The organism is Pseudomonas sp. GM41(2012), from assembly GCF_000282315.2.
Classification (GTDB): Bacteria; Pseudomonadota; Gammaproteobacteria; order Pseudomonadales; family Pseudomonadaceae; genus Aquipseudomonas.
Genome location: NZ_AKJN02000008.1, coordinates 916,486 through 972,575 on the forward strand (window position 1 = coordinate 916,486; position 56,090 = coordinate 972,575).

Sequence of the window (56,090 nt, forward strand, 5' to 3'; positions counted from 1 at the left end):
GCAATTGAACACCGCGAGTGCCGTCGATATCGACCTGAAGAATCGGCGACTGACACTCGTGGAAGGCGAAATAGCGCTGAATGTGCCCGGCATATCGCCGCTGACGATCCAGACGCACTTCGGGCAAGTGGTCGTCAGTCAGAGCGAAGTGTGCGTTCGTCAGGGGCAGGCGGGGTGCAAGGTGTCAGTGCTTAAAGGCGCGGTGCAATTGCAGCCTTTGCGCGGACCGGTCTTTTCATTGCGTGCAGGCCAGCAAGTCAGCCTTCAGGCAATGGGGGCCGGACGCCTCGAACCTTTCGACGTGCTTGCCCCAGGCTGGCGCGACGGCGTGTTGATGGCGCAGAACCAGCCCCTGGGCGATTTTTTGCGCGAGCTCAGCACCTATCGTCCGGGATTGTTGCGCTGGGAACCGGAACTCGAATCCCTGCGCGTCACCGGCAGTTTCCGTCTGGAAGACACCGATCGCATCCTGACGTTGCTAGCGGCCAGCTTGCCGCTGGAGGTGCATAGGCGAACCCGCTACTGGGTCACGTTGCTGCCGCGCAAAAATAGTGTCTGAGGCCTGTCCCCTTTTTTCGCGTCGCTTGTCATTCAAGGCAAGTGAAACGAAATCAGAGAGATTCTCAATGCCCGTAGTGATGCCCTGCAGTATGCGTCTGGGTTCTTCCAGGCTGCGCCCGTTGTTGCACTTGAGTCTGATGTTGAGTCTGAGTGCCTGTCCGTTGTTCATCACTGCCGGTTGGGCCGAAGACGCGCCTCGACGCAGTTACCAGGTGCCGGCAGGAAGCCTCAGTGCAGCGTTGACCCGTTTCGCCGGACTGGCCGGGGTCAATCTGTCAGTGGACCCGGCACTGGTGGGCAGTCGCACCAGCCCTGGACTTTCCGGCGAATACGCGGTCGAGGAGGGCTTTGCCCGACTGCTGCAGGGTTCCGGTCTGCAACTGCAGCCGGTGGGCGAAGAGGCGTACATCCTGACCCCGGCGCCAGAAGGCAGCAGCCTGCAACTGGGCGCCACCTCGATTGTCGGTGCCACTGACTCGGAGCACGGCGATCCGTATGCCGGCGGCCAGGTTGCGCGCCGTGGTTCGCAAGGCCTGCTGGGCTCGAAAGACTTTATGGAAACGCCGTTCAGCATGACCACCTACACCAGTGAGGTGGTCAAAAACCAACAGGCGCGGACCTTGGGCGACCTGATCGCCAACGATCCTTCGGTTCGTGCCACCAACCCGGCGGGTGGGCGCTATGAGCAGTTCACCATTCGAGGGTTGAGCCTGTTCAACAGTGATGTTTCCTACAACGGCCTCTACGGCGTCCTGCCGACCTATACGATCGACATGGAGATGGCCGACCGCGTCGACGTCCTCAAAGGCCCGAGCCAGCTCATCAACGGCATCTCGCCGCGGGGCAGCGTGGGTGGCGGGATCAACGTGGTGCCCAAGCGCGCGACCGACAAGCCCATCACTTCATTCACCGGCAGTTACGCGTCCGACAGCCAGGTCGGCGGTGCCGTGGATGTCGGCCGGCGCTTTGGTGAAGACAACAAGTTCGGTCTTCGTTTCAACGGCGTGAAGCAGTCCGGCGACACCGAATGGGATCACCAGAATGTCGACCGCGAGATGGCCGTGCTGGGCCTGGATTTCCGCGGTGAACGCCTGCGACTCTCGACGGACATCGGGCGCACCGAACGTGATACCGACGCACCGCAGGAGCGCGTACAGGTTGGCCCTAACGCGCAGGTTCCGCATGCCAGCGATGTGCGCCGCAACTATGCGCAGCCCTGGAGCAAGGCGAGTACCAACGACACGTTCGGCATGGTGAACGCTGAATTCGATGTCAACGATTCCGTCATGCTGTATGGCGGCGTGGGCGCGCGCAAAAGTAACCATGACTTCCTTCGACATGCCGTTTCGGTCACCAACGACGCCGGCAATTTCAGCGTTCAACCGCGTGACTTCACCCGTGACGAAAATGTCCGGACGGCCACAGCGGGAGTGCGCAACTGGTTCCATACCGGCCCGGTAAGCCATGAAGTCAACCTGGCCGCCAGCTATTACTACATGGACTTTGAAAACGGCGGCGCCCGTTATGCCTCGGCCAACAGCAACATCTATAACCCCGTGGTAACACCAACGCCGGTCAGGCCCACGCGACAGGATTCGGAGGTCTATACCGAAAACCGTTCCACCGGCGTGGCGTTGTCCGACACTCTGGGTTTCTTCGATGACCGGCTGCTGCTGACCCTCGGCGCCCGCTGGCAGCGAGTGAAGGTTGACGACTGGACCGATAACGTCAGAGGCGACACCGGCTACGACGAGGAAAAGGTTTCGCCGTCAGGCGGCATCCTGTTCAAGGCCACCGACAAGCTGTCGCTGTATGCCAACTATATGGAAGGCCTGAGCCAGGGCAAGATCGCACCGTCGACCTCGGTGAACGAGGACGAGATCTTCCCGCCGTTCATCAGCCGCCAGGTCGAAGTCGGCGCCAAGTATGACGCCGGTGCGTTCGCCGTCACCGCCGCCGTGTTCCGTATCAAGCAGCCGGCCTACGAGACCAACGCCATCACGCGCGTCTTCGGCCCGAACGGCAAACGTGAGAACACGGGTGTGGAACTGAGTGTGTTCGGTGAACCGCTCGATGGTTTCCGTCTGCTCGGCGGTGTCATGTACATCGACAGCGAGTTGAAGGACACCACCAATGGCACCTTCGACGGCAACCGGGCACCGGCCACGCCGAAATACAACGTCAACCTGGGCGCCGAGTGGGACGTGCCGACTGTACAGGGCCTGACCTTGACCAGCCGCGGCATCTATTCCAGCTCACAGTACCTGGACCAGTCCAACGTTAAGGAAATCGACTCCTGGGAGCGTTTCGACGTGGGCGCACGCTACGCGTTCAAGGTCGACGAAACGAACGTCACTGTGCGTGCGAATGTCGAGAACGTGGCGGACAAGCGCTACTGGAGTTCGGCCGGGGCCTCGGATGACAGTGAGCCTGGCTTGACGCTGTCGACCCCGCGCACGTACCTCCTTTCGGCGACTGTCGACTTCTGATTCACCTGTGTCATGCGCCCCAGGGACCGGGGGCGTCTTGGTTGGACCTTGACCTGATTCGTATAGAGGAAGGACATATGCACACCCTCAGTTAATGAACAATCAAGACACTTGCGTATAAGTCGCTATCTGTCGGTGGCTTATATGTAAGTTGTCAACTGCATTACAAAAACATGGCCAGATCATGGCACTTCCGGAGTTTATACCAGGTTTATTAACTTGGTTTTTTGCGTGCCTGATTATTTTTAAAGTAGTTCAAATCGCTATATGTAAATTTCCAAATTGGTTGTAAGAATTAGTTGCAACAACTTGTTAATGAGAATAAGTTGCATATCGAATTTAACGAGGGTGAAACGATGTTGAATGATGGCGTATTGCACTCTAATCCTTTGCAAAAAACCAATGCCGACTATCTGGCTCGACAAAGCAAGTTCGAATCTAATGTACGCAGTTATCCACGCAAGTTACCACTAGCGATCGCCAAGGCGCACGGGCTCTGGGTGACTGATGTCGAGGGCAATACTTACCTCGACTGTCTGGCCGGCGCCGGCACTTTGGCCCTGGGGCACAATCATCCGGCCGTCATGGCCAGCCTTGACAGCTTCCTCGCCTCAGGCCTGCCGATGCATACCCTGGACCTGACCACCGCGGTCAAGGACGCTTTCAGCGAAACCTTGCTCAGTCTGTTGCCGAACCAGGGCCGTGATTATTGCCTGCAATTTTGCGGGCCGTCCGGGGCGGATGCAGTGGAGGCCGCGCTGAAACTGGCCAAGACCTACACCGGGCGCAACAACATCATCAGTTTCTCCGGGGCCTACCATGGCATGACCCACGGCGCCCTGGCCCTGACCGGCAACACTGCGCCGAAAAATGCCATCGCGAGCCTGATGCCTGGGGTGCAGTTCATGCCGTACCCCCACGAATACCGTTGCCCGCTGGGCATTGGCGGTGAGGCCGGGGTCGAGGCCTTGACCCACTATTTCACCCAGTTCATCGAAGACGTCGAAAGCGGCGTATCACTGCCGGCGGCGGTGATCCTTGAAGCCGTGCAGGGCGAGGGCGGGGTCAACTGTGCCCCGGCGAGCTGGCTGCGGGCGGTCCGCGAAGTGACGCGCAAACACGGCATCCTGCTGATCCTCGACGAAGTGCAGACCGGTTTCGCCCGCACCGGCAAGATGTTTGCCTTCGAACACGCCGACATCGAGCCGGACCTGATCGTGATGTCCAAAGCGGTCGGTGGCGGTTTGCCCATGGCAGTGCTGGGCATCCGTCGTGAATTCGACGCCTGGGAGCCAGGCAATCACGCCGGCACCTTCCGCGGCAACCAGATGGCCATGGCCGCCGGGCTGGCCACGTTGCAGGTGCTGCAACAGCAAAACCTCGCCGCCGAGGCCGAGCGCCAAGGCCAGTGGCTCAAAGACCGACTGGTCGAGTTGCAGGCGCATTATCCGGCCCTTGGCCAGGTGCGCGGTCGCGGCCTGATGCTGGGCATCGAGATTGTTGACGAGCGCCAACCGGCGGATCGTCACGGGCATTTCCCGACGGACCCGGCGCTGGCCGTGGCCATCCAGCAACAGTGCTTCAAACAAGGCCTGTTGCTGGAACGCGGCGGACGTAAGGGCAATGTCATTCGCTTGTTGCCACCCTTGATTATCGACGATGAACAATGCCAGCAAGTCATCCAGCGTTTTGATAACGCGATGGCGGCAGCGTTATTACAGTTGCGCCCTTGAATGAATCAATCGAAGTTGCGTTAGCAGTTCGCCGAATTGCAGTTTGATGACAGCGCTGAAAGTAACTTTGATGGTCGTCTGATTGTTTAAAAAAGGTTCAGTGAAGTGATGTCGTTACGTGGGGTTTCGTCGGCTGTTAAACAGGCCGATCAGCAACTAATTTTTTCGCCATATAACGTGTCCAGTGGCCTCGCGGGCTACTGTGGAGCACCCATGAATCATCCAGATCGCAGTGTTTTATCGAATATGGTCAGTGAATTGGCAACGACGCGCGCGTTGCTTAATTGTTTGATCAAAGAGTTCGCCCTGCCGGAAAACTGCCTCAGTTACAGTTGGCCGACGCAGATGCAAGGTATCGCCCCGGGCAGTTACCTCGAGGGTCTGGAATGGAAGGGCATTCCCCTGACCATCAGCCTGCCCAACCAGCAGCAGTTCTTTGTGATGGTGGACCGCCGTGATGGTCTGGGCAGTCACCGTTACCTGTCGGACGTTTATGCCCGGCGTGGCGAGGGCGACTGGTCGTGCCTGAGGTTTGCCGAGTTCGTGGGGCAGTTGCTCGCGGCGTGCGAACACATGACCCGCGCCAGCAACGACGAGTTGCTGGATCAGGTGTTGCAAAGCCAGTTGCTGACCGCGGCCATCGTCGGCCACAACATGGACGGCCAGCACCCGGCACCGCTCAGCGGTTACCTCGCCAGCGAGCAGGGCTTGTGGTTCGGTCATCCGAACCACCCGGCACCCAAGGCGCGCCTGTGGCCAGCTCATCTGGCCCAGGAAACCTATGCCCCGGAATTCCAGGCCCGCACGCCGTTGCACCTGTTCGAGGTGCCGCTGGAAGGATTGAACGTCGGGGCCAACGACCTGAGCAAAGCCCAAGTGCTGGCCGGTTTTGCCGATCAAGCGCAGGCGCGGCCAGGGCACGCGGTTATCTGCATGCATCCGGTACAGGCCCAGCTGTTCATGCAGGATGGCCGGGTTCAGCGTTTGTTGAAATCCGCGGCCATCGTCGACCTTGGCGCCACAGGGCTGATGGCCAACCCCACGGCGTCCATCCGTACCTGGTACATCGAGGGCCATGAGTTCTTCATCAAGGGCTCGCTGAACGTGCGCATCACCAACTGCGTCAGGAAAAACGCCTGGTACGAACTGGAAAGCGCACTGATGATCGACCGGGTCTTTCGTAACCTCCAATTGACCCAGCCCGAAACCCTTGGCGGGCTTTCGGTGGTGGCCGAGCCGGGCAATCTGAGCTGGGCGCCGCAACAGGCCAGCGAAGCCGATAACCACTGGTTCCGCGAACAGACCGGGGCGATCCTGCGGGAGAACTTCTGCCTCGACACCGGCACCGACTGCAGCATCATGGCCGGTACGTTGTTCGCTCGTGGTCTGCATTTACCGCCGTTGGTGCATGAGTTCCTGAGCCGGTTCAACGGCAATGACATCGACGATCAACAGCTGTTGAGCTGGTTCGACGACTATCAGGCGCTGTTGCTACGGCCGGTGCTGGCGCTGTTCTTCAACCACGGCATCGTCATGGAGCCGCACTTGCAGAACAGCGTGCTGGTGCATGACAACGGTCGTCCACAACGCTTGCTGCTGCGGGATTTCGAAGGGGTCAAACTGACCGACGAACTGGGTGCTTCCCGGATCGACGCAGACGTTCATCCACGGGTGCGCGAGTCGCTGCTCTATTCCCGCCAGCAAGGCTGGAATCGCATCGTCTATTGCCTGTTCGTCAACAACTTGTCCGAGGCGGTACTGGCCCTGAGCTGGGAACGTCCGCACCTGGCGCCGCTGATGTGGCAACGGGTCGAGCAGCAATTGATCAGCATCCGCGCCGAATTGACCCGCGCTGCGCCAGAGTTGGACGCACTGATCGCCGGTCAGCCGATTGCCTGCAAAACCAACCTGAAAGTGCGCCTGGCGGCCAAGGCCGATCGCCAGGCCAGCTACGTCAGTCTGGTGTCCCCGTGGGGCAAGGAGGCCAAGCATGGATAAGCTGCCCGAAGCAGTATTGGCTGCGATCGACGAAGCCCGCACGCAGCACGAAGATCCGCTCGCGCTGTTCATCTATGACCTGGACGCGCTGAAACAGCACGTGACGCAGGTGATGGCGGCGCTGCCCGAAGGCGTAGAGCTTTACTACGCGATCAAGGCCAACAGTGAGCCGCAAATCCTCGCCACCGTCGCGTCGTTGGTGCACGGCTTCGAGATTTCCTCCGGCGGCGAGATCGATCGTCTTCAGGCCTGCCCGACGCGCAAGCCATTCATCTTCTCCGGCCCCGGCAAACTGGACTCCGATCTGCGTTCGGCGTTGCAACATCAGGTCGAAGCGATTCACATCGAAAGCCTGAATGAAATCGTCCGTCTGCAACGACTGGCACTGGAAGCGGGGCGCGTGCAAGACGTCTTGCTGCGGATCAACCCCGAACTGCCTTCACCGCTCTCCAGCAAACTGGCGATGGCCGGCACGGCCACACCATTCGGGATCGATGAGTCGGAACTGGCCCAAGCGGTCAGTTGGGTCGATAACGCCAGCCACCTGCGGCTCAAGGGCTTCCATGTGCATGCGATGTCCCATCAGTCGCTGGTGGAACGCCATGAACAATTGCTCGATCTGTACCTGCAGCGCTGGCCGCAATGGAAAGCGTTGTCGGCCGATCCCGCGGCGATCACTCACCTCAATGTGGGCGGTGGCATCGGGGTCAATTACCTCGGACCGCAGCAATTCGATTGGCAGCGCTTGTGTACGCATTTGGGGCAGAGCCTTGCAGCCTGCGCTGATGCACCCATCGTGCGTTTTGAGCCCGGTCGTTTCATCAGCGCCTTCTGCGGTTATTACGCCATTGAAGTGCTGGACAGGAAAACCAGTCACGGCAAGCATTTCCTGGTCTGTCGTGGCGGGACTCATCAGTTCCGTTTGCCGGTTGCCCAGGGGCATGATCACCCGGTCATTCATCTGCCCCGGCATCGCGTAACGCCATCGGCGCCACAACAGGAGTGGACCGTCGTTGGGCAGCTCTGTACGCCCAAGGATGTGCTGAGCCGCGATTGCCCGCTCACGGACGTGGAGATCGGCGACATGCTGGTGCTGCCGCTGGCCGGCGCCTATGGCTACAACATTTCCCACGCTGATTTCCTCTGTCATCCGCGACCGCCGCAGGTGTTTGTGCAACAGGCCGGAGTCGCCCCGTGGGATTGACGTTTGCCGTGCCGCGCTGGTTGGTGGTGGTCAATGTGCTGTTGGGCACGCTGACGGTCAGCCTGAACAACAGCTCATTGAATCCGGCGTTGCCGGCGTTCATGGAAGCCTTTGATATCGGTCCGCTGTTGGCCACCTGGATTGTCGCAGCGTTCATGGTGAGCATGGGCATGACCATGCCCCTCACCAGTTTTCTCAGCCAGCGGATGGGGCGCAAATCCCTGTATTTGTGGGGCGTGGCGTTGTTTGTCTGCGGTTCGTTGCTGGGGGCGTTGGCCAACTCCATCGCGCTGGTGATCGCCGCGCGTGTGGTGCAAGGCATTGCCAGCGGGCTGATGATTCCGCTGTCGCTGGCGATCATTTTTTCGGTGTACGCCAAGGGCGAGCGGGGCAGGGTCACCGGCCTGTGGGGCGCGGCGGTCATGCTGGCGCCGGCATTGGGGCCTTTGTGCGGGAGCCTGATGCTGGAGTGGTTCAGTTGGCGCTCGCTGTTCCTGATGAATGTGCCGATTGGCCTGCTGGCGCTGATCCTTGGCGTCGGCGTGCTGCCGGTTTCCGAAGCATCGGAACGCAAACCTTTCGACCTGGCGGGTTACCTGTTGATCGCGGCGGGCATCGGCCTGCTGATGATTGCCGTTGGCCGTCTGCGCCATGCCGAAGCCCTCGCTGATCCGCTCAACCTTGGCATGCTGCTGGCGGCGATTCTGTGCCTGGTCGCGTTTGTACGACTGGAACTGAACCGGACTTCGCCGCTGCTCAACCTGCGCATCTTTGCCCTGCGCGGTTATCGCTTGAGCGTGATCATCGCCGTGGTGCAGTCGGTCGGCATGTTCGAATGCCTGGTCCTGCTGCCGCTGTTGGTGCAAGTGGTGATGGGCTACAGCGCTATCTGGACCGGCCTGTCGCTGCTGTGCACGGCGATGTTCGCCAGCCTGTTCGGGCATCTCGGCGGCAAGTGGCTGGACCGACACGGCCCGCGCGGTGTGGTGCTCTGGGGGCTGTTGCTGACAGGGGGCGCCACGCTGGGATTGGGCATGCTGGGGGCTGGCGCTTCAATCGGTGTGGTGTTTTTTCTGATGATGGTCCGCGGCGCCGGGCTGGGCCTTTCCTATATCCCCATCACCACCGCCGGGCTCGATGCGCTGCCTGAACCGATGGTCACCCAAGGCGCGGCGATGAACAACATTTCCCGTCGTCTCGTCTCGTCGCTGGCCATCGTGGTTGCCTCCCTGTGGCTGGAATTGCGCCTGACTGCCGAGACCGGGAGCGGGGTGGTTTCGATGGCCAGCTCGGGGGCGATCAGCGAGGTCTTCATCGCCACCGGCATCCTCATCCTGCTGGCATTGCCCTGTGCCTGGCGTTTTCCCGTTCACGCATCCGACGAGCCGGCCGAGGCATTGCCCTCAGCCCTCGAACACCGTTAATTCTTTCATGGACAAGGTTATGACTATGGCGACTTCTTCACAGGCAACACATCAGGCTGCGGATTCTGCGCCAGGCGTCTGGCTGGCGACGGCCGATCCGCGCCACTATCAGCAAGTGGAACAACGCGTGGTGGGCCAGCTGCTGCAAACGCTGCTGTATGAAAACGTCCTGCCGTATCGCCATTCGCCCCTCGATGGCGGCCAGTACCGTTTTGTTGTCAGCGGCATCGACGCGCAGCAACAACCGGTGGAGTACCACTGCAACGGATTGCTCAGCGAAAGCTTTGAGCTGATCCGCGTCGACTATGCCAGTCTCGAACGTGTTGACGCGTTGGGCGCGCGCCGCCGGCCGCACCTTCATCAAGCATTGGCGGAACTGCTGAGCGAACTTCAGGACAGCCCGCACCTGCCACGCTTCACCCATGAGCTTGAACAAACGATGCTCAAGGATCTGCAATCGCGCAGTCAGGGTTACCAAGCGGCCAAGCCAACCCATCAACTGGATGTCGATGCGCTGGAACAGCACTTCATGGACGCCCACAGCTATCACCCTTGCTACAAATCGCGTATCGGTTTCTCGCTGAAAGACAACGCGAGCTACGGACCGGAATTTGCCGCGCCTATTGCCATCGTCTGGCTGGCAGTGGCGAAAACCTGCGGGGCGATGAACATCTCGCGGCACCTGAAGTACGACGATTTTATCCAGCAGGAATTCGGACTTCAGCGCTGGCAGCAACTGGCTGAAAGCCTCACCGATCAAGGCAAGGCGATGGGCGATTACTGGCTGATGCCGGTGCACCCGTGGCAGTGGGAAAACATCATTGTTCCGGTGTTCTACCCGGAGCTGGTCAGCGGTGAAGTGATCCATCTGGGCACCACGGATGACCGTTATCAGGCGCAACAGTCGATCCGCACCCTGGCCAACGTCACTGAGAAAAAGCGGCCTTACGTCAAGCTCGCGCTGAGCATGACCAACACCTCCAGCACCCGAATTCTGGCCCGGCATACGGTGATGAACGGCCCGATCATCACCGACTGGTTGCAGCAGTTGATCGGGAGCGACAGCACCGCCCGCGACCTTGGCTTTGTGATTCTCGGCGAAGTGGTCGGCGTCAGCTTTGACTACGATCACCTGCCCGCCACGCGGATGTCCCAGGCCTACGGCACGATGGGCACCCTGTGGCGCGAGAGCATTCACCAGTACCTGCAAGACGATGAGCAAGCGGTGCCATTCAATGGCTTGAGCTCCGTGGACAATCGCTACGGCAGCGGTGAACAGAAGCCGTTTATCGATGCCTGGATCAAGCAATACGGCCTGCACGCCTGGACCCGTCAACTGTTGCAGGTGGCGGTGTCGCCGATCATTCACATGCTCTACGCCGAAGGCATCGGCATGGAATCCCATGGGCAGAACATCGTCTTGATCGTGAAGCAGGGCTGGCCGCAACGTATTGCCCTGAAAGACTTCCATGACGGCGTGCGCTATTCGCCGCAACACCTGGGGCGCCCCGATCTGTGCCCGACCCTGGTGCCGCTGCCCGCCAGCCACGCCAAGCTCAATCGCAACTCGTTCATCCTCACCGACGACCTGGATGCGGTCCGGGATTTTTCCTGTGATTCGTTCTTTTTCATCGCCCTGGCCGAGATGGCGATCTTCCTGCATCAGCACTATCAGCTCGAAGAGGCTCTGTTCTGGCAGATGACTGCCGAGGTCATCACTGCTTACCAGGCTGAACATCCGCAACACCGTCCGCGTTATGCAGCGTTTGATGTGTTCGCGCCGTTCTATGAAGTCGAAGAACTGACCAAGCGCCGTCTGCTGGGCGACGGCGAACGTCGTTTCAAATCGGTGCCGAATCCGCTACACGCGTTCCGGCCGCAATCATGCTGAGGACCAATCTGCTCAAGCAGAAGCTCAGAACAGGTGAGCCGGTCTACGGCCTGATCAGCTCGATTCCGTCGCCAGCGGCCATCGAACTGATTGCCGAAGCGGGTTTTGATTTTGTGATCATCGATATGGAACACGTGCTGATCAATCCCGAGACCGTGGAGAACATGATCCGCACCGCCGAGAGTTACGCGCTGACCCCGCTGGTGCGGGTGTCGGACCTCAACCCGAAAACCTTGCTGCGCCTGCTCGATGGCGGCGCCCAGGGCATTGTGTTGCCGATGATCGAAGGCCCCGAGCCCTTGGCCGAAAGCATTCGTGCCTGCAAATACCATCCGCAGGGCACCCGCAGCCTGAATGCCGGGCGCCCCGGTGCGTTTGGCAAACACAGCCTGGCGGAGTACGTCGCGCTGGCCAACGAGCAAATCATGGTCGTGGCGATGATCGAAAGTGCCGAAGGTGTGCGGCGGGCGGCAGAGATTGCCGCCGTGCCCGGCCTCGACATGATCCTCGAAGGGGCCGCCGACTTATCGCAATCGATGGGCATGCCCTGGCAGATCGACCGACCCGAGGTGCAGCAAGCGCTGCTCGCCAGTTGGCAAGCGGCGTGTGCCGCGGGCGTGCCGTATTGCGCGATTCCACGTCAGCCGGGCGACCACCAACGATGGTTGGCTCGGGGCGTAAAAAGTTTTGTTTTGGGTGACGAGCGTGGCATCGCTTTTCGTGCCCTCCAGGCCAAATTGGCCGCCACTTCAGCAGAAGGAAAATAATCGGATGAACTTCACCACAATGGCCGCCGACAAGGTGATGCAGGATCTGGTCGATTGTTTGCTGGCCGAACATTTTTTCGGGACCGAGCCGCTGAGCCTGGTGGCGCCTTCGTCATCGGCCGATCAGCCGTTTACCGGGTTGAGCGCCGAACAACGGATCTGGGAATGGCCCATCGATCCCCAGGGGTGCATCGTCATTGCACTGCGTCCCGGCATTACCCAGCAATGGGAAAAAGTACCGGGCACGCCGGTTTGGGCGCGGCAGAATGACCAGCTGACCGCGCTGTCACCCGAGGCTTTCACGACCCAGGTGTTGGCCGGGATGACCGATCGCTACCCGGACAATGAAAAAGGCTTCGCCCTGTTTCTGGATGTGCTGCGCACCAGCGTCCGGCAAACCGAGTTGTCCCTGGCCCATCGGGTTAACAGCGAACGCTTGCTGGAAAAGAGCAACGCGGACTTCTTCCTGGCGATGGAGCAGTGGGCTTCGTTGCGTGATCGTCCCTACCACCCGCTGGCCAAAGCCAAGCAGGGTTTGGACGACGCGGAATATCAGCAGTATCAGGCGGAATTTGCCCGTCCGGTGGCGCTCAATTGGGTCGCGGTCGACCGCACATTGCTGCAATGCGGTGACGGTGTGACGGACCTGGCGCAGAGTTATCCCGCCCACTACCTGTTGCCGCCGCTGCTAAAGGCCAACTTGCAACAAGAGCTGCAGCAGCGGGGCATTGCCCAGAGCCACATCGCGCTGCCGGTGCACCCGTGGCAGTTCGAACACGTGCTGGAAGCGCAACTCGGCGACGCGTTCGCCAAGGGTGACTGCCATCGACTGGACTTCACCGACGGTGATTTTTTCGCCACCTCGTCGTTGCGCTCGATGACCCCGTGCTTCAACAGCGCCGATTACCTCAAGTTGCCGATGGCGATCTATTCGCTGGGTGCTTCGCGTTATCTGCCCGCAGTAAAAATGATCAACGGCGGCTTGAGCGAGGCGCTGCTGCGCCAGGCACTGAGCAAGGATCAAACGCTGCTGCAGTCGCTGCACCTGTGCGACGAAACCAAATGGTGGGCGTTCATGCCGCCAGACGCGACGCTGTTCGACGAAGCGCCGCGTCACTTGTCGGCCATGGTTCGCGGCTATCCGCCTGCGCTGCTCGAAGATCCAGACACCCGACTGGTGCCCATGGCGGCATTGGGCACACCGCTGCCGGGTAGCAATCAACACTTCTTCGATGACTGGATGGCCTACCGTCAACTGCCGGCCAACGCTGCGTCGGTGATGACCCTGTTCCGCGAGTTGTGCCACAGCTTCTTCGATATCAATCTGCGGATGTTCCGCATCGGCATGCTGGGGGAAATTCACGGGCAGAACGCGGTGCTGGTGTGGAAGGCCGGTTACGCCCAGGGCTTGCTGTTGCGCGATCACGATTCGTTGCGCATCTTCGTGCCGTGGCTGGAACGCAACGGCTTGGCTGATCCGGCTTACCGGTTGAAGAAGGGGCACGCCAACACGCTGTACCACGATCGGCCTGAAGACCTGCTGTTCTGGTTGCAGACCCTGGGTATTCAGGTCAACCTCCGCGCCATTATCGATACGCTGGCTGAGGTCTACGCATTGCCGGCGACCGGGTTGTGGACGGCGATGGGTGAACTGCTCAACGAGTTGATCGACACCATCGAGTTTGACGCCGAGGCGCGGATCATGATCAAGCACCAGCTATTCGAAGCGCCACATTGGCCGCAAAAATTGCTGCTCACCCCGATGATCGAACGCGCGGGCGGCCCTGGCAGCATGCCGTTTGGCAAAGGGCTGGTGGTCAACCCGTTTCACCGGCTCGATCGTAATGCCTGAACCGCGACGTGAACCCTCCAGGCGCACGCTGTTGCGCCTGTCCCTGGGGGCGCTCGCCCTCAGGTTTTCCGCGCCGGCGTGGGCCGAGGCTGGCGCCGCGCCGTTGCGGGTGATCACTTTGTTTCAGGGCGCCACCGACTGCGCCGTGGTGTTGGGCGTAACCCCGTGTGGCGTTGTCGATTCCTGGAGCGAAAAACCGACCTATCGCTATTTGCGCACGGCACTGGGCGCTGTGCCCCATGTCGGGCTGGAGACCCAGCCCAGCCTTGAAGACATCGCGCTGCTCAAGCCGGACTTGATCGTTGCCTCACGCTTTCGCCATGAGCGCATTGCGCCGTTACTCAAGCAGATCGCCCCGGTGCTGATGCTGGAGGAAGTGTTTGAATTCAAAAAGACCCTGGCGTTGATGGGCGCTGCATTACACCAGCAACAAAGGGTCGACGAGATTCTGAATCGATGGCAGCAGCGCGTGGCGCAGCTGTGTCAGCAACTGCGGCAGACATTTGCCGGACGCTGGCCTCCCACGGTGTCGATTCTGGACATCCGCGAAGACCACATCCGCAGTTACCTGCCAGCGAGTTTTCCGGGCTCGGTGCTCACCGAGCTGGGATTCAACTGGAGTGACAGCAGCCGGGAGGCGAGCGGGGTGTCGATCAAACTCACCAGCAAAGAAAGCCTTGCGGTGGTGAATGCCGACATCTTTTTTGTCTTCCTGCGCGCGCAGAACGCGGCGGTGCAGCGCAACTACGAGAGCCTGGTGCAACACCCGCTGTGGAAGCAGATGCGTGCCCCGCAGCAAGGACAGGTGTGGCAAGTCGATGGCGTCGCGTGGAGTCTGTCGGGCGGGATGTTGGGGGCCAACCTGATGCTCGACGACGTGGCCCGCGTGGCCGCCGCGCAGGTGGCCTCATGAGCCCGGGAGTAAAGCTGTGCAGCGCGGGTGTCGTGTTGCTGCTGTGCTGCGTGTTGAGCCTGGCGGTCGGTGCCACCTGGATTCCACTGCCGCAGATTGCCGCGGCGTTTGTCGATCCTGACCCATTGAGCATCAATCATGTGCTGGTGACCACCACGCGCCTGTCGCGCACCCTGATGGCGATTTCCGTTGGCGCCAGCCTGGCGGTCGCGGGCGCACTGATGCAGGCACTGACGCGCAATCCACTGGCATCACCCGGGTTGTTCGGGATCAATGCCGGTGCGACCTTTTTTATCATCCTGTTTTCCTCGATCTTCTCGCTGTCATCCCCGGATGCCTGGCTATGGTCGGCGTTCATTGGCGCTGGCGTGGCGGGTTGCCTGGTGTGGCTGATCGGCAACATGGGGCAAGGCAGTCTCAGTCCGCTGCGCATCGTGCTGGCGGGCGCGGCGATCGCCGCGTTGTTCTCCGCCTTCAGCCAGGCGCTGCTGGTGGTGAATCAGGATGGACTGGACACGGTGCTGTTCTGGATGGCCGGTTCACTGACCGAACGCAGCCTGTCGACCGCTGCGCCGTTGTTGCTGTGCGCTGTGCTCGGGTTGGCGGGGGCGCTGTTGCTGGCCGGGCAGCTCAACGTGCTGAACGCCGGGGAAGAAATTGCTACGGGGTTGGGGCAGCGAACCGGCCTGATCCGGCTGCTGATGAGCATGCTGGTGATCTGTCTCGCAGGCAGCGCGGTGGCGTTGGCCGGCAGCATTGGTTTTATCGGTCTTCTGGTACCGCACATGGTGCGCAAGGGGTTGTCCATCGACCATCGCTGGTTGCTGCCCGGTTGCGCGCTGCTCGGCGCCATTTTGCTGCTGTTGGCGGATACGTTGTCGCGGGTTTTGATCTTGCCTCAGGAGGTGCCGGTAGGGGTGATGACGGCGCTGTTCGGTGCACCGTTTTTCATCATGTTGGCCCGGCGTGGAGGTCGTTATGGATAGGGTGGTGACCTGGCGCCGGGGCGGGTATTCCCGGCGGGTCAACCTCTCCACGTGGTGGCGGTTGGCGGCGGCGCTGGTGCTGACGGTGCTGGTGATGCTCGGCTCGTTGTCGCTGGGGAAAGTCATCCTCTCGCCCCTCGAGGTGATGCGAATCCTGTTTTCCAGCCAGGACGCCAGTCTGACGTTGATCGTCGAGCAACTGCGTTTTCCACGCATTGTGCTGGCGGCGCTGGTGGGGGCTGCGTTGTCGGTGTCCGGGCTGATCCTGCAAAGCATCATCCGCAACCCGCTGGCATCGCCGGACCTGCTGGGCATCACCAGCGGTGCCAGCGCCGCCGCCGTGCTTTATCTGTCGTTCTTGTCGGCGACGCTGGGTCAACAGTTTTTGCCCCTGGCCGCGATGCTCGGTGCGGCTCTGGCGACACTGGCCATTTATCTGCTGGCCTGGAAGCAGGGGACCTCGCCACTGCGGCTGGTGCTGATTGGCGTGGGCGTCTCGGCGATGTTGACCGCCGCGACCACCTTCATTCTGGTGTTCAGTCCGCTGACCACCACCTTGTCTGCCTACGTCTGGCTGACCGGCAGCGTGTACGGCGCCAGTTGGCCCGAACCGCTGGCGCTTGCGAGCTGGTTGCTGGGCATTTGCCCGCTGCTGGTGCTGCTGGCCCGTCAGGTGATGGTGCAACAGTTGGATGACAACCTGGCCCAGGGCATCGGCGTGCGCGTGCAATGGCTGCGGGCCGGTTTGTTGCTGGTGAGTGTGGCGTTGGCCGGTGCGGCCATTGCCTGGGGTGGGGCGATCGCGTTTGTCGGGCTGATCGCGCCGCATATTGCCAAACGCCTGGTAGCCCCTGGTTTCGCTGGGCAGGCCGTGATGGCAGCCCTGATTGGCGCAAACCTGGTGATGCTGGCGGACCTGGTCGGGCGCACGCTGTTCCTGCCCCTGGATCTACCGGCCGGGATCTTTGTCGCGGTGCTGGGCACGCCCTTTTTTCTCTATTTATTGATTAAACAGCGTCATTAAGGAATTCAACGTATGACGTCGATTGCAAGTCGCGGCCTGACCCTGAGTTATCAGCGCCAGGTGATTATTGACGCGCTGGATATGCAACTGCCCAAGGGCAAGATCTCGGTGCTGATTGGCAGTAATGGTTGCGGCAAAAGTACCTTGCTCAAATCCTTTGCACGACTGCTGAAACCGCAGCAAGGCTCGGTGATTCTCAACGGCGTGGATATCCAGCAAAAATCCACGGCGGCGGTGGCGCGCGAGTTGGCCATCCTGCCTCAGACACCGACGGCACCGGAGGGCATTACCGTTCGCCAGCTCGTGGCTCTGGGCCGATACCCTTATCAGAGCTGGATGCAACAGTGGTCGGCCGAGGATGAAACCATGGTCAATCGCGCGCTGACGCAGACCAGTCTGCAAGCGCTGGCGGATCGGCCGGTGGATGCCTTGTCCGGTGGGCAGCGCCAGCGTGCGTGGATCGCCATGACCCTGGCCCAGGACACCGGCATCGTGCTGCTGGACGAGCCGACGACCTTCCTCGACCTGGCTCACCAGATTGAAGTGCTGGACCTGCTGCGCGACCTCAACCGGTTCGAGAACAAAACCATCATCATGGTGCTTCACGATCTCAACCTGGCCTGTCGTTATGCCGATCATATGGTTGCGGTGCATGAGCGTACGGCATTTGCCCAGGGCCGGCCTGAGGACGTCTTGACTCAGGCGCTGGTCAAAACCGTGTTCGACCTCAACTGCAGAATTATTCCTGACCCGTTCTTTGGTACGCCGATGTGCATTCCGTTTGGTCGGGAATTGCCGCAATGAGTCTGGCTCACCACTTCACCGCGCAAGAATGGAACGTGCTGGGCGGTGGGTTGCGGTTGAAGGACTGCGCCGAACGTGACCCATTACGCTCGCTGATGGCGCGTGACCTGTTGCAGGAAGATATGTGCGAGCGTTTGCTGGACGCATTGAGCCCGGTCATTGGCTCACCGTCGCGGGCGATCACCGCCTCGCTGCTGGGTAAGCGTCTGTCGTTCCTGGTCACCGGCGCCTGTTTGTACGCCATGTCGGTGTACGACAAAGGACTGCTGCTGACCCTGGACAACACGGTGATCGAATACGGCCACGATGAAGGGCTGTGGACGTCTTCGATGCCGCTGGCTCATTCCCTGCCGCTGACGTACGGGGCCGGTGAGCGCGAGGCCTGGCGGGAAACCCTGGTGCAGGCATTGTTTGCCGGGCTGTTGAAGCCGCTGTGGCAAACCTTCAACCGTGTGAGTGGCGTTTCACGGCGCATCCTGTGGGAAAACACCGCCGTGCGCGTGTATTCGTTGTATGAAAAACGCATGGCGAAAATCGACGAGCCGTCGGTACGCGAGCGCTATGAAGCGGACTTCAGATGGTTGCTGACTCAGGCAGAACCTGCGCTGTTCGGCCTCGATTACAACCCGCTGAGCCATTTCCGCCGACCGCCGACGCTGGTCGACGAGGGGCAACGCAGCATTCGTTTTCGGCGAACCTGCTGCTTCTACTACCTGGCTACTGAGCCCGCTGAATATTGTTCGACCTGCCCACTGCTGCGTCCGGGGAAATGCCGATGAGTTATCAGATCAACCCTCGCCAACAGCTTGTCACCCCGGAGTTGCTCAACGCCTACCGGTCGATCCCTTCGTCAACCATCGGCCATTTTTCCGATCGGGGTTTCCTGCGCGGGATCAAGCCGCTGTTCAACGACATCCGCATGGTCGGTAATGTCGTCACCGTAAAAATCTTCCCGCCGGATGGCAGCATTCTGCGTGAGGCCTTGTTGCTGAGTGAGCCGGGCGACGTGCTGGTGATCGAGTGTGTGGGCGACGAGGAGTGTGGCTGTTGGGGTGAACTGCGCACCCTGGCCGGCCTGATCAAAGGGTTGGCCGGGGTGGTGGTGTCGGGTGCGGTCACGGATGTCAGTGCATTGCGTCGCCATGGGTTGCCGATCTTTTGCCGGGACGTCAGTGCGTACACGACTCGCGGCATTGGCGCCCATGGGGACGTCAATCGGTCGATCAGCGTGGGCGGGGTTCAGGTACAGCCGGGGGACCTGGCTATCGGTGATGATGACGGCGTCTTCATCCTCGATGCCCAGCGTGCGGCCGAGCTGCTTCCCGAGCTCTTGGCCAAAGAGGAAATGGACCAGCAGCGCAGGGCCGAATTTTTGCAGAGGCTCAATCAGCGAAGAGGCTGACTTCCCGAGCGGAAATGAAAAGGGGCAACTGTGCAGTTGCCCCTTTTTTTCGTCTATCGGTCAGAAGCCGAATTTGTCGCGCAATCCGTAATACCAGGCGCCCAACGCAGCAAATGGTGTACGCAGCAGTTGTCCGCCGGGGAACGGGTAGTGGGGCAGGTCGGCAAACGCGTCGAAACGCTCGGCCTGGCCACGCAACGCTTCGGCCAATACCTTGCCCGCCAGGTGCGTATACGTCACGCCATGTCCGCTGCAACCCTGGGAATAGTAGATGTTGTCGCCCAGGCGTCCGACCTGAGGAAGACGGGACAAGGTCAGCAGGAAATTGCCGGTCCAGGCGTAATCGATCTTCACGTCCTTGAGCTGCGGGAAGGCCTTGAGCATCTTCGGTCGAATAATCGCCTCGATGTTCGCCGGATCCCGCGCGCCATACACCACGCCACCGCCGAAAACCAGGCGCTTGTCGGCGGTCAAACGGTAGTAGTCGAGCAGGTAGTTGCAGTCTTCGACGCAGTAATCCTGCGGCAACAGGCTCTTGGCCAATGCTTCGCCCAAGGGTTCAGTGGTGATCACCTGAGTCCCGCAGGGCATCGATTTGGCGGCCAGTTCCGGCACCAGATTACCGAGATACGCATTGCCCGCAACGATGACGAACTTGGCCCTGACCTTGCCTTGAGGCGTATGCACCACCGGATTCGCACCGCGCTCGATGCGCACCGCCGGCGACTGCTCATAAATGGTACCGCCCAGCGACTCGACGGCTGCCGCTTCGCCCAACACCAGGTTCAGCGGATGAATGTGCCCGCCGCTCATGTCGAGCATGCCGCCGATGTATTGATCGCACGCGACCACTTCACGAATGCGACGCTGATCCATCAATTCAAGCTGCGTGTGACCGAAGCGCTCCCACAGACGCTTCTGGGATTCCAGATGGCCCATCTGCTTGGCGGTAATGGCGGCGAATACGCCACCGTCCTTCAAGTCGCACTGGATATTATATTTGGCAACCCGCTCACGAATGATCCGCCCACCTTCGAACGCCATCTGCCCCAACAACTGAGCCTGCTTGGGACCGACACTGCGCTCGATCACATCGATGTCGCGGCTATAACTGTTAACGATCTGGCCACCGTTACGCCCCGACGCACCAAAACCTACCTTCGCCGCTTCAAGCACCGTTACCCGGAAACCGTTTTCCAGCAGAAACAGGGCAGAGGACAGACCGGTGTAACCGGCACCGATCACACAGACATCTGTCTCTACGTCATCCTGCAAGGCCGGGCGCGGCGGAACCGCATTGGCTGACGCGGCGTAATAGGATTCCGGGTAGGGAGTGTTCGCCATCCTGCAGCCTCTGTTTAATATATTTTACGAGTGCATCGATCCTACCCGAGATAAAAATCGACCGCCAGCCACCGCAAAATCTTCTTTGCAGCCGCAAAATTAAATATTTTGCATATTCATAGGGTTAGCTCGAAAAAAGGTGTTGACACCCCTCCGGAATTCCGTAGAATGCCGCCTCACAGCAGGCACGTAGCTCAGTTGGTTAGAGCACCACCTTGACATGGTGGGGGTCGTTGGTTCGAGTCCAATCGCGCCTACCAAACAAAATCCGCTCTGCTGGGCGGTGTGAAAAGGGTCAACCCACGGGTTGGCCCTTTTTTTCGTCTTGGATTTCTTGCAGAACGTTCACAAAACATAGGCTTCGTTCACAGTGGGCAATGTGAGCGCCGATATCAGCTCGTTGTCATAGCTGCCTTTACCTTTGAGCATCGTTTCACAGTACGTCATGCCCAACGTATACCCGCTTCCTACAGAATCCATGCCCTGTTTCACCAAGACATTGCGCCCGGTAGTATGCCCCACTCACTAATAAGGAATTCAACATGAAGGTATGGATAGCGGTGGCACTGATTGGGGCGATGACAACTAGTGGTGTGGCTCCGCTAGCACTAGCCGCATCACAAACAGGTACAGGGCATGAGCTATACCAAAACTGCAAAGAATCGATGAATGCCAGTGGTCGAAACACAATCCCACCGGGCACCGACATGCTGAGTGTGGGACTTTGCTTAGGGCTAATCGAAGGAGTGAAGAAAACAATCGCAATTCTGCAAACAGGAATGTCTGCTCGTGACACTCAAGTGTGCTGGCCTGAAAGCGGCCTGACCACCGGGCAAGGAGCGCTGATCGCCATCAACTATCTAGACAGGAACCCTGCGCGGTTGAATGAGGATCAAACCCGCGTGGTGATATTGGCATTCAAAGACGCCTTTCCCTGCAAGGGATAACCAAGACCACTTTCCACAGGATTCCCAATTCGCCGCCGAAAAATTCGACCACTTGCATGGGGGTTCTGGTCTCATGGCTGGAAATATAAGCCGAGACCCATACCGACCTCACAGGTATCAAGCAGGACATCGACCTTCTTTTCGTCGTGCCTTCATTTTTCCGGTGGCCCGCTCGATGACGTGATAGGCGTTCTCGCCGAAGCGAATCGCGCTTACTGGTACCTCCTTGCCGATCAGCGCGTTGTTAATTCAGGCTTTGGATTTGGCCCGCTGTATCTGACCAATGAATCATTGAGCGGCCTCATGGTCATATCGCTGACCTTTGCATTCAGGACGTTCAAATGAAGCGTGCAGTAATAATGTTCATGGCCATTTCAGGCGCTCTCCTGCTGGGAGGCTGTGGGCCTCACTGGGACGACGGAGAAAGGTACGGGCGAGATCGGGATCGAGATCATGATTACCGTCGCGGATACGACCGCGGGTATGACGATGATCGAGGGTATGACCGCCGATATGACCGTCGTGACAATGATCAGGGGTATGACCGCAATCACCGTCGCGATCGCGATCGTGATCGTGACGATAGAGACGACTGAAGGCGCTGGCCGTCGGCAAGCGAGAGACGACGGTGACTGGCTCTCCTCGGGCCGGTCAATGATCACCTGGTTTGCCGCTTAGCTTTAGCGGCACGGATTGCCGATGATTCAGGCGTAAGATAGCGGTGCTACCTCATCAAAAGGAGCCGCATATGATCGCCAACCAAATGAACAAGCCGGTATCTGAGGATAGAGCTGTTTGGGATCAATACTTCTGCGCTGCGTTGATTGCGGAAAGCAATTTGACGGCACCGGTTGTAGGAGGCGCCACTCATGAAGACAGGCAGAACCTGTTGATTGAAAGGGCCAAAGCTCTCGCCGACAAGATGATGGAAAACAGAAAATAACCAGAGCCCAGCCATCGCGCTGGGCTCTTCACATCTGGATCTCGGCTGCGGTGCAGCGCTTGCTGCCAGGCAGGGCAGGGTGCGTGGGTTTGATCGCCGTTAGCATCGAGAACCTCAAATGCCTTCAAGCGTTTTCAAAAACTCCCGGATGTGTCCGGCCGCCTCTTCGGGCGCAACCTGAAGTAGGCAGTGCGGTGCGTCGATTTCAATGATTCGTGTATCACGGTTCATTGAAGAGACCAGCGCGGATGCTGTCCCTGGAACCACCGAATCATGCTTAGCGCGAAGGTAAATAGTCGGTACGCTGACTTGGGCGAGCTTGGCGGATACGTCAACGGCAAGAACCGATCGTATTCGTGAACGCATTACCGAAGGGCTCACTTGAGTGATGGCCTGCCGTAGCGCTTTGCGCAGGGCGCTCGTGGAAAACCGGCCGAGTAACACTTTGCTGATCCATCCGACAGGCGTAAGGCTGAGCGGCAGTGCGCTTGGCAAAAAACTCAAGTGACTGAATATGGGTCTTGGATTGCGTGCGAATGTGCTGCATAGCACGAGTCCCACCTGCTGGGGCAGTTGCCTGGCGCTCAGGGAAATAGCAATCGGTCCTGAGAAGGATTCACCCAGCAGTACGAATGGTCGGTCGGTCGGCAGCGACTCTCGGACCAGCGACTCCAGTGCTGTGTAGCTCAGCGGAATATTGGGGGGATAGGTGATGATTAGCGTATCGAATTCGCGCTCCATGATGGATGCAAAGGCTGCGAACAATTCACCTGTCCCGTCCATTCCAGGAAGCAGGACCAGTGTGGGAGTTGATCGATTCATGTCTTCCGTCCTTGGTGGGCGGCCATTCTTCCGTCGATCAATCGCGTACTGGATAACCACAAGCCTGGATAGTCGCCAGGCACTGTAACGAGGGGATTGCCCCCTCGTTACAAATGTTGCATGAAGAGCATGAATCACTACTGGTGTGGTTCATCTCAGCAACGTCGGACCTGCGTGGTAAGTCCAGTCCACTAAAACCAATCTTACTTGGCGTTCAACTTCTTCAGTTCTTCATAAGTCGCCGACTGTACAAACCAGAAGCCGGAGATGATGCACCACGTCAGGGTGCCGGTAATGAAAACGCCTGCCCCGGACCAGAAGCCCTGAACGAAGATCATGACCACTGCGGCGATCCAGATAACGGCCAGTGCGACATACAGAACTATGTTGTTTACGCCAATTACGAACTCTTTCACGTCTATTCCCTTTTGAATGTTTGTCCTCTGGCTCCTTGTGCAAGGGCCAGTGGGCGGCAGGGAGATAGCTGGCTGTTCGCCAGTCATGTCACGGCCTGCAGGCAGATATCCAGGTTTTGGACTACTACTGACAAGCCCATTTCCTTATCCCTGTCAGGAGCATCCCTATGCTGTTTCACTGGTTTCTTGCGGCGATCCACCTCTTGGCTGTTGCCTTGGGCCTCTGGGCGGTGCTCACCCGAGGAACGGCGTTAAGCCGCCTGGCCGTCGGTACGGCGCCGGTTCGCGGCGTGCTGGTTGCCGATAACGTATGGGGCATCTGTGCGGGTATTTTGCTGATCACAGGTTTGATGCGGGCCTTCGGTGGGTACGAAAAAGGCACTGACTATTACCTTCATCAGCCGTTGTTCCATCTGAAGATGACGCTGTTCGTGATCATTCTGCTGCTTGAAGTGGCACCCATGATCACCTTGATCAAGTGGCGGATCGCCTTGGGCAGGGGCGCTTCAATTGACCAGGGCCGAGCCAGGCTGTTTGCACGCATCAGCCATATCGAAGCGCTGTTGTTGATGTTGATGGTAATTGCGGCCACCGGGATGGCGCGCGGTGTGACCTTCGGCTAGTAACGGCGTGATTCGTCGGGGTTAAAGCGAATAGTCTGACAGTCACGGCGTGGCCGAAGCCGGTAGCATCGGCTTCACGTAATGGGGGAGGAGGCGAGGGCTCAGCTAAATGCCGAGCATGAATCTTTAGCCAGCCATTGCGCTGTAACGAACGGGCTGGCTACTGACTGCAGCAGGATTCAGGGAGTCTGCGGTTTGTCTGGGGCGGTGAGGCCAGCCTGAATGCGCTGATAGATTTCTTCGCGATGAACCGCAACGTCTTTCGGGGCATTGATGCCAATTCTGACTTGCTGGCCGCTAACGCCCAGAATGGTGATCGTAATGTCATCACCAATATTTATGCTTTCACCGACTTTGCGGGTGAGTATCAGCATGGTCTTCTCCTTGATTGCTTTGTAGGGCACCTGATTCGGACAGTGCAGAGGTCGGTGGTATGTATAGATTAGTGCGAAGTCTCACGGTTTGGGTGCCTCTTTCTGACGCGCAGATGCTGCATTAATTCCCAAGGCGTAACTATACAGAGGCCGCAACCATCATTCTCGTTGTTTTGAGCCCATTTTGCGGCACTCGGGAAGTATTCATGGATGCTAAAATTGCCGCTTTAAGCATTCTGAGGGAAGCGTTGTGCGCAAAATGGTCTTGGTAATCGCGGTATTGGCGCTGGCGGGATGCGGTGAGGGCAAGAGTGTTGACGCGCAAAAGCCGCAACCGGCAGCTGCGACTGCACCTTCGGTGGTCTCCGCGCCACAATGGGATCTCGAAGTACGAGGCGAAACACCTCAGGCGGTCAGCGATTTGAGCGGCTGGCTGATTGAGCACAGTTTCGTTTCCAATATCGTCAAGGAAAATGGAAAGACCCGGATTCTGCTCGGGCCATTCAGTTCGAAAGCCGAGGCCGAGGCCAAACAGACAGAAGTGCGCGCTTCGCTCACCCGGGCGAAGAAACAGAATATCGAATTGTTGGTTGTCGACCATCCAGTAGCCCAGTAGCAGTCCTTTTCCAGACTGCTTTCTACGGAACGCCTTAAAGGGGATCCACATTGACTCGTTTCTAGACGTAGTCACTGTCGATTCCCAGTAGGAGTTCCCCATGGCCTCCGCCACCCCTTACAAAATGTTCGACGCAGTCCTGCGGCGCAAAAAGGCGCTGAGTCCTCATTTGATGCGCGTCACTCTGGCCGGTCCGATGGTTACCGAAATGGCGACCTGGGCACCGGACCAGCGCGTGAAGCTATTCTTTCCGGCTGTAGACGGTTCGCCTGCCAGGCTCGCTCATGGCGATGGCTGGTATGCACGTTACCGCTCAATGCCGGTTGCTCAGCGCCCGGCAATGCGCACTTACACCATCCGGCATTTGCGTGCCGAGCAAGGCGAAGTGGATATCGACTTCGTGTTGCACGGCGAAACCGGACCCGCATCCCGTTGGGCAATTCATGCAGCGGCGGGTGAGCCGATCCAGATCGTCGCACCTGATCGGCAGTTTTCGGCGCAAGACGCGGGTGGTTTCGAATGGAAGCCACCTCAACAGCTCAAGCATCTGTTACTGGTCGCCGATGCCACGGCCTTGCCCGCCGCGCTCGGCATTCTGGAAGAGCTGGCAGCGCTTGCCGTCCCACCGATAACCCAGGCGTTTTTTGAAGTAGACAGCGTGGACGATGCATTGCCGGTCCCTGACTGGCCCGGGCTTTCGGTGGAGTGGCTGATTCGAGATCGCGCCACCGCGACTGGAGCGGGCTCGCTGATGGTCGACGCGGTCTGTCGGGCCATTCTGCCGTCATCCGCTTCGAAAGCATTCGAAGCGGTGGAACTGGCGGAAGTCGATGTCGACGAAGACATGCTCTGGGAAACGTCCGAGATTGCCCGTGATGGCTTCTACGGCTGGATCGCCGGTGAAACGGTTGCAGTGATGAGCCTGCGCAAATACTTGATCAAGGAATGTGGCATTGCCAAGGAGTCACTCAACCTGATGGGCTACTGGCGCTACAACAAAGCGGGCGGTTAGAAACGAACAAAGGCCTCAGGTGTTAAACCCGAGGCCTTTGTGTTTTCAGCGTGCGCTTAACCGCAGGCTTTCATGTCGATCGGGCCGACAAACTCGTTGCCGCGTCCCATGACGCACCCCACGCTTTGGTTGCGCTGTCGTTCCCAGGCCTCTACCGGATAGGTTTTGTTCCAGGCTTCGTACAGTTGTCGATCCTGTTTCGACAAGCTCAAACCGTACTGCTTGCTCATGTAGAAATACGTTCGAGCGATCATGCCGCGTATGGACGGGCGGGGCATGACCTTCTTCGCCTTGAAGTCGACCTGGGTCAGGCATGAGCCATATTGGCCCGACTGCACCGGCAACCAGCCGAAACTGAAGTTGCTGCGATCGCCATTCACCTCACCAATGCTCGGCACCAGGTTGTGCAGGTCGGCTTCGGCCTTCTGGTACGTCGGATCGTAACGCGTGCAGTTCTTGCGTCCACCTTCTTGCCAGCACTGCCGCTGATGGCCGATCTGCCAGGCCGGAACAATGTGCTCCCACTCGATGCGGGAAGCGCGCTTGGCGTTTTTACGCGGTACATAACCGCAGGCTGCGAGGTTGACCTTGTTGCCGGTGTATTTGCACCCGCAATAGAACTCTGTGGATTGCGGTGCGTAGAGCTTCCAGGCAACTTTTTTGGCTTCGTTGAAGGTGCGTGGGGCGCCTGCCTGGGCGCCGACGGTGATGAACAAAAACAGCAAAGCAAGCCAGCGGACACTCATTGACTCAATCTTCCTTCGGCACAACCCAAAAAATCTGCACACCGCCATCGTCGCGATAGGCGAGGGTGACGTTGTCGTTCTCGTCGATTTCTTCGAGCAATTGTTCCCACTCATCTACGGGTTCGTCCGGTAGACGGAAGATCAGGGCTGCTTTGGCTTTTTGGGCAGTGGGGGAATTGATGATTTTTTGAACGCGCATACCCATGCGTTCATAGGAGTCAGGAGAGGCAGAGGTGGTGGCCACGGGATTATCCTTATTAAGCTGTACGTGCATACAGTATTTAACTGTAGGCATTTTCGCAACTGCTTAAAATTCAAGAAAATCCTCTGACAGCAGTTTTTTCCGTTTGGTGTAGGACGAAGGGAGATTTTTTATCGAAATATCGGAAGGGGGTGTGAGCCACTCGCCTGGGTTGGCGAGTGGTGAAAGCAGTGCCCGACCGGAACCGGTCGGGCGAGGGCGAATCAGTATTCCCAGAACATCCGTTGCAGCTCTTTGCTGTCGTTGGTCTTGGTCAGAGCGACCATGGCCAGGATGCGAGCCTTTTGCGGGTTCAGGTCATGCGCTACAACCCAGTCGTACTTGTCGTCTGGCTGTTCAGCGTTACGCAGTACGAAACCGCCGGCGTTGACGTGGGACGAACGAATGATTTGCACGCCGTCCTTGCGCAGGGCTTGCAGCGATGGGACTACGCGGGACGAGACAGAGCCATTGCCGGTACCGGCGTGAATGATGGCTTTGGCACCAGACTGGGCCAACGCTTTGTAAGCGGTATCGCTGACGTTGCCGTAGGAATAGGCGATTTCGACGTCAGGCAGGCTCTTGATGGTTTTGATGTCGAATTCCGAGTCCATGGTGTGACGCTTGGCCGGCAAACGGAACCAGTAGGATTTGCCCTCGACCACCATGCCGAGTGGGCCCCAGGCACTTTTGAACGCCTCGGTCTTGATGTTGATCATTTTGCTGACGTCGCGACCCGACTGGATTTCATCGTTCATGGTCACCAGTACGCCTTTGCCGCGTGCGTCTTTGCTGCTGGCCACGGCCACTGCGTTGTACAGGTTCAGCATGCCATCGGCCGACATAGCGGTGCCTGGGCGCATGGAGCCGACAACGATGATTGGCTTGTCGGTTTTTTCCACCAGGTTCAGGAAGTAGGCGGTTTCTTCCAGGGTGTCGGTGCCGTGGGTGATAACGATGCCGTCGACGTCTTTGCTGTCGGCCAGTTCAGCCACGCGACGACCCAGTTGCAGCAGGTTGTCGTTGGTGATGCTTTCGGACGCGATCTGCATGACCTGTTCGCCACGAACGTTAGCCAGCTGGCTGAGTTCCGGAACCCCTGCGATCAATTGTTCGATGCCGACTTTTGCCGCTTGATAGGTTGCGCTGTTGGCGGCGCTGGCGCCCGCGCCGGCAATGGTGCCGCCTGTGGCCAGGATCACCACGTTCGCCAGTTTCTGTTGGGTTTCGACTTCTTTTGCCTGAAGGGCAGTAGGCAGGAGTAGCAAGAGGGCCAAAGCGCCCGGAACGAAGGTCTTGAAAGCAGATGTCATTATTTTTCTCTCTAGTAGTGAGACGGTGCTGATGCAGGTTCATCTAGATGCGCCCCAAGCGGATCTGAACGCTTGGGGTGAATGAGATGAGCAGGATCTGTACCAGTCGTACTTTGAATGAGAAAAACTTTTAACTTGATGATTTATATCAGTATTTATTTGAGTGGCCAGAGTGATTACACAACCTGTTGTCCGGGTTTCCGAACGCGTTGAGCGTTTGTGTTCGGCTCTCCGAAAAGTACTACAACCTCTGTCGAGCAAATCGCCTTGCGAGATTGCGAATCAGTGCTAAAGAAACCCGCGCTTCGGTCGATGCTCCTTTAAAGGATCTTTCTACTCAGGAGTTCACATGTCGTTATCCATTGGTATCTCAAACGCTGCAGGCGTCACCATTGGTGGTAAGTCCGCCGCTACGATCCGAGCGTTGAACGACGCCACCGCAGAGGCTGCCGATAATACGCTGGGCACAAAAGAAGGCGACGGCAACCAAGTCAAGACTGGCGCTTTGGGATTGGATAAAAGCGCGGGCGCGCAGACCGAAACCCCAGACGAGAGCAACCAGAGTGTGGCGGTGAAAGTCCTGCTCAAACGCATGCAAGAGCTACAACAGCAACTGCGCGAGCAACAGCAACAATTAGCCGCAGCTCAGGCGGCGTCTTATCCGACACCGGAAGCCAAGGCCACTGTGGTCATGGCATTTCAAGGGCAGATTGCCGACACCAATGGTGCGTTGCTGGAAGTGTCCGCAGCCCTGGTCAAGGAACTGGCCAAGGGTTCCAGCACCGGAACGGTGGTCAACACCACTGCATGACTTGAATGCCCGGCTTTTGCCAGCCAGTTCAAATAAAGGGTCGTTTCTGCTCGTTGACAAATGTCGACAGGGTTCGCATAGTTCGGTCTCCGCAAACGTTTGCGCGGCGCTCCCGGTGGTTATCCATCCGGGAGCGCAATGAAGCCTACGCCAGCGCAAGCGTTGCTCACAATAATCATAAGATCGGAGTGAACCCATGAAGCTGCCATTCGCTGGACGTCTTCTCGCTGTCGCTATGCTGGCTGCCGCATCCGTCGCGTTACCTGTCTCCTCGGCCTTCGCCGAGACGCCTGAAAAACCCAAAGTCGCGCTGGTCATGAAATCTCTGGCCAATGAATTCTTCCTGACCATGGAAGACGGCGCCAAGGCCTATCAGAAAGAACACGCCGGCGATTTCGAGCTGATCTCCAACGGCATCAAAGACGAAACCGACACAGCTGGCCAGACACGCATCGTCGAGCAAATGATTCTGGCCAAGGTCAATGCGCTGGTCATCGCGCCGGCTGACTCCAAAGCCATGGTTCCTGTGATCAAGAAAGCCATCGATGCCGGTATCACCGTGATCAACATCGACAACCAGCTGGACCCGGCTGTGGTCAAAAGCAAAAACATCACCGTACCGTTCGTAGGCCCGGATAACCGCAAAGGCGCGCGTCTGGTGGGCGAGTACCTGGCCAGGCAACTGAAGGCCGGAGACGAAGTCGGCATCATCGAAGGCGTTTCAACCACCACCAACGCACAGCAAAGAACCGCAGGCTTCAAGGATGCGATGGAAGCGGCGCAGATCAAGGTCGTCTCTTTGCAGTCTGGTGACTGGGAAATCGACAAAGGCAACAAAGTTGCTGCCTCGATCCTCAGCGAATACCCGCAAGTCAAAGCCCTGCTGGCCGGTAACGACAGCATGGCCGTCGGCGCAGTATCCGCCGTGCGCGCAGCGGGCAAGGCCGGCAAGGTGCAAGTGGTCGGTTACGACAACATCAACGCCATCAAGCCAATGCTCAAGGATGGCCGCGTCCTGGCCACCGCTGACCAGTTTGCGGCCAAGCAAGCTGTTTTCGGCATCGAGACTGCGCTGAAGATCATCAAAGGTGAGAAAGTCGACAGCGGCACCAATGGCGTGATCGAAACTCCGGTAGAGCTGGTTACCAAGTAGTCCTTCTGGCGACACAACGGTGCTCGCCCGTCGGGGCGAGCGCATGGAGAGTTTTTATGTCAGTTTCCGCCCCGAACGCTGTCCTCTCGGTCAGCGGTATCGGTAAGACCTACGCCCAACCGGTCCTGACCGGCATCGACCTGACGCTGATGCGTGGTGAAGTGCTGGCGCTGACCGGCGAAAACGGCGCGGGAAAAAGCACGCTGTCGAAGATCATCGGCGGGCTGGTCACACCGACCACCGGCCACATGCAATTCCAGGGGCAGGATTACCACCCCTCAAGCCGCACTCAGGCCGAAGACCTCGGCATCCGGATGGTGATGCAAGAGCTCAATCTGTTGCCGACCCTGTCGGTGGCGGAAAACCTGTTTCTCGACAACCTGCCCAGCAAGGGCGGCTGGATCAGTCGCAGGCAATTGCGCAAGGCGGCGATCGAAGCCATGGCCCAGGTCGGCCTCGACGCGATTGACCCGGACACGCTGGTGGGCGAACTGGGTATCGGTCACCAGCAAATGGTGGAGATCGCCCGCAACCTGATCGGCGATTGCCACGTGCTGATCCTCGACGAACCGACCGCGATGTTGACGAACCGTGAAGTCGAGATGCTGTTCGAGCAGATCACTCGTCTGCAAGCTCGCGGCGTGTCGATCATCTATATCTCGCACCGTCTCGAAGAACTGGCGCGGGTCTCCCAGCGTATTGCGGTACTGCGCGATGGCAACCTGGTTTGTGTCGAGCCGATGGCTAATTACAACAGCGAGCAACTGGTGACGCTGATGGTCGGTCGTGAGCTCGGCGAACACATCGACATGGGCCCGCGCAAGATCGGCGCTCCAGCTTTGACGGTCAAAGGGCTGACCCGTTCCGACAAGGTTCGCGATGTGTCTTTCGAAGTGCGCGCCGGCGAGATCTATGGGATTTCCGGCTTGATCGGGGCAGGGCGCACTGAGTTGCTGCGCTTGATATTCGGTGCTGATACAGCGGACAGCGGCACGGTTGCACTCGGTTCGCCAGCGCAGGTTGTGAGTATCCGGTCACCGGCTGACGCGGTCGGTCATGGCATCGCCCTGATCACCGAAGACCGCAAGGGCGAAGGCCTGCTGCTGACCCAATCGATCAGCGCGAATATTGCCTTGGGCAATATGCCGGTGATTTCCAGCAGTGGCTTCGTCAACCAGGGTGACGAGATGGCGCTGGCCCAGCGTCAGATCGACGCCATGCGCATCCGCAGTTCCAGCCCGACGCAACTTGTGTCTGAACTGTCCGGCGGCAACCAGCAGAAAGTCGTGATTGGCCGGTGGCTTGAGCGTGATTGCTCGGTGATGCTGTTCGACGAGCCAACGCGTGGCATCGACGTCGGCGCCAAGTTTGACATTTATGCCTTGCTCGGTGAGTTGACCCGTCAAGGCAAAGCGCTCGTGGTGGTGTCCAGCGACCTGCGTGAGTTGATGTTGATCTGCGACCGCATCGGCGTGCTCTCGGCGGGACGTCTGATCGACACCTTCGAGCGTGACAGCTGGACCCAGGATGATTTGCTTGCCGCCGCGTTCGCCGGCTACCAAAAACGTGATGCGTTGCTCAACGAAGCAGCGCCTAGGGATCTCGCATGAATACTGCAGTGACTGCCGGCAAACGTAGTGGCAACTTTTACGGCCTCGGAACCTATCTGGGCCTGGCCGGTGCCTTGCTGGCAATGGTCGCGCTGTTCTCGGTTCTGAGCAGCCATTTCCTGTCCTATGACACCTTCAGCACCCTGGCCAACCAGATTCCGGACTTGATGGTGCTGGCGGTCGGCATGACGTTCGTGTTGATCATCGGCGGCATCGACCTGTCGGTGGGTTCGGTGCTTGCGCTCGCGGCGTCAACGGTCAGCGTGGCGATTCTCGGTTGGGGCTGGAGCGTGTTGCCTGCGGCGCTGCTCGGAATGGCGGCGGCAGCACTGGCCGGGACCATCACCGGTTCGATCACTGTGGCGTGGCGGATCCCGTCGTTCATCGTGTCCCTCGGCGTGCTGGAAATGGCCCGTGGTGTGGCCTATCAAATGACCGGGTCGCGCACGGCCTACATCGGCGACGCCTTCGCCTGGTTGTCCAACCCGATCGCCTTCGGCATCTCGCCGTCGTTCATCATTGCCTTGCTCATCATCTTCATTGCCCAGGCAGTGCTGACGCGTACCGTGTTCGGTCGCTACCTGATCGGCATCGGCACCAACGAAGAGGCGGTGCGTCTGGCAGGGATCAATCCGAAGCCCTACAAGATTCTGGTATTCAGTCTGATGGGGCTGCTGGCCGGTATTGCTGCGCTGTTCCAGATTTCCCGTCTGGAAGCGGCGGATCCGAATGCCGGCTCCGGGCTGGAGCTGCAAGTGATCGCCGCGGTTGTGATCGGCGGCACCAGCCTGATGGGCGGTCGCGGTTCGGTCATCAGTACGTTCTTCGGGGTTCTGATCATTTCCGTATTGGCGGCCGGTCTCGCGCAGATCGGCGCGACGGAACCCACCAAACGCATCATCACCGGCGCAGTGATCGTGGTGGCGGTGGTGCTTGATACTTATCGCAGTCAGCGCGCAAGCCGGCGGACCTGAGTCATGGCAACAATCAAGGATGTGGCAGCGCTCGCGGGAATTTCCTACACCACGGTTTCCCACGTAGTGAACAAGACCCGGCCGGTGAGCGAAGAGGTGCGGGTCAAGGTTGAGGCAGCGATCAAAACCCTCGACTACGTGCCCAGCGCCGTGGCCCGGTCCCTCAAGGCCAAAACCACGGCGACCATCGGGTTGCTGGTGCCCAACAGCCTCAACCCGTACTTCGCCGAATTGGCGCGCGGCATCGAGGATTACTGCGAGCGTAATGGCTACTGCGTGATTCTTTGCAACTCCGATGACAACCCGGACAAGCAGCGCAGTTACCTGCGCGTGCTGCTGGAAAAGCGCATCGACGGGCTGATCGTCGCTTCGGCTGGCGGTGACGCGGGACTGGCGGAGGGCCTGGCAGGCGTGCGTACGCCGATGGTCATCGTCGACCGTGGACTGGAAGGTGTGAATGCCGATCTGGTGCGAATCGATCATGAATACGGCGCCTATCTGGCGACCCGCCACCTTCTGGAGTTGGGGCACCGGGACATCGCCACCATTGGCGGCCCGGCGAGTACCAGTGTGGCGCAGATGCGTCTGGCCGGTTATTGCCGTGCCCTGAAAGAGGCGGGTGTCGAAGTATCCCGCGAGCGCATGCTGGAAAGCGACTTCACCAGCACCGGCGGTTACAACGCCGCCGCGATGCTGCTGGAAAAGAACCCGCCGAGCGCGATCTTCGCCGGTAACGACATGATTGGTATCGGTGTGCTGCGAGCGGCGGCCGAGCGCAACATTCGCGTGCCGTTGGACCTGTCAGTGATCGGCTTCGACGATATTCAGATGAGCCGCTATGTGTACCCGGCGCTGACCACTGTGGGGCAGTCGATCCTGCAACTCGGCGAGATGGCGGCCGAAGTGCTGTTAAGAAGAATCGCCGCGCCGGATATGGCCACCGATCAACGGATCGTGACGCCCAGTATTGTCCTGCGGGAGTCGACTGCACCGCTGGCCGGCGTGTTCGCCCAGTTCCGTTGAAATAGAAAGCCGCTAAATCAAAAGCATCGCTGAAACAGAATTGATGAGTAGTGACGTATGCCAGCAAAAGTAGTGGTTATAGGCAGCCTGAACATGGACCTGGTCACCCGGGCGCCACGGCTGCCCCGTGGCGGTGAAACGCTGATCGGCGAGTCGTTTGCCACGGTTTCCGGTGGCAAGGGCGCGAATCAGGCAGTCGCCGCGGCGAGGCTGGGGGCGCAGGTGTCGATGGTCGGTTGCGTGGGCAGCGATGCCTACGGCGAAGAGTTGCGCGGGGCGCTGTTGGCCGAGCAGATCGATTGTCAGGCAGTCAGCACCGTCGACGATTCCAGCGGCGTCGCGTTGATCGTGGTCGATGACAACAGCCAGAACGCAATCGTGATCGTTGCCGGTGCCAACGGTGCGTTGACGGCAGAGGTGATTGATCGTTTCGACGCCGTATTACGGGCGGCGGACGTGATCATCTGTCAGCTGGAAGTCCCGGATGCCACAGTCGGTCATGCGCTCAAGCGCGGCCGTGAGTTGGGCAAGACCGTGATCCTCAACCCGGCGCCGGCCAGCCGCCCACTGCCGGCGGACTGGTACGCGTCCATCGATTACCTGATTCCCAACGAAAGCGAGGCCGCGGCGCTGAGTGGTTTGCCAGTGGATTCTCTGGCTTCTGCCGAAACCGCTGCGGCCCGGTTGATCTCCTTGGGCGCCGGCAAGGTCATCATCACCCTCGGTGCTCAAGGTTCGCTGTTTGCCAACGGCAAAGGCTTCGAGCACTTCCCTGCGCCGAAGGTGAAAGCTGTCGATACCACGGCGGCTGGCGACACCTTCGTCGGTGGTTTCGCCGCCGCGCTGGCGGCCGGCAAAAGCGAAGCCGACGCGATCCGTTTCGGCCAGGTCGCCGCGGCGCTGTCGGTGACCCGCGCTGGCGCGCAACCCTCGATTCCCACCTTGTCCGACGTACAGGCCTTTAAAGCATCATGAAAAAGACACCTTTGCTCAACGTCGCGTTGTCGCGGCTGATCGCTTCCCTGGGTCATGGCGACATCGTGGTGATCGGAGATGCAGGTTTGCCGGTGCCACCTGGCGTTGAACTGATCGACCTGGCCCTGACCCACGGTATCCCGGATTTCATCAGCACGTTGAAGGTTGTGCTCAGCGAAATGCAGGTCGAGAGCCATGTATTGGCCCAGGAGATCCTGGACAAAAAGCCTTTGGCATTGGCGGCGCTCGATGAGCTGAATGCCGAAGGTGCGTTGGGTCGGCGTGAGCTGCTCAGTCATGACCAATTCAAAGTCCTCAGCCGACAGGCACGGGCGATTGTTCGTACAGGCGAATGTCAGCCCTACTGCAACATCGTGCTGGTGGCAGGGGTTACGTTCTAACTCGCTGTTGTCTTTCTGTTGTCCCTCGCACAAGGAGTGCGCTATGCACCGCTATGCTCAGAAACTGCACCACCTGCTCCGGAGTCTGCTGCTTTTGTCCCTGATTACCGCAACAAGCGCCCAAGCGGCGGAAAAGATCGACTTGATCATCGACACCGACCCGGGTGCCGATGACGTGGTTGCCTTGCTGTTTGCTCTGGCATCGCCGCAAGAGTTGAACATTCGTGCGCTGACCACCGTCGCCGGCAACGTGCGTCTGGACAAGACGTCGCGTAATGCGCGGCTGGCCCGCGAGTGGGCAGGGCGCGAGGAAGTGCCGGTCTACGCCGGCGCTCCGAAGCCGCTGATGCGCACGCCGATCTATGCCGAGGACATCCATGGCAAGGAAGGACTGTCGGGTGTCACCGTGCATGAGCCGAAAAAAGGCCTGGCCCAAGGCAATGCAGTCAACTACCTGATCGACACCTTGAAAGCCGCCAAGCCCCACAGCATCACCATCGCCATGCTCGGTCCACAGACCAACCTGGCCCTGGCGCTGATCCAGGAACCTGAGATTGTTCAGGGCATCAAGGAGGTGGTGATCATGGGCGGGGCGCACTTCAACGGTGGCAACATTACCCCGGTGGCTGAGTTCAACCTGTTCGCCGACCCGCAGGCTGCGGAAGTGGTGTTGAAAAGCGGCGTGAAGCTGACCTACCTGCCGCTGGACGTGACCCACAAGATCCTCACCAGCGAAGCGCGCCTGAAGCAGATCGCAGCGATCAACAACAATGCCAGCAAGCTGGTGGGCGATATTCTCAATGAATACGTCAAAGGCGACATGGAGCACTACGGCATTCCGGGTGGCCCGGTGCATGACGCGACGGTCATCGCCTACCTGCTCAAGCCTGAGTTGTTCACCGGTCGTTCGGTCAATGTGGTGGTTGATAGCCGCGAAGGCCCTACGTTCGGCCAAACCATCGTCGACTGGTATGACGGCCTGAAAGCGCCGAAGAACGCTTTCTGGGTGGAAAGCGGCGACGCCCAAGGCTTCTTTGACCTGCTGACCGAGCGTCTGGCTCGTCTGAAGTAAGCCATAGATCCGCAGGTGCCAGCCTGCGGGTTTTACGTTTACTCGCTATCTATCAGGCCAATATAGTCGGTAGGGTACTTCTCGAATATCTGTGCGATGAATATCTGGGCGGCTTGCGTCCCCAGTTCCTTGACCAATAAATCGATACCAATGATTGCCAACTCTTCCGGGCTGCCCGGGCTGTAAGAGCTGTGGCCCTGTGGCCACTTGGCTTTGATGTCGGCGTCGATACTTACGGTGGTCATGATGGCGCTCGTGAAGTCGGGAAAGTCTGAGTGTCGAGTTAACCATTTTGCGCGGCTTTTGGCACTCCGACTTAGGCATGAGGGGAGGGCTATGCGACACTTGGTCTTTGATGATTTTTCAAGGACTGTGCTGTGCAGATCGATTTGAACACTCCTGACGGCTTGACCCTTGAGGCGGTGCGTCAGCTGCTGGCCTCTGCCAGCGACGATGAGCACACTCAATTGCGAGTCACCAAGGGCGGCATCGCCTACATTTCGTCAGGCGTTGTGGGCGGTACTGATATCAGCGGACTGTTGTTTCGTCTGGAGACGTGGGCCAAGGGTTCCGGTTATGTCGGATTGGTCGCGGCCAGTGACGAGGTCTGGGTCATGCAGATTTTCAATGCGCTGAAAGAGAACTGGCCGAATCCGCCGTTCGACTACATTGATGTCTATTGAGCGCTGTTCATATTCAGTCACGATTGAGTGGTAAACGGCAGGGCGATGCTCAGGCAAACTCGCCGCGTGTCCGAATAGAGGGCAGGGTGCTAGTGCTCCCTGTGAAACCAAACGCCAGATTGGCGGTCGCACGATCTCAGCTTAACTATTGAAAAAAGGAGGCTTCATGCCTTGGAAGCTCGCGTCATTGGGTACTTTGTTGGCCGTTGCCATGCTGGCCGGTTGCAGCACTACCTCCACCGAGTCGACAACAGATCCTGTCACGACGACTGATACGGGTCACAGCCGTTGTGAGGCAAAGGCTGCCGAATTCACCATTGGCAAAAAGGCTTCGCCTGAACTGCTGGAGCAGGCGCGTACTCGCGCAGGCGCGCAGAATGCACGGTTCCTCTTGCCTACCGACATGGTGACCCTGGAGTACCGTTCCGATCGTCTGAACCTGAACACCGATGCCAATCGGATCGTCACCCGCGTCAACTGCGGCTGATCGCTCAGACGTTTGTTTCGCCCATAAAAAACCCCGTCACATGGACGGGGTTTTTTTAGTGCGGCTGAAAATTACTCAGCGCGGACTTGTGCAGCTTGCATACCCTTTTGGCCTTTCTCAGCCACGAAGGAAACGGTCTGGCCTTCTTTCAGGCTTTTGAAACCGTCGCTTTCGATAGCTTTGAAGTGTACGAACAGGTCGTCACCGCCACCTTGAGGAGTGATGAAGCCGAAGCCTTTTTCATCGTTGAACCATTTAACGGTGCCGGTTTGGCGATTAGACATGGTGTATCTCCAAGAAACATATATTTTCAGTAGTGCTGTGCTGCTCAGGCCAACTGGGCACACCGGGGTATCATAGTCGAAATGTTCGCTTTGGGAGCCCCCCGGACGTGCTGTTTGCCCTGCAGTCGCGTTCTGTTTGCTGCTTGATGTAGCTGAAAGCCCCGTTTTACAAGGCTTTCAGCCGAAAGTAAAGACGATAAAAAAACCTGTAAAACCTGCATAAATTGTACGAAAAAGCTCAAAACCATCACTTTTTATCAGCGTTGATCCGAGTCAAAAGGACTTTTTTCTCACTTTTTCGCCGGTACATTGGCCTTGCATTTGGCTATCTGCTCCAGTGCTTTCTGCTGCAATTGCGGGGTGGCCTTGTTGTCCATCAGCGATTGGATATCTGCCGCCGGGTAAGACTTTATCGAATCAGCGCCGCAAGCGCAGTGAGCCTTCGCTGCTGCAGCACCGATCTGCGGAGTGGCTGCCTGAGTGCACTGAGCCATGTATTTCTCGCGTTCGCCCTTCGGCCAATCGGCATGGGCGGCCAGTGGCAGCAGCAAAACGATGGGGGCGACGACTGCGAATAAACGTTTCAGATGCATGCTGGGATGCTCCTTGTGGGTCAATGTCTTGTTATCTGAGGGGTAAAGCAGGGTTCTAGTTCAGCACTCTGGCATAAAATTGCCCGATTTGCCCCAGGACAAAGCCTCGGTGCATCGATGACCGTTCATCTGTGCTAGCATGCCTCGCTCGGGCGTTTGCAGGCTCCGGATGACCTTCAGTCCCGGTAGCGGCAAATGTGCGAATAACCCTGATTTGAATCCCAGTCACTCTGGTTCGGTTTTCCGGTTGGCCGCAAGGCTCCTGCCGCTGTAAGGCAGGCGTTCGTCATTGAATGGCCTGGATCGGATCTTGTACTGGCTCATCCCAACCCACGTGACCTTTGGTAGGGGTCACCACTAGGAGAGGAGGCGCCATGCCAACTATTACTCTTCCCGACGGCAGTCAACGTTCATTCGATCACCCGGTATCCGTAGCCGAGGTCGCCGCATCCATTGGTGCAGGTCTGGCCAAAGCCACCGTGGCCGGCAAAGTCGATGGCAAGCTGGTCGACGCCAGCGACATCATCGGCAGCGACGCTACGCTGCAAATCATTACGCCAAAGGATGAAGAGGGGCTGGAGATCATTCGCCACTCTTGCGCCCACCTGGTTGGCCATGCGGTCAAGCAGCTGTACCCGACGGCCAAGATGGTCATCGGTCCGGTCATCGACGAAGGCTTCTATTACGACATCGCCTTCGAACGTCCTTTCACTCCGGACGACCTGGCTGCCATTGAACAGCGCATGCAGCAGCTGATCGAAAAAGATTACGACGTGATCAAGAAAGTCACTCCGCGCGCCGAAGTGATCGAAGTGTTCAAGGCCCGCGGCGAAGACTACAAGCTGCGCCTGGTCGAAGACATGCCGAACGAACAGGCCATGGGTCTGTACTATCACGAAGAATACGTCGACATGTGCCGCGGTCCGCACGTGCCGAACACGCGCTTCCTGAAATCCTTCAAGCTGACCAAGTTGTCCGGCGCCTACTGGCGTGGCGATGCCAAGAACGAGCAATTGCAGCGCGTTTACGGCACGGCATGGGCAGACAAGAAGCAGCTGGCGGCTTACATCCAGCGCATCGAAGAAGCCGAGAAGCGCGATCACCGCAAGATCGGCAAGCGTCTGGGCCTGTTCCACACCCAGGAAGAGTCGCCGGGTATGGTGTTCTGGCACCCGAACGGCTGGACTCTGTACCAGGTGCTCGAGCAGTACATGCGCAAGGTTCAGCGCGACAACGGCTACCTGGAGATCAAAACTCCGCAGGTCGTTGACCGCAGCCTGTGGGAGAAGTCCGGGCATTGGGCCAACTACGCCGACAACATGTTCACCACGCAGTCGGAAAACCGCGACTACGCCATCAAGCCGATGAACTGCCCTTGCCACGTGCAAGTGTTCAACCAAGGCCTGAAAAGCTACCGTGAGTTGCCAATGCGCCTGGCCGAATTCGGTGCTTGCCATCGTAATGAGCCATCGGGTGCACTGCACGGCATCATGCGTGTGCGTGCGTTCACTCAGGACGACGCCCACATCTTCTGCACTGAAGAGCAGATGCAGGCTGAATCCGCTGCGTTCATCAAGCTGACCATGGACGTTTATGCCGACTTCGGCTTCAAAGACGTCGAGATGAAGCTGTCCACTCGTCCGGAAAAACGCGTCGGTTCCGACGAGCTGTGGGATCGCGCCGAAGCGGCCCTGGCTGCAGCCCTTGATAGCGCTGGCCTGCCGTACGATCTGCAGCCGGGCGAGGGTGCGTTCTACGGTCCGAAGATCGAGTTCTCGCTGAAAGATTGCCTTGGCCGCGTCTGGCAGTGTGGTACCCTTCAGCTCGATTTTAACCTGCCTGTCCGTCTGGGAGCCGAATACGTCTCTGAAGACAACAGTCGCAAGCACCCGGTTATGTTGCACCGGGCGATCCTTGGCTCCTTCGAACGTTTCGTCGGAATCCTGATCGAGCACTACGAGGGTGCATTCCCCGCGTGGCTGGCTCCGACCCAGGCAGTGATCATGAATATCACTGATAAACAGGCTGATTTCGCCGCTGAGGTTGAAAAAACTCTCAACGAAAGCGGATTTCGTGCCAAGTCTGACTTGAGAAATGAAAAGATCGGCTTTAAAATCCGCGAGCATACTTTGCTCAAGGTTCCTTATCTCTTGGTTATCGGAGATCGGGAAGTCGAGATGCAGACTGTCGCTGTGCGTACTCGTGAAGGTGCTGACCTGGGCTCGATGCCCGTCGCCCAGTTCGCCGAGTTCCTCGCTCAAGCGGTTTCCCGGCGTGGTCGCCCAGATTCGGAGTAATTACTATTAAGCGTGAAATGAGACAAGATAAACGAGCTGCACCGAAGGCCCCGATCAACGAGAATATCTCGGCACGCGAGGTTCGGTTAATTGGGGCTGAAGGTGAACAGCTTGGGATTGTGTCAATTGAAGACGCGCTTCTTAAGGCTGAAGAGGCCAAACTGGATCTGGTGGAAATTTCCGCCGATGCAGTACCCCCTGTTTGCAAACTGATGGACTACGGCAAATCGATCTTCGAAAAGAAGAAGCAGATTGCCGCGGCCAAGAAAAACCAGAAGCAGATTCAGGTTAAAGAAATCAAGTTTCGTCCAGGGACGGAGGAAGGGGATTACCAGGTAAAACTGCGCAACCTGGTACGTTTCCTGAGTGATGGGGACAGGGCCAAGGTATCCTTGCGATTCCGCGGCCGTGAGATGGCCCACCAGGAGCTGGGGATGGAACTCCTCAAGCGAGTTGAAGGTGACTTGCTCGAGTACGGTTCGGTCGAACAGCATCCTAAGATGGAAGGACGCCAACTGATCATGGTCATCGCCCCGAAAAAGAAGAAGTAATCAATAGGGCACGGCAGGCCTTCTGATTATGTTTATCAACTGAATGCGGAGTATCCGAACATGCCAAAAATGAAAACTAAAAGTGGTGCTGCTAAGCGGTTTCTGAAAACTGCTAACGGTATCAAGCACAAGCACGCTTTCAAGAGCCACATCCTGACTAAAATGTCGACCAAGCGTAAGCGTCAACTGCGCGGTAGCAGCTTGCTGGCACCGTGTGACGTGGCAAAAGTCGAGCGCATGCTGCGCCTTCGTTAATTTAGTCAAGAATAGAGGAAGTAACTCATGGCTCGTGTAAAGCGTGGCGTCATTGCCCGTAAACGTCACAAAAAAATTCTGAAACTTGCTAAAGGCTACTACGGCGCTCGCTCGCGCGTATTCCGTGTTGCCAAGCAAGCGGTAATCAAGGCAGGCCAATACGCCTACCGTGACCGTCGTCAGAAAAAACGTCAGTTCCGCGCTCTGTGGATCGCTCGTATCAACGCTGGTGCACGTATTAACGGTCTGTCCTACAGCCGTTTCATCGCCGGCCTGAAAAAAGCGTCCATCGAGATCGACCGTAAGGTTCTGGCTGATCTGGCAGTGAACGAAAAAGCGGCGTTTGCTGCGATTGTCGAGAAAGCTAAAGCCACCTTGGCTTAAGTACCCCCGACAGTCACCCGGCCTCACCTCTGTGGGGTCAGGTGTTAAACGTCATAAATAGGGGAAGAGCCTTCAAGCTCTTCCCCTATTTTGTATCTGGAGTCTGTACATGGAAAACCTGGATGCGCTCGTCTCTCAAGCTCTAGAGGCTGTGCAAAGCGCTGAAGATATCAATGCCCTGGAGCAAATCCGGGTTCACTACCTTGGCAAAAAGGGTGAATTGACTCAGGTGATGAAGACCCTGGGGAATTTGCCGGCAGAAGAGCGTCCGCAAGTCGGCGCCCTGATCAACGTTGCCAAGGAGCGTGTCACAGAGGTTCTCAATGCGCGCAAGGCACTGTTTGAAGAGGCCGACCTGGCCGCCAAACTGTCCGCCGAGTCCATTGACGTGACCCTGCCTGGCCGTGGCCAGACCTCGGGTGGTCTGCATCCGGTTACTCGCACTCTGGAACGTATCGAACAGTTCTTCACTCACATCGGCTACGGCATTGCCGAAGGCCCTGAGGTCGAAGACGACTATCACAACTTCGAAGCACTCAACATCCCAGGCCATCACCCGGCCCGGTCGATGCATGACACCTTCTATTTCAATGCCAACATGTTGCTGCGCACCCATACCTCGCCGGTACAGGTCCGCACCATGGAATCGAAACAGCCGCCGATCCGCATTGTCTGCCCAGGCCGTGTGTACCGTAGCGACTCCGATATCACCCACTCCCCGATGTTCCACCAGGTCGAAGGCCTGTTGGTCGACCGTGATATCAACTTTGCCGACCTGAAAGGCACCATCGAAGAGTTCCTGCGCGTGTTCTTCGAAAAAGAACTGGCCGTGCGTTTCCGCCCTTCGTACTTCCCGTTCACCGAGCCATCCGCCGAAGTCGACATGGAATGCGTGATGTGCAGCGGTAAAGGCTGCCGTGTCTGCAAGCAGACTGGCTGGCTGGAAGTCATGGGCTGCGGCATGGTTCACCCGAATGTGCTGCGCATGTCCGGGATCGACCCGGAAGAGTTTTCGGGCTTTGCCTTCGGCATGGGTGTTGAGCGTCTGGCCATGCTGCGTTACGGCGTGAACGACTTGCGTCTGTTCTTCGACAACGACTTGCGGTTCCTCGCGCAATTTCGCTAGTCGTAACGAATTCTTAGGAGAGCAGGATGAAATTCAGTGAACAATGGCTGCGTGGCTGGGTAAGCCCGCAGGTAAGTCGTGACGAGCTGGTTGCTCGTCTGTCGATGGCCGGTCTTGAGGTCGATAGCGTTACGCCGGCCGCCGGCGAATTCACCGGTGTGGTGGTGGGCGAGGTGCTGAGCACCGAGCAACACCCGGACGCCGACAAGCTGCGCGTTTGCCAGGTCAGCAGTGGCTCGGAGACTTTCCAGGTCGTTTGCGGAGCGCCGAACGTGCGCCCGGGCCTGAAGATCCCGTTCGCCATGATCGGTGCTGAACTGCCAGGCGACTTCAAAATCAAGAAAGCCAAACTGCGGGGCGTTGAGTCCAACGGCATGCTGTGCTCGCAAGCCGAGCTGCAAGTCGGCGAAGGCAACGATGGCCTGATGGAATTGCCGGCCGATGCGCCGGTCGGTCAGGACATTCGTGAATACCTGAGCCTGGACGACGCCAGCATCGAGGTCGACCTGACCCCGAACCGTGGCGACTGCCTGTCCCTGGCCGGTCTGGCTCGTGAAGTCGGCGCGCTCTACGCCGCCGAAGTCACCCGCCCGGTGGTTGCTGTCGTGCCAGCCGTGCACGACGAAGTGCGTTCGATCGAAGTGCTGGCGCCAGCTGCTTGCCCGCGTTACCTGGGTCGTGTGATCCGTAACGTTGACTTGTCCAAGCCAACGCCGCTGTGGATGGTCGAGCGTCTGCGTCGTGGTGACGTGCGCAGCATCGACGCTGCCGTCGACATCACCAACTACGTGATGCTGGAGCTGGGTCAACCTCTGCATGCATTTGATCTCGCCGAAATCAATGGCGGCATCCGTGTGCGCATGGCTGAAGAAGGCGAGAAGTTGGTACTGCTCGACGGTCAGGAAGTCAGCCTGCGTAGCGATACGCTGGTGATTGCCGACCATACCCGCGCCTTGGCCATCGCCGGCGTCATGGGTGGCGAGCACAGCGGCGTCAACACCGCGACCACTCGCGATGTGTTCCTGGAAAGCGCCTTTTTCGATCAGATCGCTGTCGCTGGTAAGGCCCGTTCCTATGGCCTGCACACCGATGCCTCGCACCGCTACGAGCGTGGCGTGGACTGGCAACTGGCCCGTGAAGCCATGGAGCGTGCCACTGGCCTGCTGCTGGACATCACTGGCGGCGAAGCTGGCCCGATCATCGAAACCGTCAGCGAGCAGCACCTGCCGTCGATTGCACCAGTTACTCTGCGTGCGCAACGCATTACTCAGATGCTGGGTATGGAAATGGATTCGGCCGAAGTCGAGCGATTGCTCAGCGGCTTGGGTCTGAAGATTTCTGCCGATGGGGCAGGGCAGTGGCGCGTTGAAGTGCCAAGCCATCGCTTCGACATCAGCCTGGAAGTCGATCTGATCGAAGAACTGGCTCGTCTGTATGGTTACAACCGTCTGCCGGTTCGCTACCCGCAAGCTCGTCTAGCGCCGCAGGCCAAAGCTGAAGCGCGTAGCGATCTGCCTGAGCTGCGCCGTCTGCTGGTGGCCCGCGGCTATCAGGAAGCGATCACCTACAGCTTCATCGATCCGAAACAGTTTGAGCTGTTTAATCCAGGTGTCGAACCGCTGTTGTTGGCCAACCCGATTTCGAACGACATGGCCGCCATGCGCTCGTCCTTGTGGCCGGGCCTGGTCAAGGCGCTCCAGCACAACCTGAACCGTCAACAGGATCGCGTGCGTCTGTTCGAAAGCGGCCTGCGTTTCGTCGGTCAGCTGGAAGGCCTGAAGCAAGAGCCGATGCTGGCGGGTGTTGTTTGCGGTAGTCGTCTGCCGGAAGGCTGGGCACAAGGTCGCGATGTGGTGGACTTCTTCGACGTCAAAGCCGACGTGGAAGCGGTGCTGGGTTTCGCCGGTGCACTGGATTCGTTCACTTTCGTACCGGGCAAACACCCTGCGTTGCACCCGGGTCAAACCGCGCGCATCGAACGTGAAGGTCGCTTGGTCGGTTTCGTCGGCGCTATTCACCCTGAATTGTCGAAAACCCTCGGTCTTGACCGTCCTGTCTTCGTCTTCGAACTGGTTCTGGCGGAAGTGGCATTGGGTAAAATGCCTAAATTCCAGGAGTTATCGCGCTTTCCTGAAGTCCGTCGTGATCTTGCACTGATCGCCGAAAAAGACGTCGCAGCCAGTGCTGTACTGGACGTAATCCGTGAAAATGCAGGCGAATGGCTGACAGACCTAAGGCTATTTGACGTGTATCAGGGTAAAGGCATTGATCCTGATAGAAAAAGCCTTGCAGTCGGCTTGACCTGGCAGCATCCATCGCGCACTCTTAATGACGATGAGGTGAATACCACGACGCAAAACATCCTCACCTCGCTCGAACAAAGGTTGAACGCCACGTTAAGGAAGTGACGTATGGGGGCTCTGACGAAAGCTGAGATGGCGGAACGTCTGTATGAAGAGCTGGGCCTGAATAAACGGGAAGCCAAGGAATTGGTCGAACTGTTTTTTGAAGAAATCAGGCACGCTCTTGAAGACAACGAACAAGTCAAATTGTCCGGTTTCGGCAATTTCGACCTTCGGGACAAACGCCAGCGGCCTGGCCGCAATCCGAAAACGGGTGAAGAAATCCCGATCACGGCTCGCCGTGTGGTCACCTTTCGTCCAGGGCAGAAGTTGAAGGCCCGAGTTGAGGCTTATGCTGGAACCAAGTCATAACGACGAACTTCCCGTCATCCCAGGCAAACGCTACTTCACCATTGGTGAAGTCAGCGAGCTGTGTGCGGTAAAACCACACGTGCTGCGCTACTGGGAGCAGGAATTTCCTCAACTCAACCCCGTCAAACGCCGCGGAAACCGCCGGTATTATCAGCGACAAGACGTGCTGATGATCCGGCAGATCCGCGCGCTTCTTTACGATCAGGGGTTCACCATCGGCGGCGCACGCTTGCGTTTGTCCGGCGATGAAGCCAAAGACGACACGACCCAATACAAGCAAATGATCCGCCAGATGATCGCCGAGCTGGAGGATGTTCTGGTGGTACTCAAGAAATAAATTCCTGCTTTTAAATACTTCCAGTTTTCAAAAGCTTGCGATATATTCTTGAGCGTTCTTCGAGAAGAGGAACAGGTTTAACGCCTAGTCGGGGCGTAGCGCAGTCCGGTAGCGCACTAGCATGGGGTGCTAGGGGTCGAGTGTTCGAATCACTCCGTCCCGACCATATTATTCAAGGGGTTGCGAGATTTTATCTCGCGACCCCTTTTTATTTTTAGGCGTTTTTACCCCTACAAAAACTCTGGCTCTTGGTGGAATCCTCACCTCTTGGGGAGGAGATGGGCGCAAGATTTCGGTGTGCCAATGCCCCCCAGGACGTTTGGTGATGGAGGGCAGAGATGGACCTAGTTGGCGGCTCATCAGGCAGTCGGAGGGAATCTGGTGGTGGAAGCCAGTCGCAACGCCGCCATGTTGGCCAACGTGCTCGACGGACTGGAGCAAGCCAACTCTATGTTGCGGCGCGTGGTCATCTATTAGGGCTTCAAAATTTACGGCTCCCACCTTGGGGCGAGGTTCGCACGCCTGCACGGGAGAGAGATGCGGGGTATACGCCACCGAACCTGTACGTCGCTCAGGAATCCCAACTGAGAAAGCGTGCCGAGCATAGCCGTTGGGATTATGTGGCGTTGCATCCTGATCTCATGGTCGGGGATATCTACGGCAACCCGATGAATATTGCGATGGTCATCAGTGTCTTCGCCGAGCTGTCCCATGCGCTAAGTATCCCGATGCGATTCCCCGGCACCGATTAGGCCTACGGCCAGCTACTGCAATTCACGGGCACCGGTTTGCAGGCATGAGCCAGGGCTGCGCTCAGCGAGTTCGTGGCGAGGCTTTCGACGTGGTCAGCGGCGACATTTACCTTTGGGAGCGTATGTGGCAAGACACCGCCAAATATTTAGGGATGGAAACAGCGTCGCCGGTTCCGTTGACGCTTGCACGCCACATGCACGAAAAGGGCGAATTGTGGCGAGAGATCGCCGAGCGCCACAATTTGATCCAGCCTGATCTGGGTAAGCTGGTCGGCTGGGGGGATTCAATCTTCCATACCGAAACGGTCATCATCTCAGATACAAATAAAATCTACCGATTCGGATTTACGGAAAGGGCCGATTCTAAAGCTTCGTTGTTCAGGGCGCTGGATAGCTTGAACAAGCAACGAGTGCGTAACACGAAGATGTACGGATAACGTTAAAGCCGTGCGTTGATCCATTCCCACACACTCTTGCTAAGCCAACCTTGGTGCTCACCTTCGTTGATCTTAGTGACAAAAATACGATCATTGACGTCGAGTTTAAGTCTTAGGTCATCAGAAACTTGAGTCGCAGTGGCGGCGCTGTTAAGCCATCTAACAGACTCCAATCCTGGATCGCTGACATTCTGATAGCGATCCAAATGTTGTATGAAGGCTTGCCGAGCTTGGGCGTAATTCCCACGCTCTTTATTGAGGTTCCATGTCACCATAAAAACAGCCATTGACTACTCCTTGTTGAGCCGTGATGGGCTTCACAGAGATTAAGCGAAGGCAAAACGAGAGTCTACATGTCAGGCAGTTCCAGCCATTACGGTATTTTTCACGGCTATAAAATCCTCTCAAATACGCTGCGCACGCTTGCGTTAGCCTAGGCGTGAAGAGTTCTCTCCTTACTCAAGGGCGGACGAACTCAGCGCTCCGAGGAGAATGCCCGCTTCCTAACCCGCCCAATCAGCATGTTTCCTATGAGCTTCGAGGCCGTTGGGCTTCTGCCGGATACCACTGTGGGCTTTTCCTCCTCGTTAATCGATCCATCTGCTCATTGCCTACCATATGACCGAGCAGATCGAGTCCGTGCATGCTCGGACTGCATCGCCACGCTATCCAGCGTTTGAGACTGCAAGATGTGTTTGCCAGCCGCTTGTTCACCGGAGTGTCTCTCCAGAAACCCTTTTCGATCGATTGGTTTTTGGGCGAACATCGGTTGACACTTTTGTGGAAATGCATAAAAATTCAGTTGACAGATTTTTCGATATGCATAGTTTTTGAGGGTCCGCCTGATGCTTGAGACTCAACACCCCAGCTATTTCGAACCAAGACTGCAGCCTGAATACTTGGACAGGTTTTGTCAGGAAGTATCTTCCGTCGCTTACGGTGCGTTGGAAGATTCCACTACCCAATACGACACCGCATACACGCGCGGCACGCTGCTGTTCGGTCGACTGCAGGGGCTTTCCCAAGTCTTAGGTAAAGACAAGTCGTTGCCTTGGCTGGAGTTGAGAAATGCGACCCTGGACTTCACGGTAAGCGTAAACGGCGTTCTTTTTCAGGTGGTCACGGACAATCCTCAAGACATCAGGAAAACTCACCGCATTAAGGCCAATCCGCTGGAGCAACACCAACTGAGTTTGTTCGAGGTGTCTCCAGAGGTTTGCACTTGGCGGGTTTATCTGTCGAGCAACCAGGACCCTGAATTCCCTAAAATCGAAACGGCGATTGTCGGTTTTGACGCCAATCTGAATGTCGTTTGCCTTTGGAAGCATGAGCAGAGATCAGGTGTGTCTGTTCGAGCCATGGAGCAGCATCCTCAGGTCGATGTAACTGAAGCTCAACCGCGTCGTAAAAAGAAAGACGCAGATACGGATACTGCAAATGATGTTGGCCCGATAGATGGATGAAAGAACGCAACAGCTCACATTTGGCGAAGAGTTTTCTCCCGAGAAACTCCGGTTGGCCAGATGCGCCGCAGGCCTTTCGCTTGCGGAGTTGGGTGAGCTGCTAGGGGTTAGCCGGCAGTACGCGCACAAGCTCGAAATCAACACTATTCCTAACAGGGCGCAGATCGAAGTGCTCAGTAAGGCGTTAGGCGTTACCGAGGGATTTTTATCGAGCCCTCGGCGTGGCTCTGTGGAGCTTGAGCAATGCCATTTTCGAAGTCTTCGCTCGTCTACGCAAACAGTGAAGAAGAGCATCGCCTCTCAAGTTGAGTTGTTTGAGCTGTTCCTTGACGGACTGGAAAAGGAAATCGATTTTCCCGCAGTGAAGTTCTCCACCTTTGACGAGACGCTCCTGAACCACGACTCGATGGAGGTCGCCGCTGAGCGATTTCGACGTGAGCAGTCGATTGGTATAGGCCCAATCGCGAATATGACCCGTTTGGTGGAAAGTGTTGGTGTTTTGGTTGTAAACCTCGCGGATGCTGATGACCGAGTCGATGCATTCTCGTTGTACAACAAGCGACCTCTGATCGTGCGCAACATCGCGAAGGAGAACCCATGTCGTCAACGCTTCGACATTGCTCATGAACTGGGTCACCTAGTCATGCACCAGGGGGTCGAGACGGGATGTCGCACCACTGAAGATCAGGCCAACCAGTTTGCGAGCGCCTTGTTGATGCCTCGTGCGAGCTTTGCAGGAGAGTTTCCTCCCATGCGGGGGCAGTACCTCAATTGGTCTGCACTCCGGGAGCTCAAGCTGCGTTGGAAAGTGAGTTTCAAAGCGCTCATTTACCGTGCGCAGACACTGAATCTGATCACCCAGGATCAGGCACGGTCGGGATTCACCTATCTCAATCGCAACGGATTCACTCGGCGAGAGGAGCTGGACGAACAGATTGAGATGGAATCTCCCAGCCTTGTTCAGAAGGCTATCGAGCTTCTGGATCATGCAACTTGGCGCGGTATCTTGAAGGATTCAGGACTTACAGATGCGCTTGTCACCGATCGCTTCATGCTCAGGGTGCCTGTGGCTCCGTTGTCTCTCGTCAAGTGAAGGCCTGATTCAATTGGGTGAATCGCCCCGAATACTTTAGCTACATGAACCCCGTCGGCAGGTATCCCTTGCTTATGTAGCGAGCCTGATTGAGTCGATGTGGATCTCAGGGAATGGGCGCGGATAAGTCGGGCGCAGCCCCGAGGAGTGAAGGTTATTTGAAGTCGTCTTGACGGGCGAAATGGCGGGTGTCAATTTGGCATCAAACTGCTGAGTCATGGAGGACGTGTGAAGATCACGATCAATGTGTTCTTGCTTAAGGCAGGAAGAACTGTTCTCGACGCGTTGACTGATGAATCCAGGCTGCGGCCCATTTCATTTTCACTGCAGGGCGTCGAGTGCCTCTTCTACCACCAGACCAATCCGTCTCACCCGAAATGGACACAGCTGTTCAGCAATATTGAGGAAGTCGCGCAGCTGGATCTGACAGGCCGGTCGCTCAAGGCGCTCCTGGTCATGGCGGTTCAGGATCGAGTGTTTTGCTTCACGTTCGGTCACGCCCGGCATCTGATTGATGCACTTGGAATCGAGCGCTATTTTGGACTGAGAACAGCGTTAAGCCTGACGGATCCGCTACTCATCAAGTCAGTGGAAAAGGCGAGCATTGATCGAACTCCGCTGCGTTCAAAAGCGCAATCTTCAAAGCACTTGGCCATTTCGGAGTTCGATTTTAAATTCGACTCGGAGATTCTCAAGTCGCTCACTGGAGTGGTTGAGAGCGACCAGGATGAAGGCGAGTATGTGAGTGGCTCGGACTCCTTGGCTTTGCACTCCGATGTCAGGCTCGAACAACTTCCCGAGATCGCTGCTCGTCTACTGACGGCTTATGAGGACGAGCGATGCAAGGAAAAGTACCCGTGGATGGACTTCATTGTCCCGGTACGAGATGCAACGCTCGTGGCGCAGCTTGATGAGCAACTGGTGGTTGCGATTAACGCTCAAGAGTTTGATCGAGTCCGCGCGGCAGCTCCCCAGCTATTATCTGATGACATTAGCGGCTTTGGTTATCTGAGGCACCGTGCGCGATCGCGTAACGGCCCTGCGATTGCCTACGATCTGGATCTTCGACAGGTGCTCCTGGCCAAGCAGATCCTTGGTGCGGTCACGCTGCAATCGCTGAGTTCGGAGCGCATCTACCTGTATGGGGCGGACGAGCAGCAACTCGCTGCCTGGCCCGTGTACGGTTGCCTTGAGGCGGAGATCGAATTCGAAGAAAAGATCTACCTGCTCAGCGAGGGGGATTGGTACCAGATTGATCGAGACTACACGGGCCAGGTAAACCAATACTTCGAAGCGGCTTCCAGATCTACCCTCCAGTTCCCTCGGTACGGTACCGACCAAGAAGGCCCGTACTTAAGACGGGTCGTCGACAACGTAAATTTCTTTCTGCTTGATCAGAAGCTGATTCGTTTGAACGGTGCTGCGAGTCCATTTGAGTTCTGTGACCTGATGACGCCGCAATACGACATCATCCACGTAAAAAAATACTCATCGTCCAGCGTCTTGAGCCATCTGTTCTCCCAGGCGTACGTGTCCGCTGAGGCGCTTATCAATGATCCCGACGTAACGGCGCAGGTTAATAGACATCTCGCTCAGGAGGGGGAGTTTCAGTTCGTATTCGACTCGGCCACACAGCCTAGAAACAAGATAGTGTTCGCCATCATGCAACCCAACGAAGTCCTGCATATGCCATTCTTCTCAAAGGTCAACTTCAGGCAGTTTTCCCAGCGATTGATCGCTATGGGCTACCAGGTTGAGGTGTGCAGGATTGGTAACTGAAAACAAGGGCGCTCTCACCTACACCAGGAGGCCTCGCAGCCCATAGCTTGGAAGAGACTGCCGAACTGGTTCAGGTGTCTCCGGTTTTTTCGGAGTCGCTGCCTTATTGATCAGTGACGAACATCACTAGGCACGGAGGTTTTTGTGAAAGGTAAAAGCTCAGTTTTCTACACATGAGCCGATAGCCAGAAGTGGCGTGGAACCTTTGAGTATCGAAGCTAAGGTGAGTGAGCGTGAGCTATGAACGCTTGCTCTCAACGGTTGTCTCAACCGTGGAAGGATGGCATTCATTCGCTTCTGAAGAAGGGGGAGTGTTCACTCAAGCTCCCTATCTGTATACTGATTGACAAACTGAAAGCTCGAACGCCTGCAAAAATTTCCTAGGCTTCGATGAGCTGCAAGCACTAACCCTACCGATTGTGCTTAGCTTAGCTTACATGCTAATTTGAATTATCCATGCCGTTTCTTGAGAGAAGCCATGAGTCTGATTGCACTGATTGAGCTCACCAATCGTAGAAAATATGAAGCCTCTGACGTTCGCGCCGCGCGAATGGAAGAGAGCCGAGAGCGCCTGCGCCAATACGACCAAGAGATTGAGAAGCGTATCGCTTCCCAAGCCGTGAGCCAGGCCCTGCTAGCTAAGACCTGCAGCCTCTAACCTATTCTCGAAGGAAAAAGCAGCCGGATGGCTGCTTTTTTTATGCCTATGACTCCGTACCTTGTTTCTGAATTCGCGAAGCCGACGATCACCAATCTTGTCAGGGAATGCTTTGGGTATGACTTTCCGGACATTTTCAGCAAGGATCAGGTCGACTACCTGTTTACCTATCTGACCTGCCTGGAAGCCAAGACAGTGCTTCTGGAGTTCAACTACGTCGACAAGGACTACCTGGAAGACTTTTCACGCTACTACGTTAAGCGCTTCGGCAACGACGGCCACAAATGTGCGCGCCTCCATTTTTTCTCTTCGTCCGTCGATCACCGTACGATTACATCGATTTTGAAGCGTGGTGAAGCTGCTCAGGCCGAAATCGATGACCTGAACAGCGACTACCTTGGCTTTATGGTGATCAAACCGTTGCCTCGAACTTTCATTGGGAAGACCTGCCTGAAGGTCATGCCGGATGAACGAAGCGAGAGCAAACGTAAGCGACGACTCGCTCGTGAATACAGCGTCGACCTGTTCGGGATCTCGCTCAAGGTGGAGTCGATTGCCTTTCAGGAACAAGACAAGGTGGTTGCCGCCTGTGCAACGACGGCTATTTGGGCTTCCTTGCATGCGCTGAAATTGCGTAGCACACGCAGTATCCACTCGTGCAGCGAGATCACGATCAACGCCATCAACCATGTTGAAGACTCATCCAACAGCTTTCCGAATCAACAACTGAGCAACAAGCAAATTTTGCGCTCATTAGACGTTGAAGGATTGCGCTACCACGCCAAGAGTATGGAAGCACCTGACAAGCCTTATTTCCTGCAGTCAGTGATTGCGCATATCAACAGCTCGCTTCCCATGATTCTCACAGGCGAAGTGTTTTCCCAGGTGCTTACGGCTCCTAACGCGGCTGCAAATGATGCCAGCCTGGACTGTGCTTCGACTGGTCCGGAAACCGCGAGTGAGTCGCAAGCACAGGATGTGACTGACAGTCATGGTGGGCAAACAGCTAAGCCTGTGTTCAAAGCCCGTGGCGGACACGCCATTTGTGTGGTGGGCTACAAGGTTGATCAGGACGAACAGGTTTTATACGTCCATGATGACCGGCTGGGGCCCTATGCCCGGGCCAAGCTGATTGGAATTGATGGGTATAACTTGATAGAAGGCTCGGCTCCACGCGACATCAAGTGGGCGCTTGGCCTGCAACGGATGAACGAGGCGGGTGGTTGGGGTGAGCCACATGAACTGATCACCCCTGATTTTTCCGTGGTTCCTTGCGACAGGAAAGCACGTCTTCCTTTTATATACGTGTATGAAACCTCCAATCTCATCGTCAAAGAACTGAAGAATATGGCAGGTGGCGAGCCATTGGATTTTTTAAGCTACGAAATTGAGCTGCGTGAAATTTCTGATATCCGCAGTGAGGTGTTGGCACATATTCCCGACACTAAAAACCATCATAGTGATGAGGTTCTTGATGCCAGTCCGGAGCAAGTAGAGGCATGGCAAGCGAAAAAAGTCGAATTCCTGACGACCAGTTATGCTCGCCTTCAGTGGGTTGTGTCATTTAACAACGAAGACATTCCGCTCTTCAAAGTGCTGATCGATGCGAGCGAAATTCCTCAAGGGAATGCTGTCTCCGCCATTCTTGCCTATGACATTTTTATGGGCGAGGCGTTGCTCGATTTGATCCGGCAAAGTGCTGATCCGGATGTGGTGGAGGTCAACTCCGGTCACTTTTATCAGTCTTTCCTTCGACGTTTGAAAGCAGACGAATCAAGCCGTACAACGTATCTGGACAAGACCTATGGCTCGCCACGCGCCCCAAAAAATTTACGTGCAAGTGAGTTCGAAGGTGGGAATATAGTACTGAATAGTACGCTGGAGACCTTGTACGAGCCTAATGGAATAAAGCTGTTGGACATGTTCCCGACCTTCGCAAGCGGTGAAGTCGGCAATTTGATCTGGGCAGTTTCTCTGGATGGTGATTTGTTAATCGCCGCCGAGCATGACGGTCGTGGACATCCCAGTATCACGGGTTTCAAGCCCGCTCGAATAGCGGGTGAGATCAGGCGTCCTACAGAAGGCGAATCGCTCCTCATTAATGTGGAGTCAGGACGTTACAGTCGCGACTACGTCAATCGGATTGAGCTATTGGAGAATGCAAAAAAACGCTTTGAACGCTATTTCCCTGAGCAAACGTTCGAGATCCAGATAATAGAAGGTCGCTGAGCGGGTGGCGTTGAGCTCGTAGCCGCCATTACTACTCATGTTGCGCACCGCCGGGATGCAGATGCGCCCGTTTTTCTCATGAAAAGTGAAGGTGTTCGTGCCGGCGCCGATTGATCTAGTTGCCGAAATGCTACTGATCCAGTCTGACTCATCTCGAACCTTCGCCTACGCTGGATTTGTACCAATTTGAAGGTGGGGCTGTCTTGCGTCGGCACGTGGGTCAATTCGGTGTCGGCGTGAACAGTAGTGATACCCAACCGGCAGAAGGTGGACGTGGATGGGTTACGGCAGACTCTCAAAGCCTGGTGCCCTCGAAGCCGCAAATTTGATTACACTGGGCCACCACAATATAGGAGCTATACCCATGAAAACCTGTACCGTTTTTGGGGATATGCAGTCCGACAGTGCCGCCGAACAATACCCGACCGTGACCCTGTGTAATGAATGCGTCGAGCAGGACGCCCTGGCCGAAGAGGATAATCAAATTGTCAGCCAGGGAGCCTACGACGAGTCTTTCGGCGACAGCTGTGAGTGGTGCGGAATCACCAGCGCCGAGGAAGAGGGTGCCGTGCAGTAGCGGCTAGGTCTAGGTATAGGTGCCTCGGATCTAGGCCTCTCTCAGAGCCCCACCTAAACAAGCCTCCACAAAGGGCGGTTTTTCTGTCTACACAGGCTCAGTTTTCGTTGCCTGCATGCACCTCGTACGGGGTGAAGCGGATCACTTCTTGGTCCAGCCATTCATTGATCTGCATCAGCCTGGCCTGCTCTCGTTCAATCTCATTCATAGACCATACCTGAGTTGCGTCACGCACCGCCCGGAACCCTCCTGCGTTCTGCGGGGCCACGCCCATTAACTGCGGCGGTATGCGCAGCATGGCCACTCGTTTTTACCATTCAGTTCGGTGTACCTATTTCCCTGAACTGAGTTCAACACTGGTGACACAAAAAAACCGACACGCCTAGGTCAGAACGCGGAAAACTGAGCGATAAGACCGGGATTGGTTGTATATCGATAGCCCTCGGCTATATCGCTGGCAGGATTCTGTTGTAAAGCGATTTTTACTTTGACGCGCTGCAGAAGGAAGCTACTACGGTATTTTTCGTTCATGCCGGTAGCCCCCGCGACGGACTCGTTAACGAGATCAAGAGCCTCCTCTAACTTGCCCAGCTCGAGTTTTACCTGCGACAAATTGTGAGCCAACCAAATCCGGCCGCTCTTGTCTTCTATCGTATCGAGGATAGTCTCCGCTTCTGCGTAGCGACCAAGTTTATAAAGCGCCTCGCCCCATTTGCGCTTTTGATAGATGTTTGGCGCTTTCAGCGTCTCAAAAGCGTCTAGAGCGCGGTTCAGGTAAACGGCTTCGTCGTCGACGCCCGCTGCGAGCAGCATGATCTCCGCATAGCCGCCCCGACTCTGGTCATCGTCTAGCATCAACGGTGTTGGTTCGGGCAGGCGCGCCAGTACGCTTTCGACCCGCTCCGGTGCATGCCAGACCAGCGCTCG

The 56,090-nt window shown here is 57.4% G+C and carries 60 protein-coding genes and 2 tRNA genes (2 of these 62 only partly in view); 49 read left to right on the forward strand and 13 right to left on the reverse strand.

The genetic code is table 11. From position 1 onward, the window contains the following. From PMI27_RS04290 to PMI27_RS04220, 15 genes are all read left to right on the forward strand, one after another. A protein-coding gene (locus PMI27_RS04290) for a FecR domain-containing protein (protein WP_008145605.1) crosses the window boundary here: on the forward strand, positions 1–559 show its 3' portion. 392 nt of this gene lie to the left of the window's left edge; only the last 559 of its 951 coding nucleotides appear in the window; its start codon lies beyond the left edge, outside the window; it ends in the stop codon at positions 557–559. A 67-nt stretch (positions 560–626) separates the two neighbouring features. Next, positions 627–3,050, forward strand: a complete 2,424-nt coding sequence (locus PMI27_RS04285) for a TonB-dependent receptor (RefSeq protein WP_008145606.1) — start codon at positions 627–629, stop codon at positions 3,048–3,050. Between the two features lie 356 nt (positions 3,051–3,406). Continuing rightward, a complete protein-coding gene (locus PMI27_RS04280) occupies positions 3,407–4,783 on the forward strand; it encodes a diaminobutyrate--2-oxoglutarate transaminase (protein ID WP_008145607.1) in 1,377 nt (458 codons plus the stop codon). Positions 4,784–4,996: 213 nt separating this feature from the next. After that, positions 4,997–6,781, forward strand: coding sequence for an IucA/IucC family protein (locus tag PMI27_RS04275; protein ID WP_008145608.1), 1,785 nt, complete (start codon positions 4,997–4,999; stop codon positions 6,779–6,781). Beyond that, positions 6,774–7,985, forward strand: a complete 1,212-nt coding sequence (locus PMI27_RS04270; RefSeq protein WP_008145609.1) for a type III PLP-dependent enzyme — start codon at positions 6,774–6,776, stop codon at positions 7,983–7,985. The genes PMI27_RS04275 and PMI27_RS04270 overlap by 8 nt, the downstream gene beginning before the upstream one ends. After that, on the forward strand, positions 7,982–9,409 hold the full coding sequence (locus PMI27_RS04265; protein ID WP_033053576.1) for a DHA2 family efflux MFS transporter permease subunit: 1,428 nt from the start codon (positions 7,982–7,984) through the stop codon (positions 9,407–9,409). Before PMI27_RS04270 ends, PMI27_RS04265 begins: the two co-directional genes overlap by 4 nt. Positions 9,410–9,434: 25 nt before the next feature. Then, entirely contained in the window at positions 9,435–11,300 is a 1,866-nt protein-coding gene (locus PMI27_RS04260) for an IucA/IucC family protein (RefSeq protein ID WP_177327880.1), read from the forward strand. Further along, a complete protein-coding gene (locus tag PMI27_RS04255; RefSeq protein WP_008145616.1) occupies positions 11,294–12,067 on the forward strand; it encodes an HpcH/HpaI aldolase family protein in 774 nt (257 codons plus the stop codon). Before PMI27_RS04260 ends, PMI27_RS04255 begins: the two co-directional genes overlap by 7 nt. 4 nt (positions 12,068–12,071) lie before the next feature. Continuing rightward, on the forward strand, positions 12,072–13,919 hold the full coding sequence (locus PMI27_RS04250; RefSeq protein ID WP_008145617.1) for an IucA/IucC family protein: 1,848 nt from the start codon (positions 12,072–12,074) through the stop codon (positions 13,917–13,919). After that, entirely contained in the window at positions 13,912–14,832 is a 921-nt protein-coding gene (locus PMI27_RS04245) for an ABC transporter substrate-binding protein (RefSeq protein WP_008145619.1), read from the forward strand. Before PMI27_RS04250 ends, PMI27_RS04245 begins: the two co-directional genes overlap by 8 nt. Then, positions 14,829–15,818: a FecCD family ABC transporter permease gene (locus PMI27_RS04240; RefSeq protein ID WP_008145621.1), complete on the forward strand. Its 990-nt coding sequence runs from the start codon at positions 14,829–14,831 to the stop codon at positions 15,816–15,818. Before PMI27_RS04245 ends, PMI27_RS04240 begins: the two co-directional genes overlap by 4 nt. Further along, positions 15,811–16,842 (forward strand): FecCD family ABC transporter permease, encoded by a 1,032-nt coding sequence (locus tag PMI27_RS04235; protein WP_008145622.1) that lies wholly within the window; start codon positions 15,811–15,813, stop codon positions 16,840–16,842. The genes PMI27_RS04240 and PMI27_RS04235 overlap by 8 nt, the downstream gene beginning before the upstream one ends. Positions 16,843–16,854: 12 nt before the next feature. Then, positions 16,855–17,646: an ABC transporter ATP-binding protein gene (locus PMI27_RS04230; protein ID WP_008145623.1), complete on the forward strand. Its 792-nt coding sequence runs from the start codon at positions 16,855–16,857 to the stop codon at positions 17,644–17,646. Continuing rightward, positions 17,643–18,425 (forward strand): IucA/IucC family C-terminal-domain containing protein, encoded by a 783-nt coding sequence (locus PMI27_RS04225; protein ID WP_008145624.1) that lies wholly within the window; start codon positions 17,643–17,645, stop codon positions 18,423–18,425. The genes PMI27_RS04230 and PMI27_RS04225 overlap by 4 nt, the downstream gene beginning before the upstream one ends. Continuing rightward, the gene (locus tag PMI27_RS04220) at positions 18,416–19,048 is read left to right on the forward strand and encodes an RraA family protein (protein ID WP_150113574.1); all 633 of its coding nucleotides are present in this window, start codon (positions 18,416–18,418) and stop codon (positions 19,046–19,048) included. The genes PMI27_RS04225 and PMI27_RS04220 overlap by 10 nt, the downstream gene beginning before the upstream one ends. A 60-nt stretch (positions 19,049–19,108) precedes the next feature. On the opposite strand, the gene PMI27_RS04215 is transcribed toward PMI27_RS04220, so the two are convergent. Continuing rightward, positions 19,109–20,392, reverse strand: coding sequence for an NAD(P)/FAD-dependent oxidoreductase (locus PMI27_RS04215; protein WP_008145627.1), 1,284 nt, complete (start codon positions 20,390–20,392; stop codon positions 19,109–19,111). Positions 20,393–20,575: 183 nt separating this feature from the next. Between PMI27_RS04215 and PMI27_RS0229840 the strand changes: the two genes are divergently transcribed. The 4 genes from PMI27_RS0229840 (at position 20,576) to PMI27_RS04200 (ending at position 22,282) form a co-directional block, all read left to right on the forward strand. Further along, positions 20,576–20,652, forward strand: a tRNA-Val gene (locus tag PMI27_RS0229840). Between the two features lie 282 nt (positions 20,653–20,934). Continuing rightward, the gene (locus PMI27_RS04210) at positions 20,935–21,339 is read left to right on the forward strand and encodes a Rap1a/Tai family immunity protein (RefSeq protein ID WP_008145628.1); all 405 of its coding nucleotides are present in this window, start codon (positions 20,935–20,937) and stop codon (positions 21,337–21,339) included. Positions 21,340–21,680: 341 nt separating this feature from the next. Further along, positions 21,681–21,935 (forward strand): hypothetical protein, encoded by a 255-nt coding sequence (locus PMI27_RS32555; protein ID WP_081757441.1) that lies wholly within the window; start codon positions 21,681–21,683, stop codon positions 21,933–21,935. A gap of 152 nt (positions 21,936–22,087) precedes the next feature. Beyond that, positions 22,088–22,282 (forward strand): hypothetical protein, encoded by a 195-nt coding sequence (locus tag PMI27_RS04200; RefSeq protein ID WP_008145630.1) that lies wholly within the window; start codon positions 22,088–22,090, stop codon positions 22,280–22,282. Positions 22,283–22,396: 114 nt separating this feature from the next. Here the strand turns inward: PMI27_RS04200 and PMI27_RS04195 are convergent, their stop codons facing one another. After that, a complete protein-coding gene (locus PMI27_RS04195) occupies positions 22,397–23,104 on the reverse strand; it encodes an alpha/beta fold hydrolase (RefSeq protein WP_008145632.1) in 708 nt (235 codons plus the stop codon). A 203-nt stretch (positions 23,105–23,307) separates the two neighbouring features. Beyond that, positions 23,308–23,520 (reverse strand): hypothetical protein, encoded by a 213-nt coding sequence (locus PMI27_RS0229845; protein WP_033053577.1) that lies wholly within the window; start codon positions 23,518–23,520, stop codon positions 23,308–23,310. 167 nt (positions 23,521–23,687) lie between these two features. Here PMI27_RS0229845 and PMI27_RS04190 point away from each other — a divergent pair, with 167 nt between their 5' ends. Beyond that, entirely contained in the window at positions 23,688–24,143 is a 456-nt protein-coding gene (locus PMI27_RS04190) for a DUF2214 family protein (protein WP_008145634.1), read from the forward strand. Between the two features lie 179 nt (positions 24,144–24,322). Here PMI27_RS04190 and csrA read toward each other — a convergent pair whose 3' ends face one another. Continuing rightward, entirely contained in the window at positions 24,323–24,517 is a 195-nt protein-coding gene (gene csrA, locus PMI27_RS04185; protein ID WP_007938114.1) for a carbon storage regulator CsrA, read from the reverse strand. Between the two features lie 250 nt (positions 24,518–24,767). Between csrA and PMI27_RS04180 the strand changes: the two genes are divergently transcribed. Both PMI27_RS04180 and PMI27_RS04175 read left to right on the forward strand, forming a co-directional pair. Next, positions 24,768–25,133, forward strand: coding sequence for a hypothetical protein (locus PMI27_RS04180; protein WP_008145635.1), 366 nt, complete (start codon positions 24,768–24,770; stop codon positions 25,131–25,133). 100 nt (positions 25,134–25,233) lie between these two features. Next, the gene (locus PMI27_RS04175; RefSeq protein ID WP_008145636.1) at positions 25,234–26,145 is read left to right on the forward strand and encodes a siderophore-interacting protein; all 912 of its coding nucleotides are present in this window, start codon (positions 25,234–25,236) and stop codon (positions 26,143–26,145) included. 56 nt (positions 26,146–26,201) lie between these two features. On the opposite strand, the gene PMI27_RS04170 is transcribed toward PMI27_RS04175, so the two are convergent. The 3 genes from PMI27_RS04170 to PMI27_RS04160 all read right to left on the reverse strand — a co-directional run bounded on the left by PMI27_RS04170 (position 26,202) and on the right by PMI27_RS04160 (position 28,445). Then, complete coding sequence (locus tag PMI27_RS04170; RefSeq protein ID WP_008145638.1) at positions 26,202–26,891, reverse strand: endonuclease; 690 nt, start codon at positions 26,889–26,891, stop codon at positions 26,202–26,204. 4 nt (positions 26,892–26,895) lie between these two features. Continuing rightward, positions 26,896–27,186, reverse strand: a complete 291-nt coding sequence (locus tag PMI27_RS04165; RefSeq protein ID WP_033053541.1) for a DUF1654 domain-containing protein — start codon at positions 27,184–27,186, stop codon at positions 26,896–26,898. Positions 27,187–27,356: 170 nt separating this feature from the next. Then, entirely contained in the window at positions 27,357–28,445 is a 1,089-nt protein-coding gene (locus tag PMI27_RS04160; RefSeq protein WP_008145640.1) for an asparaginase, read from the reverse strand. 349 nt (positions 28,446–28,794) lie between these two features. Here PMI27_RS04160 and PMI27_RS04155 point away from each other — a divergent pair, with 349 nt between their 5' ends. From PMI27_RS04155 to PMI27_RS04120, 8 genes are all read left to right on the forward strand, one after another. Continuing rightward, entirely contained in the window at positions 28,795–29,256 is a 462-nt protein-coding gene (locus PMI27_RS04155; protein WP_008145641.1) for a hypothetical protein, read from the forward strand. Between the two features lie 196 nt (positions 29,257–29,452). Then, positions 29,453–30,409 (forward strand): sugar ABC transporter substrate-binding protein, encoded by a 957-nt coding sequence (locus tag PMI27_RS04150; protein WP_008145642.1) that lies wholly within the window; start codon positions 29,453–29,455, stop codon positions 30,407–30,409. Between the two features lie 56 nt (positions 30,410–30,465). Continuing rightward, positions 30,466–32,019, forward strand: coding sequence for a sugar ABC transporter ATP-binding protein (locus PMI27_RS04145; protein ID WP_008145644.1), 1,554 nt, complete (start codon positions 30,466–30,468; stop codon positions 32,017–32,019). Continuing rightward, positions 32,016–32,993 (forward strand): ABC transporter permease, encoded by a 978-nt coding sequence (locus PMI27_RS04140; protein WP_008145645.1) that lies wholly within the window; start codon positions 32,016–32,018, stop codon positions 32,991–32,993. Before PMI27_RS04145 ends, PMI27_RS04140 begins: the two co-directional genes overlap by 4 nt. A 3-nt stretch (positions 32,994–32,996) precedes the next feature. Next, positions 32,997–34,016 (forward strand): LacI family DNA-binding transcriptional regulator, encoded by a 1,020-nt coding sequence (locus PMI27_RS04135; protein ID WP_008145646.1) that lies wholly within the window; start codon positions 32,997–32,999, stop codon positions 34,014–34,016. A 57-nt stretch (positions 34,017–34,073) separates the two neighbouring features. Beyond that, complete coding sequence (rbsK, locus tag PMI27_RS04130; RefSeq protein ID WP_008145647.1) at positions 34,074–34,991, forward strand: ribokinase; 918 nt, start codon at positions 34,074–34,076, stop codon at positions 34,989–34,991. Beyond that, the gene (rbsD, locus tag PMI27_RS04125) at positions 34,988–35,392 is read left to right on the forward strand and encodes a D-ribose pyranase (RefSeq protein WP_008145649.1); all 405 of its coding nucleotides are present in this window, start codon (positions 34,988–34,990) and stop codon (positions 35,390–35,392) included. Before rbsK ends, rbsD begins: the two co-directional genes overlap by 4 nt. A 43-nt stretch (positions 35,393–35,435) precedes the next feature. Beyond that, the gene (locus PMI27_RS04120) at positions 35,436–36,464 is read left to right on the forward strand and encodes a nucleoside hydrolase (protein ID WP_008145650.1); all 1,029 of its coding nucleotides are present in this window, start codon (positions 35,436–35,438) and stop codon (positions 36,462–36,464) included. Between the two features lie 38 nt (positions 36,465–36,502). Here the strand turns inward: PMI27_RS04120 and PMI27_RS04115 are convergent, their stop codons facing one another. Continuing rightward, positions 36,503–36,709 carry a hypothetical protein gene (locus PMI27_RS04115; protein ID WP_008145651.1) on the reverse strand — a complete coding sequence of 69 codons (207 nt, stop codon included), beginning with the start codon at positions 36,707–36,709 and terminating at the stop codon, positions 36,503–36,505. A gap of 132 nt (positions 36,710–36,841) precedes the next feature. Here PMI27_RS04115 and PMI27_RS04110 point away from each other — a divergent pair, with 132 nt between their 5' ends. Further along, positions 36,842–37,147, forward strand: a complete 306-nt coding sequence (locus tag PMI27_RS04110; RefSeq protein WP_008145652.1) for a hypothetical protein — start codon at positions 36,842–36,844, stop codon at positions 37,145–37,147. Positions 37,148–37,313: 166 nt separating this feature from the next. Further along, a complete protein-coding gene (locus tag PMI27_RS04105) occupies positions 37,314–37,634 on the forward strand; it encodes an I78 family peptidase inhibitor (protein ID WP_008145654.1) in 321 nt (106 codons plus the stop codon). 71 nt (positions 37,635–37,705) lie between these two features. Here the strand turns inward: PMI27_RS04105 and PMI27_RS04100 are convergent, their stop codons facing one another. Next, on the reverse strand, positions 37,706–37,918 hold the full coding sequence (locus PMI27_RS04100) for a cold-shock protein (protein WP_007905882.1): 213 nt from the start codon (positions 37,916–37,918) through the stop codon (positions 37,706–37,708). A 290-nt stretch (positions 37,919–38,208) separates the two neighbouring features. Further along, the gene (locus PMI27_RS04095) at positions 38,209–38,511 is read right to left on the reverse strand and encodes a hypothetical protein (RefSeq protein ID WP_008145655.1); all 303 of its coding nucleotides are present in this window, start codon (positions 38,509–38,511) and stop codon (positions 38,209–38,211) included. Between the two features lie 374 nt (positions 38,512–38,885). Here PMI27_RS04095 and thrS point away from each other — a divergent pair, with 374 nt between their 5' ends. The 11 genes from thrS (at position 38,886) to PMI27_RS04050 (ending at position 47,364) form a co-directional block, all read left to right on the forward strand. Further along, on the forward strand, positions 38,886–40,808 hold the full coding sequence (thrS, locus tag PMI27_RS04090; protein ID WP_008145656.1) for a threonine--tRNA ligase: 1,923 nt from the start codon (positions 38,886–38,888) through the stop codon (positions 40,806–40,808). Further along, the gene (gene infC, locus PMI27_RS04085) at positions 40,808–41,359 is read left to right on the forward strand and encodes a translation initiation factor IF-3 (protein ID WP_169857083.1); all 552 of its coding nucleotides are present in this window, start codon (positions 40,808–40,810) and stop codon (positions 41,357–41,359) included. Before thrS ends, infC begins: the two co-directional genes overlap by 1 nt. A 60-nt stretch (positions 41,360–41,419) precedes the next feature. Then, positions 41,420–41,614 (forward strand): 50S ribosomal protein L35, encoded by a 195-nt coding sequence (rpmI, locus tag PMI27_RS04080; RefSeq protein WP_008145659.1) that lies wholly within the window; start codon positions 41,420–41,422, stop codon positions 41,612–41,614. Between the two features lie 27 nt (positions 41,615–41,641). Continuing rightward, positions 41,642–41,998, forward strand: coding sequence for a 50S ribosomal protein L20 (gene rplT, locus PMI27_RS04075; protein ID WP_007905879.1), 357 nt, complete (start codon positions 41,642–41,644; stop codon positions 41,996–41,998). A gap of 109 nt (positions 41,999–42,107) precedes the next feature. Beyond that, positions 42,108–43,124 (forward strand): phenylalanine--tRNA ligase subunit alpha, encoded by a 1,017-nt coding sequence (gene pheS / locus PMI27_RS04070; RefSeq protein ID WP_007905876.1) that lies wholly within the window; start codon positions 42,108–42,110, stop codon positions 43,122–43,124. Positions 43,125–43,150: 26 nt separating this feature from the next. Then, positions 43,151–45,532 carry a phenylalanine--tRNA ligase subunit beta gene (gene pheT, locus PMI27_RS04065; RefSeq protein WP_008145660.1) on the forward strand — a complete coding sequence of 794 codons (2,382 nt, stop codon included), beginning with the start codon at positions 43,151–43,153 and terminating at the stop codon, positions 45,530–45,532. Positions 45,533–45,535: 3 nt separating this feature from the next. After that, on the forward strand, positions 45,536–45,838 hold the full coding sequence (gene ihfA, locus PMI27_RS04060) for an integration host factor subunit alpha (protein WP_002553164.1): 303 nt from the start codon (positions 45,536–45,538) through the stop codon (positions 45,836–45,838). Beyond that, on the forward strand, positions 45,819–46,175 hold the full coding sequence (locus PMI27_RS04055; RefSeq protein ID WP_003179985.1) for a MerR family transcriptional regulator: 357 nt from the start codon (positions 45,819–45,821) through the stop codon (positions 46,173–46,175). The genes ihfA and PMI27_RS04055 overlap by 20 nt, the downstream gene beginning before the upstream one ends. A gap of 89 nt (positions 46,176–46,264) precedes the next feature. Then, positions 46,265–46,341 (forward strand) — tRNA-Pro (locus PMI27_RS0229850). Between the two features lie 460 nt (positions 46,342–46,801). Then, complete coding sequence (locus tag PMI27_RS32295) at positions 46,802–46,927, forward strand: hypothetical protein (RefSeq protein ID WP_274519680.1); 126 nt, start codon at positions 46,802–46,804, stop codon at positions 46,925–46,927. Positions 46,928–46,971: 44 nt separating this feature from the next. After that, a complete protein-coding gene (locus PMI27_RS04050; protein WP_202962624.1) occupies positions 46,972–47,364 on the forward strand; it encodes a hypothetical protein in 393 nt (130 codons plus the stop codon). A gap of 2 nt (positions 47,365–47,366) precedes the next feature. Here the strand turns inward: PMI27_RS04050 and PMI27_RS04045 are convergent, their stop codons facing one another. Beyond that, positions 47,367–47,651 (reverse strand): hypothetical protein, encoded by a 285-nt coding sequence (locus PMI27_RS04045; protein WP_008145664.1) that lies wholly within the window; start codon positions 47,649–47,651, stop codon positions 47,367–47,369. 558 nt (positions 47,652–48,209) lie between these two features. Between PMI27_RS04045 and PMI27_RS04040 the strand changes: the two genes are divergently transcribed. From PMI27_RS04040 to PMI27_RS04015, 6 genes are all read left to right on the forward strand, one after another. Continuing rightward, entirely contained in the window at positions 48,210–48,827 is a 618-nt protein-coding gene (locus tag PMI27_RS04040; protein WP_007992482.1) for a hypothetical protein, read from the forward strand. Next, a complete protein-coding gene (locus PMI27_RS04035; RefSeq protein WP_008145665.1) occupies positions 48,820–49,920 on the forward strand; it encodes an XRE family transcriptional regulator in 1,101 nt (366 codons plus the stop codon). The genes PMI27_RS04040 and PMI27_RS04035 overlap by 8 nt, the downstream gene beginning before the upstream one ends. Positions 49,921–50,148: 228 nt before the next feature. Beyond that, positions 50,149–51,699 (forward strand): TIGR04141 family sporadically distributed protein, encoded by a 1,551-nt coding sequence (locus tag PMI27_RS04030; RefSeq protein ID WP_008145666.1) that lies wholly within the window; start codon positions 50,149–50,151, stop codon positions 51,697–51,699. A 478-nt stretch (positions 51,700–52,177) separates the two neighbouring features. Then, entirely contained in the window at positions 52,178–52,357 is a 180-nt protein-coding gene (locus tag PMI27_RS04025; protein ID WP_007992485.1) for a hypothetical protein, read from the forward strand. 27 nt (positions 52,358–52,384) lie between these two features. Next, a complete protein-coding gene (locus PMI27_RS04020) occupies positions 52,385–54,586 on the forward strand; it encodes a hypothetical protein (RefSeq protein ID WP_008145667.1) in 2,202 nt (733 codons plus the stop codon). Between the two features lie 364 nt (positions 54,587–54,950). Then, positions 54,951–55,163 (forward strand): hypothetical protein, encoded by a 213-nt coding sequence (locus PMI27_RS04015; protein ID WP_008145669.1) that lies wholly within the window; start codon positions 54,951–54,953, stop codon positions 55,161–55,163. Between the two features lie 97 nt (positions 55,164–55,260). Here PMI27_RS04015 and PMI27_RS30775 read toward each other — a convergent pair whose 3' ends face one another. Then, positions 55,261–55,461 carry a hypothetical protein gene (locus PMI27_RS30775; protein WP_008145670.1) on the reverse strand — a complete coding sequence of 67 codons (201 nt, stop codon included), beginning with the start codon at positions 55,459–55,461 and terminating at the stop codon, positions 55,261–55,263. 89 nt (positions 55,462–55,550) lie between these two features. Continuing rightward, on the reverse strand, positions 55,551–56,090 hold the final stretch of the coding sequence (locus PMI27_RS04010) for a tetratricopeptide repeat protein (protein WP_008145671.1). It continues 2,163 nt past the right edge of the window; 540 of the gene's 2,703 nt are visible here — the last part of the coding sequence; the start codon falls outside the window, past its right edge — the gene reads right to left on this strand; it ends in the stop codon at positions 55,551–55,553.

Coding starts and splice junctions, on each gene's coding strand:
- PMI27_RS04040 (WP_007992482.1), top strand. CDS start 48,210: ATGCTTGAGACTCAACACCCCAGCTATTTCGAACCAAGACTGCAGCCT.
- PMI27_RS04170 (WP_008145638.1), bottom strand. CDS start 26,891: ATGAGTGTCCGCTGGCTTGCTTTGCTGTTTTTGTTCATCACCGTCGGC.
- thrS (WP_008145656.1), top strand. CDS start 38,886: ATGCCAACTATTACTCTTCCCGACGGCAGTCAACGTTCATTCGATCAC.
- PMI27_RS04055 (WP_003179985.1), top strand. CDS start 45,819: ATGCTGGAACCAAGTCATAACGACGAACTTCCCGTCATCCCAGGCAAA.
- PMI27_RS04195 (WP_008145632.1), bottom strand. CDS start 23,104: ATGAATCGATCAACTCCCACACTGGTCCTGCTTCCTGGAATGGACGGG.
- PMI27_RS04150 (WP_008145642.1), top strand. CDS start 29,453: ATGAAGCTGCCATTCGCTGGACGTCTTCTCGCTGTCGCTATGCTGGCT.
- PMI27_RS04270 (WP_008145609.1), top strand. CDS start 6,774: ATGGATAAGCTGCCCGAAGCAGTATTGGCTGCGATCGACGAAGCCCGC.
- PMI27_RS04095 (WP_008145655.1), bottom strand. CDS start 38,511: ATGCATCTGAAACGTTTATTCGCAGTCGTCGCCCCCATCGTTTTGCTG.
- PMI27_RS04100 (WP_007905882.1), bottom strand. CDS start 37,918: ATGTCTAATCGCCAAACCGGCACCGTTAAATGGTTCAACGATGAAAAA.
- PMI27_RS04115 (WP_008145651.1), bottom strand. CDS start 36,709: ATGACCACCGTAAGTATCGACGCCGACATCAAAGCCAAGTGGCCACAG.
- PMI27_RS04235 (WP_008145622.1), top strand. CDS start 15,811: ATGGATAGGGTGGTGACCTGGCGCCGGGGCGGGTATTCCCGGCGGGTC.
- PMI27_RS04145 (WP_008145644.1), top strand. CDS start 30,466: ATGTCAGTTTCCGCCCCGAACGCTGTCCTCTCGGTCAGCGGTATCGGT.
- PMI27_RS04120 (WP_008145650.1), top strand. CDS start 35,436: ATGCACCGCTATGCTCAGAAACTGCACCACCTGCTCCGGAGTCTGCTG.
- PMI27_RS30775 (WP_008145670.1), bottom strand. CDS start 55,461: ATGCTGCGCATACCGCCGCAGTTAATGGGCGTGGCCCCGCAGAACGCA.
- rplT (WP_007905879.1), top strand. CDS start 41,642: ATGGCTCGTGTAAAGCGTGGCGTCATTGCCCGTAAACGTCACAAAAAA.
- PMI27_RS04215 (WP_008145627.1), bottom strand. CDS start 20,392: ATGGCGAACACTCCCTACCCGGAATCCTATTACGCCGCGTCAGCCAAT.
- PMI27_RS04260 (WP_177327880.1), top strand. CDS start 9,435: ATGGCGACTTCTTCACAGGCAACACATCAGGCTGCGGATTCTGCGCCA.
- PMI27_RS04220 (WP_150113574.1), top strand. CDS start 18,416: ATGCCGATGAGTTATCAGATCAACCCTCGCCAACAGCTTGTCACCCCG.
- PMI27_RS04015 (WP_008145669.1), top strand. CDS start 54,951: ATGAAAACCTGTACCGTTTTTGGGGATATGCAGTCCGACAGTGCCGCC.
- PMI27_RS04255 (WP_008145616.1), top strand. CDS start 11,294: ATGCTGAGGACCAATCTGCTCAAGCAGAAGCTCAGAACAGGTGAGCCG.
- PMI27_RS04025 (WP_007992485.1), top strand. CDS start 52,178: ATGAGTCTGATTGCACTGATTGAGCTCACCAATCGTAGAAAATATGAA.
- PMI27_RS04035 (WP_008145665.1), top strand. CDS start 48,820: ATGGATGAAAGAACGCAACAGCTCACATTTGGCGAAGAGTTTTCTCCC.
- PMI27_RS04135 (WP_008145646.1), top strand. CDS start 32,997: ATGGCAACAATCAAGGATGTGGCAGCGCTCGCGGGAATTTCCTACACC.
- PMI27_RS04245 (WP_008145619.1), top strand. CDS start 13,912: ATGCCTGAACCGCGACGTGAACCCTCCAGGCGCACGCTGTTGCGCCTG.
- PMI27_RS04275 (WP_008145608.1), top strand. CDS start 4,997: ATGAATCATCCAGATCGCAGTGTTTTATCGAATATGGTCAGTGAATTG.
- PMI27_RS04240 (WP_008145621.1), top strand. CDS start 14,829: ATGAGCCCGGGAGTAAAGCTGTGCAGCGCGGGTGTCGTGTTGCTGCTG.
- csrA (WP_007938114.1), bottom strand. CDS start 24,517: ATGCTGATACTCACCCGCAAAGTCGGTGAAAGCATAAATATTGGTGAT.
- ihfA (WP_002553164.1), top strand. CDS start 45,536: ATGGGGGCTCTGACGAAAGCTGAGATGGCGGAACGTCTGTATGAAGAG.
- PMI27_RS04210 (WP_008145628.1), top strand. CDS start 20,935: ATGAAGGTATGGATAGCGGTGGCACTGATTGGGGCGATGACAACTAGT.
- PMI27_RS04050 (WP_202962624.1), top strand. CDS start 46,972: ATGAGCCAGGGCTGCGCTCAGCGAGTTCGTGGCGAGGCTTTCGACGTG.
- PMI27_RS04155 (WP_008145641.1), top strand. CDS start 28,795: ATGTCGTTATCCATTGGTATCTCAAACGCTGCAGGCGTCACCATTGGT.
- PMI27_RS04020 (WP_008145667.1), top strand. CDS start 52,385: ATGGCTGCTTTTTTTATGCCTATGACTCCGTACCTTGTTTCTGAATTC.
- pheS (WP_007905876.1), top strand. CDS start 42,108: ATGGAAAACCTGGATGCGCTCGTCTCTCAAGCTCTAGAGGCTGTGCAA.
- PMI27_RS04280 (WP_008145607.1), top strand. CDS start 3,407: ATGTTGAATGATGGCGTATTGCACTCTAATCCTTTGCAAAAAACCAAT.
- PMI27_RS04285 (WP_008145606.1), top strand. CDS start 627: ATGCCCGTAGTGATGCCCTGCAGTATGCGTCTGGGTTCTTCCAGGCTG.
- PMI27_RS04200 (WP_008145630.1), top strand. CDS start 22,088: ATGATCGCCAACCAAATGAACAAGCCGGTATCTGAGGATAGAGCTGTT.
- pheT (WP_008145660.1), top strand. CDS start 43,151: ATGAAATTCAGTGAACAATGGCTGCGTGGCTGGGTAAGCCCGCAGGTA.
- PMI27_RS04045 (WP_008145664.1), bottom strand. CDS start 47,651: ATGGCTGTTTTTATGGTGACATGGAACCTCAATAAAGAGCGTGGGAAT.
- PMI27_RS04230 (WP_008145623.1), top strand. CDS start 16,855: ATGACGTCGATTGCAAGTCGCGGCCTGACCCTGAGTTATCAGCGCCAG.
- PMI27_RS04250 (WP_008145617.1), top strand. CDS start 12,072: ATGAACTTCACCACAATGGCCGCCGACAAGGTGATGCAGGATCTGGTC.
- PMI27_RS04160 (WP_008145640.1), bottom strand. CDS start 28,445: ATGACATCTGCTTTCAAGACCTTCGTTCCGGGCGCTTTGGCCCTCTTG.
- PMI27_RS04190 (WP_008145634.1), top strand. CDS start 23,688: ATGCTGTTTCACTGGTTTCTTGCGGCGATCCACCTCTTGGCTGTTGCC.
- PMI27_RS04165 (WP_033053541.1), bottom strand. CDS start 27,186: ATGCCTACAGTTAAATACTGTATGCACGTACAGCTTAATAAGGATAAT.
- PMI27_RS32555 (WP_081757441.1), top strand. CDS start 21,681: ATGAAGCGTGCAGTAATAATGTTCATGGCCATTTCAGGCGCTCTCCTG.
- rbsK (WP_008145647.1), top strand. CDS start 34,074: ATGCCAGCAAAAGTAGTGGTTATAGGCAGCCTGAACATGGACCTGGTC.
- PMI27_RS04225 (WP_008145624.1), top strand. CDS start 17,643: ATGAGTCTGGCTCACCACTTCACCGCGCAAGAATGGAACGTGCTGGGC.
- PMI27_RS04175 (WP_008145636.1), top strand. CDS start 25,234: ATGGCCTCCGCCACCCCTTACAAAATGTTCGACGCAGTCCTGCGGCGC.
- rbsD (WP_008145649.1), top strand. CDS start 34,988: ATGAAAAAGACACCTTTGCTCAACGTCGCGTTGTCGCGGCTGATCGCT.
- PMI27_RS04140 (WP_008145645.1), top strand. CDS start 32,016: ATGAATACTGCAGTGACTGCCGGCAAACGTAGTGGCAACTTTTACGGC.
- PMI27_RS04105 (WP_008145654.1), top strand. CDS start 37,314: ATGCCTTGGAAGCTCGCGTCATTGGGTACTTTGTTGGCCGTTGCCATG.
- rpmI (WP_008145659.1), top strand. CDS start 41,420: ATGCCAAAAATGAAAACTAAAAGTGGTGCTGCTAAGCGGTTTCTGAAA.